This window comes from Pseudomonas sp. SYWMCR5 (assembly GCF_057197165.1).
Map to the genome: position 1 here is coordinate 1 of NZ_JBXUNH010000004.1, position 55,245 is coordinate 55,245.

The window sequence follows — 55,245 nt, forward strand, 5'->3', positions numbered from 1 at the left end:
GTTGCTTGGTCATCGGACACCTCTCTGTGGCGAGCATTCTCGCCTAAATGGGTGTCCGGGGTTAGTAGACCACTACACTCCATCTTGGAGGGGAAGCGCAGGCTCCTCTTTGGACGCCTCCAAGCAATTCAGAAAGATATGGAGTTGGCGCTTGACGCGGCTCGACAGGCCGAGCTGGACGCGGCAAACCTGTATGCACGAAGTATCGCTTCTGGTGACAGCAAAGGTGAAAAGGCGGCAAACACCGAGATGCAGAAAGCAAGTAACCAGCTCGTTGAGGCGGATGAACACGCAAGGCGCCAAGAACTGTTGACGACTGCTTTGCAGGCAGAGATTGACTCGCTCGACGCACAGATCACACATGCTCAGAAACAAGGGCACGAGGCGCAGAGTGCAGCTTTGGCTGCTACCGAGATAGCTCTCGGTGATGAGTGGAATCACTTGGCTGAGAAGCTTGCGGTCGTGGGGGCTCGGATCCTGGCCGCCAATCGTCATCGCGGTTTTGCTGGCATGGCGTTATCAAGGTTATCGATTCCTGGTTTCGGTCCTTCAGCTAGAGAGCTCCAGAGAGATGATGTGCTAGACCGCTCTAAAGGCGTCACCCTAGCAGACCTGCTGGAAGCGTAATCCCGACACAGCCCGCAGATGCGGGCTGTTTTATGGTTGAGGTGCTCCTACGTGTCATCTAATCCAAAAGGCGGCTGCGACAAGCTAGTGGATGGCCAGTTTAGGTCGACATATTCTGTTCACTAGTGCCCGATAAGGACCAAAAACGTCCCTTTCCGGAAGGCCGCAATCGGCCAGCAGCAGCCTTTCAGGGCGGGGCAGAAAGGTACGTCTGACAAAACACCTAACCCGATCCCTAATGGCGACCAGCACGCCGATACGATCAGGGGCTGCGGTGTCTTTCCAAGTGCAAGGCAACATAATCATCTATCACCCAGAGTGAGGAGGTTGTGCGCAACAACCTAGGTAGCTCAGGATCGTTTACTGATGGCAATAAGCCGCATATGATGCACTAACTGAAAGAATATCAGCCCCAAGGGCCTTAGCAATGGAAGCTAATCGTGAATATCTGCGCTCACGACATCGCGCTACTCAAGCCCGGCAGCTTGTTGCTACCGCGATCACACCCGTACACGCCCCTCACCTCACTAAATGCCATGTGTGCCGTCGAACCGTTTGGGGGGCACGCAATTGCAGCGCTTCTCAACCGTTCAGAATAGCCGGTTCCAACCCGACAACGAGTGCTGAGCGCTATATATGAGACTTCATGAAGTTAAGGCTCGCGAGTTGAACGGTAGAGATACCATTCACCGATTTAAGGCCCAATTCAAAGCGGCAAGCCTTGAATGTTTAGCACTCCTCGAAGACTGCGCCATTGAGCGAGTCTTTTGCGACTACCATGAAGATTACGTGGTCAAGTTTGTGGATGGCGGGGAGATTTACTACCGCTTCGTGCAGGTCAAAACAAAGACTAAGCAGAACCATCTTTATAATATCCTAGAGATATTTGGCATCAAAAAAACCAAAAAAAACGGCCACGATTTACCTAACAGTTTTGCGGGCAAGATGTTGTTGCATGCAGATAACTTCGGTGACGCCTGTCACTCTCTCGTCATCTTAACGAACATCAACTTCGACGATGATGTCGAAGGGTTGATCAACGATGCACAATCCGGCAGTGTTGTATCCAAACACACGGCAACGCTCATAACTGAAACTAAAAATCTTGTACCAAGTCTGGCAACAAAGACCGATAAGGAAGTTCTCGCCTTCCTGTCGCACCTAAAGCTAGTACCTCGCCAGCAAATCTTAAACGAGGACGACGATAACTTCGTTTCAAGCGCACATGGTCAGATTTACAAGTACAGTGAAATCAATCTTACTCCGAAGGAAGTTAGGCTTCTGATTATTCAGCTTCTATCGCTAATAGAAAGCAAGTCATCAGAGGAAATAAATGACAGCATGACCGAGAATATGCTCAATGATAAAGCGAGTGTGACGCTCGATGACATGCTCGATATTCTTGCCATTTCTCGCCCGGCCTATTATCTCCTAAGAAATGGCGGCGATCCGAACGCTATTAAAAGTGTTTCAATTCTTCAGCGCGTATTAAAGCGGAACAACTATAAAGAAGAAACGCTTAACTCATTTGCAAATTTCAAGTCGCAGTGGGAAACTTGGTATCGAGTTAATAGGCACACAATCCAGGAGCTAAAACTACTTGAGCTGATGGATGAAATAACAAGTCTGACAGATAACCTGGCTGTCGGCAAAATAGACATGAAGACGATTACAGGCGCTGTCGTCAAGCTAACAGTTAATCTTCGCACGCTATTAAATCGCAATGACCTAACTGAAGAGCTGGTTTTTGGAGCGGTACTGTCTGAAATAGTGAAAGGAGAGTCTTCATGAATTTTCGTGAGGCTGTGGCTGCAGCAAGCGCTGAGTCCCAAAGTCTTAATTTCTCGTACTCACCAAGAAACAGGTCTGACGTTTTGGGCAATGAGACTTTGTTTCATATCCCATTAATCGCACTGACAATAATTTTACTCGCGCGTAGCCAAGCAAAACCCAAACGTAACGACATTGGCATGCTGGTTGGGCAGTGTTTTGAACAGAGCATTGCCAGTTTTAAGGGGTCAGCGCAAGAACTAGGTTGGTCTGCAAATTTAAGAGTAAGAACAATTAAGGCGCTGACGTTCTTGGAAGATGCCGGGATGGTCGTCGTTAACAAACATAACTCTCGGATCGATGCGGCAGAGTCTGGCAAAAAATTCATAGACAAAGTTATGAGTGAAGAAAGCCACCTTTGCGTGGCGCTATTAACCATAAAAAGATCATATAGAAACATCTGCAAAGAGCGTGACATCGAGGCCAAACTAGATGAAATTTGAATCCCTGCAGTTCTTTGCAAGCCATGGTGGTGGATGGGGCTCTCAAGAGCTGAAGTTTGGTAAATCTGTTACTCAGCTATATGCCCTTAATGGTAGTGGGAAAACACCTCTAATCCAATCCATCATGTTTTGCCTCGGATTAGACGTCCAGTTTCGTGAAGACATTATTCGGAATACTGGAAAGGTCGTCCTGCGAGTAAATATAGATGCGAACTTACTTTCCTTTGAGCGGAAGGTAGGAGAGAGATACGATATCACCATTAGCAGCGATGGCAGAACTATAGATCGCTTCTATAACGATGAAGACTTTTCAAGGTTCATGCTGGGCATCTTGAAACTAAGGTCTGAGCGACTGACTACCAATAGTGACACCGCTACAATTCCGTATTTCTCGGCGATACTTCCACTATTTTATTTAGACCAAGACACCGGTTATTCCGACTACTACGTTCCGCCGCGACATAGCTTTATCAAAGCTCAGTATTCCGAAATGATTCGCTTGGCCGTGGGCCTCCCTGCCAGAAGCTCATTCGACGCGGCCAAAAAGACGATTAATCTCAAAAAAGAGCTCGACTACCTGGATAAGACTATCACAGATAGCCGTAAGCTCATGGAAAGGCTCCGGCAAGACCTCCCAGCCGCTCCACGACTTGAAGCAGATATTGAGCGTGATATTACCTCACTCAAAGCTCGTCTTGATGAGTTGAAGACGACCAAGGATATTAAAAGCGAGACATTAAACAGCTTCGACTTCTTGATTGCCGATCTTCGTCGCCAGCACCGGGAGATAGCCTCGCAGCATATAACCCTAGAGTCGAGAATTCGCAGTTCGTCTCAAATACGAGATGAGATCGAAAGCGAAATCGAGACCTTGGATTTGAATGAGCAGGCTCGTCGTGCATTCATTTCTTTTAGCGAAATATGCACAACCCCCTCGTGCGGGATGTTTCTCGTAAGCTCTGACTCGTATGGCAAAAGTTTGCTCTATCTCAAAGACCAGCTGAAAGACCTGGAAGCCGTGACCGTCGCGAATATACAGCAGGCCGAAGCCCTACAGACCAAGATGACTTGGCTTGAAGCACAAATTGCTGATCTTTCCGCGAAGAGAGGGATTGCAGAGCGCGAAGCAGGGATTGAAATGTTCATTGAGGCGATCAGTAAAATCGCCTCCGAACTTTTCGAGTTAGAGCTCGAAAAAGGTCAACAGCAGAAATACAAGAGCCAAGAAGGTAAGCACCTCGAACTGCTGAATCGGCGAGAGGCGGTTCAAAACGAGCTAGAGTCTCTCGGAAAAACCAGAGAGCAATCTCCGGATGTAATGCGATTTAAGCTCGCGTTAGCCGAGAAAATGGCCCGTTGGCTCGACATCCTCAACTCCAAGAACATCTCCAGAGAGATCCAGATCGACAGTGATCTGAAGCCAATTCTTGGCTCAGAGAAGCTTGGGATCATCAAAGGAAGCTCCAAGGCTCGTACGGTGCTTGCATTCCACGCTGCGCTATTTGAAATCTGCACCGACAATCCAGCCTCGCCCTTCCGAACATTGATATTCGATACCCCTCGGCAGCAGGAGATTCACTCGGAGGACCTGGATGCGTATATCAAAGAGCTCAAAGTAGTGGCTTTAAAAAATAATGCTCAGATTATCTTCTCGACTACCAGCTACCGCTTCGAGATCGACCCAGCGACGGATGAAGAATGGCTTCCAAAGTTCGGTGGTTTTGAACAACCAATGTACCTCGGATATTTCAATGATATCCTTGAATCATAGGCTTCAGTGCTCCGAACCGCTCCAGCGGTACGGCCAATCCCTTTCATTGTACAAGGTACTCCATGACAGCGTTGGTTCAGTTTCTTCGCTTTATTGGCCAGGTTGTTCTTTATGAAGACAGTAGTTCAGGCGCGACCTTGAATTGCCCGTTATTTTGTAGTTGTTAAATGGCTGCTTTTGGCCGATTGCTGCCATTCGATACCGGCAGCTTTGGGTCGATGGCTGCCGATCGTTAAGGTTCGCTTCCGCCCCATAGCTGCCCTACGCTGCGGGCCGGAGGTTAGGACAGCCGGGCATGACTTAACGTTTTCGAAGAATTGACTTACGGTAAAATCTGTGTCGAAACGCCGGACCTGCGAGTCAGGTTCGCATCTCGAAGTTTCGCCGTTGCCTCCGTAATTTCTCGGACAATAGTCTTAGCCTGCGCCGCCGGTATTTCAACACGAGAATGGGTAATTCGGTTTCTGACAATCATGTGAGACCGGATGCTCCGAAACTCCTGAGCCGTAAATACTTCTTCCTTTTTCGCGTATTCCAGCATCATGCTGAGAGTTGATCGAGAGGCAAAGAGGTCAAGACCAGATAGCTCAAATAGCTGTCGAAGATCATGCTCGAGAAGTGAAAATGCGGCAATGACCGCTGCACGATATTCCTTCTTTTGCAAGAGTCGATTTGGCTCATCTTCAAGTGAAGGTGAGATCCGAGAGAACGCTTCGGCAAATGCAGTCTCAATAGCCTTGATGAAGTTAGAAGCCTCTTCGTCCAGCGACCTAGGACGTCTTATGACTTGGTGATTAGCGACATCAAAAGGCAAAGTCGATTGATCTTCGGCAATCAAAATCAGAGGTTTTGCCAAGCCCTCTTGAGAAATTGCCATACCTACTTCAAACATGGTGTTTTGTGAACTGAGGTCAGCCACAACGATTGCAGAACGCTCAATGAGGGCGTACACCTTGGCCATGAGACTGTCGCCCGGAGTGGCCACATCGGTAGCCATGATGGGGCTGAATCCGTATCGCTCGGCAATCGGGTATATGCGCGCCTTATAAACTGCGGCGTACCGAGTTGGGACGGAAAAGAACGCAAGGCGGCTCTGAGCACTTGAGGGAAGTGACAACTCAGCTTGCGGCTCTGGTTCTGTGGCCATGCTAAGGGAGATAACCTTCGAGGACCAGTATTCCCGAAGCTCACGGAACACGATTTCCAAGATCTCTCCATACGAACGATTTGGTGTCTTCGGAAGGTTGATCACCTTTACACCGCGCCGCTCATAACGCGCAACGGCATGCGCAGGTGCTCCAACCTGAAGCACGTAAGCCGGTCGCCGGAGTGCTCCCAGCCGTTCCCTGACGACTTGCCAAATTTGTCGAAAATCAGGGTCATCGAGACTGTAGCCGATGAAAAGCGCGGTGTGATCTATCAGGAGGCTTGAGAGGTGGGTCGCAAGTAAGGGAAGACTTGTGACGAACGCGTCGTAATCTTCTTCTGTAACGACCAATCGATTGGGATGGTGGAGGTCGCCGTGGAGTTTCAGCAGCCTGACTCCAGCTTGAGAGTCGCCTACTGCAAGTTGGTCCTCTGAAATTAGAGGGATGCAGTATTTGCTAATTCTCGCATACGCCTGTTCTAGTAAAAAATCGAAGTTGGTAGTTACTACGCGCTCGAAAGGGATCTTGCAGAACTCCTCGTGGGTCTTTGCTGGCTGGATCGTTGTTATCAGTAGCGCCGATGAAAGTAGCTCGACTAGCTTCACCCGAGTGAACTCATGCGAGTAAGCGGATAGCGCCTCAACCGCAGATGTATACTGGTATTCGGGCAGAGCTGAGGCCACCCTCTTCCCTAATCCATCCCAATCGAGCATTTTTTTGCCCTTGGGGATTTTGGCATTAAGCGAAAAGCCGGCCCCGACAAATGGGAGGCAGCGGCCTTGTACCATGTCTTCGAGAAATGGCTCTGGAAAGTGACCAAGGTAGTCCGGCACAGGAGGGGTCCTTGAGAAGGTGACTGCTATTTAGCGACATTGGCACAGCATAACGTTCCTTGTCGCTTGATAAGTCCATGTTCATCTTGAGGATGGTCTCGAAAACTGCAACAGCCTCATAGTGAAATGTGACATGGGGACAAGCCGAGCTGCTTAATGAGCTTCAGCAGCGAGCTTGCGGGAGAGACTACTTGATTGCCGCAGCGACAGTCTATCGGTGGTGGCCGCTATGGGTCGATAGCGGACAGCCATGGTTACACCAGATCTGTTGTTACACTAATCAGAGCAGAGCGAGTACATCAAGGTGTACACCTTTTAAGCCTTTAAGATCAATGGGTTGTGTGCCGTCGTTACACCCAGTACACCTGTTACACGACTCCTAGAATGGCGGTTATCTAGCGACCCCAAGCCCCCTATTGCTCGTGCCTTCAGCGGCTGAAGCAAGGTCTCACTTCCCGACCCTCGGCGCCGCCGGGGACCCTGAGAGATGTGACTAGATACGGGGCAGGAAACCCGCGATCTTTTGTTAGCGGCTGATCTGCCAGCTTAGTGAACTGGTCAACTTGGTGAACAGCGGTGAATTGTTCGACTTTTTTAACACCGGCTGGGTTGGTTTCTCTGGATCAGGCGACGTTCCCAGCTCGCTGCGCATTTGCCGAGCTTGGGATATGCTTGATCTCTGGTGGCGCGGGCAAGGAGCGCGTGCCCGGAATTGGAAGACTCATGCATGACCGACTCCCTAGCTGACTTGGACACGCTGGTACTCAGGTGCCGAGCGGAGCGTTCGAGAGACTATGTTTCGGAATCAATCCAGTGCTACAAGGCTGGCGCGTACAGGTCAGCCATTGTTAACGCCTGGATTGCGGTCGTATTCGACCTAGTCGATAAAATCCGCGATCTTGCCCTTGCAGGTGATGCAAAAGCGCAGCGCATCAACAGTCGCTATGAGACCTACATCGACCAGATCAATGCGGGCAATGACCAAGGTGTGAAAAACGCCTTGGAATTCGAGCGGACGATTATCGGTACGTGTGGTACGGATCTGGGCTTCTTTGACCACCAGCAAATGCGTGATCTTCAGCGCCTTCGCGAAGATCGGCACCAATGTGCGCATCCGTCATTTCAGTCTGCAGGGATTCCTCACCGGCCGAATGCTGAGCTTGCTCGCCTCCACCTCCGTAATGCGGTAGAGCATGTGTTGTCACAGCCACCTATCCAGGGGCGCGCCGCTATCGCTGAGCTGCTCACCACCGTTGCCTCTGACTATTTCCCGAGGGATCACCACCAGGCATCGATTGCACTACGCCAAACCCCATTGGCGAACCCGTCCGAAGCCCTCGTTCGTGGCTTGGTTGACTCGCTCATCTTCGGATTTGCTCAGCCAGATAGTCCCGTGACTGGGAAAATCCAAGTCGGTGCGGTGCTGTCGGTGCTGCTCGATTCCCATCGAGCGATTGCTGAGCCTAGGATCTCCCAGCAATTGAGTACGTTAATCAGGCAGGTGGGAGACCCAGGATTGCCAGCAGTTGCCCGACTGGTAGCGGCGACACCTGAAATGGCCGGTTTGATTGATGAAGCTGCTCGTGTGCGGATGGCGGAGTTCCTTCGCAGTGGACCCGAAGCTAATGTAATGCCGGCCCTGGCGGTTGGGAGACATCCGACGTTGGCTGCCGCGGCGAACCAGAGAATTCAGGCATTGGGGACCGACCGTCTCTCTGTTGCGATCCAGGAGCATGACATAGGTGCGTTGGCGAAGGAGCGGTCGCTCCAACTGCTATCGGAGTCGCGCAGCTGGCACACTTCAAATGACGTAATCGAGAAGTTGATCACTCCTCTCTTCGATACGCTCACTCGCGAAGATCTGGAGCGCATCATCAGAATGCCTAGGGAAACCGGTGCAGACCTGCCCGGCTCTACCATGTATGGACGTCTCCTCAGTCAGGTCGATCGCTTAGGAGTGATACCTGTGGGTGAGCTCGATCCGCTAGTGACCGAGTACAATGGGCAGTTCTTCGCAGAGAACCTCCAGCGGGCTCGGGAGGGAGCGGCATAGTCGCCAAGGGGGGCAGATTGGGATTTAGGGATATGTATAGGGATACGTTTGAAGGCTGATGGCATCAGTATCCAGTGTTCACGGGGCTAAGTCTGCGTTATTCGATTCCTGTCTCCGCACCAGTCCCACCCCTTTCCCCCCAGGTGCCTCTCCGAACATCCCCACCCTCTACCAGCACTTACCTCCCTTGAAGGTTTGCGCGAGCCCACTGCTCGGCGGTCGTGACGTTAATCGCCTGCTGTTCATTAAAGGTGCCCGCTTTCGGCCAGGCCACGCCTCGGCCCTGGGCAAACACGGCCCGATACTTCTTGATGTGATGAGTCGGGTCTTTTTCCAGTTCGTCCATCAGATACGGAACCGTCCATTCGTTACGTTTGAAAGGTCGTCCAAGGACACGTTCGAGCAACCCAGCAACTTCATCGTAAGTAACCGTGTCGCCCGAGAGATACACGATTTCGTTGCGCAAGCGGGGCTCGAAGAAAACGATCTCTGCTGTCAGCGCCCCGATGTCATCGGGTGTGGTCAGTGTGACGCTGTTATCCAGCCCGCCCAGCGCGTTCACCGTGTCATTCTCGAAGTCCACCACTTCAAAAATGGGCTCAAACATGAAGCTGGTGAACATGCCCGTCGAGATGATGACCCAGTCAGTCTTGTCTTGAGCCCTCAGCAACTCGCGAACGTCAAGCTGGGCATCGAAAAGGTCCTGCGGGCTTCCGCGTCCAATCACCTCAAAATCCACGCCGAACTGCCACGGGAAGTATCGCTTGACGCCGGACTTCAGAGCCGCAGTGGCAAGCTTCATCGGAGTTTCTCGGCCTGCAACCATCCCTGCGCAGCCAATGACGGTATCGAATTGAGCGAATACCGCCGCAAGCTGGTCGATGGAGTCGCTCACCAGATCGGCAGCGACCATCTGAATGCCGAGGCTACGAAGTTCATCGATTTCGGCTTTTTTCGCCGGGACTTGGGTGTTGATGGTGGATTCGCGCAGCAGCACGCTGACCGTTGAGCCTGGGGCTAGTTCTGCAACCCGAGCAAGGTTGCGAAGCACGGGCAGCCCAAGCTCTCCTGCGCCTAATACGAGGATCGATTGAGGGGTTGGCTGGGTGGAATGGGTCATGATTTGTCCTGGTTGAAGTCGCCTGTAAGATGGACAAATGCTTGCACGACTATGCAGCGCTCGTAAGAAGGCACACGCGTGATACCAGGGGGAAGCATGGCCGATCATGAAGCTTTGAGGCAGGCGCAAGCCATCTGCCAGACGCTTAGAGAGGATGACGATGGGGTCAGGCGTGAGGTACTTGCACATGCGGGCAGTCGCTGGTCTCTGGGGATTCTGCATGCGCTAGGTGTCTACGGCACGATGCGCCACGCCGATATCAAACGGCAGTTGCGTGGCATTACACAGCGCATGCTGACCAAGACACTGCGATCACTTGAGCGGGATGGCTTGGTCAGCCGCCACGAGTTCCAAGAGATTCCGCCCCGTGTTGAGTATGACCTGACTGCGCTGGGGATGCAGCTGCTTGTCCGCATGTCGCCTATTTGGACGTGGGTGGTTGAAAACGTGGAGCAGATCCGCGAGGCCCGCCACAGGTTCGACAGTCAGGACGGAAAGACACCGTTCTGGCAAGAGCCCGTCCCAATGCCTGCAAGTTCGGTTACTGGCTATGACAGCCCGCTGATAGAGCAGGCTATAACAGCGAATAGAGACAAATGATTGTTGCGGAACACATCGAGAGTTCACCTCGAAACTGTCTGGTCCGCGATACCCTCATGGCGGCTAACGCTTCCGCTTTCAACGCCTACAGCCACGTCCTGTCCATATGGGGCTTAGCGCTGTAACCTGTAGATCGGATCTGTGCTCGATCAGCAAGCAGGTCGAGCACTTGAATCTGGCCTACACCTTAGTCCGCCCGTGCCGAAATCAGCTCGAACGGCGCCTCGTTCAATAATCCGCGGGCTATGTCCAGGCGTATCGCGTATGGTGCCCACGTGTGCCTGTTCTGGTACAACAGTTATTTTCGACTGCTGCGGAATCACAGTCGCACCCCGCTTGTCCCATGACTCACCTAATCTTTCGGAAGATCGGGCAGTCGGGCGCTGCTAATAGCCAATTACACCAGGATTTTTATGACCCTGCAGAAGCGTAACAACGTCCATATTGTTGGGGACGGAGGGGTAACCTTGATCCTGGCGCATGGGTTTGGCTGTGACCAGAGCATGTGGCGGTTGCTGGTGCCGCATTTCTCCAAGAGCTTCCGCGTTGTTACCTATGATCTGACCGGCGCTGGGCAGTCTGAGCTTGAGGCGTACGATCATGGCAGGCACGCGTCGCTGTGGGGGCACGCAGCGGATCTTAACGAGATCATCAACGCGTTTGCGAAGGGCCCCGTGATCCTGGTGGGGCACTCGGTCAGCTCGATGATCTGTGCCTTGGCCACTGTGCAGTCGCCAGAGCGGATTGCTGCGCTGGTGATGATTGGCGGTTCGCCTTGCTACGTAGACAAGGGTGACTACACCGGTGGATTCTCGCCGGATGAAGTGCTGCAAATGCTGGCCACCATCGACGACAATTATCTCGGCTGGGCCGGGACCATGGCGCCTGTCTTGATGGGGGCACCGGGGCAGCCGGGGCTTCACGAAGAGCTGCTGGAAAACTTTGCTCGCACCAACGCCTTTATCGCCAGGCATTTTGCCCGTGTGATCTTCCTGTCCGATCACCGGCAGGACATTTGCGGGCTGTCGACACCCACGTTGATCCTGCAATGTCCCGGCGACGTGGTCGTGCCAATGGAGGTTGGCGATTATCTGCACCAGGTGCTGCCCGACAGTACGTTGAGCATCATCAACAATATCGGCCATTTCCCGCAGCTGAGCGCGCCCAGTGCATGCACGGCTGCAATGGATGCTTTCTTCGTAGAACGTGGGTTCAGTGATGGATGACACCGCGCAGTTGCTCACAGCATCGTATTTCGAGAACGCCCCGTGCGGACTGGTTGTCATGGCTGCGGATGGCACCATCATCCGCGCCAACCAAACGTTCTGCGATTGGCTGGGATACGACTCGACGCTGATGCACGCGTGCAGTTTCGAGCAGTTGCTGACGGTGGCTGGGCGTGTGTTCCAAAGCACACACTGGAAGCCATTGATGGACATGCAGGGCTCTGTTGCGGAGGTTAAGGTCGACCTGCAACATCGCAATGGAACAGCCGTTGCCATGTTGCTCAATGGTGTCCGGCAGGCAAGTGACGACGGGGTCGTCTACCAGTTGGCGTTGTTCGGCATTAGCCAGCGAGACCGCAATGAGCGGGGGGTATTCTTGGCAATGCAGCGCGCCGAGGAACTGCTGGCACAGAAGGCCGCCGCCGAATCAGCTCTGCAACGCGCCCAAGTCGAGTTGGCCGCAGCCTATGAAGATGTGCAGCATCGGGCACTGCTCGCCGAACGAATGGTCGCTGTGGCTAGCCATGACCTGAAGAATCCGATGACGGCCATCAAGATGGCCACTGAGCTGCTTGCACGCGATGTCCAATCTGACCGGGGGCGTCGCCTGCTGGGCAGCATTGGCACTTCTGCCGAAAGAGCGCAGCGCATGATCCTCGATCTTTTGGATTTCGCTTCGATCAAACTCGGTCAGGGCATCGGTATCCGTCGCCAACAAGTTGATCTTCTGAAGGCCATGGACCAATCCGTGAGTGAGCTCAGGATTGTTTTTGGCAACGCAAGCATTCGTCATTTGTCTCGGGGGCAAGGGACATTCGAGGTGGATCAGGACAGGTTGCATCAGATGATCGGTAACCTGGTCGCCAACAGTGCGGCATATGGCGACCTTCGCTATCCCATCACGCTCACTACTGAGTTCTGCGGCAACGGTGTGGTTTTGAGCGTTCACAACCACGGCCCTGCCATCGCCGAGGAATTGGTGCCCAAGTTATTCGAGCCGATGACGCGTGGTAGCGACCGGCAAGATACGCTGCGTTCGCTCGGGCTTGGTTTGTTTATCGTCAAGCAGATCGCCGAAGCCCATGGTGGCCGGGCTACCGTGACGTCCAACCCAATCTATGGCACCACTTTCATCATCCACTTGCCCTATTGAACTGCCGGCACTGCCGAACATTCCCTCACGGATTAAGCGACACTCCAGAGCCTCAGTCGTCAGTCAAACCTTTCCCCATCGCTGTGTATTCAAGCGTATGCCGTTGGCCTTTGGAGTCTTCGTAGATCATGCGCGCGGGTACCAATTCGCGCACGTCGGGCACTTCGCTCACGGAGATCACTCGGGCAATGTCCAGGTGCTGCGAGTAGTTGTACCGTTCAACCGGCGGCTGCTTGAAATCCTGCGCCACTTCATTGGCCATTGCCGTGCTGCAAAGGCCGCCAAACACCAATGCCACTAACGCTTTCATTTTCAAGTTACCTGTCTGTAGTGAGGGGGCTTGCGGCGCCGCGAGCGCCGAGTTGCACCCAGTTTTCTACAGGCGGATTAGTTGAGGGTTAACAGAGCAGGGTCGCCGGCCCTGGGCGTATGTCGGACTGTTCCCAAAATGCGGTTCACAGCTTCTGCTGGCTTCGCCGCGCCTTGCGCTGAAGCCCCGTTAGGCATAAATTCCCCCCAGTCGCGGCAACCTCCGCGACCGGGTTTGGCGACCCGTACGAAAAGGCGCATCGGCGCCCCGATCACGATTGCAGGCGCTTTTTTTGTGTCCGCAGTTTCGTGCAATGGCGGCTGTGCGTGGGAGACCCTCGGGTCTGCCGGGTTCCTTTTCCTCGGTTCGCCAACCTGCGTACAGCTGCCACCCAATCGTTTGGCGACGATTGACGTGGTGCTTCAACTGAAAAGGATCTCATGCATGTTTATCGCTATCCCTTACAGGATCCTCGTATCCGCTCTCCGCCGCTTCTCATCGGCTCCGGTATCTCGACCCCATCGCTTTTACCCTGTCTACAGTCAGTCCACCCGCGAACTGAGGCAGGTGTCCCATGACTGACCACGAGCGCCTTTTTACAATCCAATCCTATGCCTGGACCCTTGAACTCCTGGGCGAGGCACTGGCTCAATACGATGAACTGCTTGAGTGTGAGCACAACCCGCAGTTGAGCGGTCGAGGTGCGGCGGGGATTCACCAGGCCATCCGCATCATCGGTCGGATGACGGCGGAGGAGTGTGGGAGGTTGATTGATTTGGCGGGGGAGGCGGGGTAGCTGTTGGATGTGTTGCTGGCTCTCGATTGCCGGGGCCGCTTTGCGGCCCTTTCGCGGCACGAGGCCGCTCCCACACCGACTGGGCTTGAGCTACCGACGGAGCTTTTCATAGGCGATCCATTCCTCGCGCATTCGCCGGATCACTTGAAGTCTTTTGCACATTTGGCGGTAGCGGCGGCTGTTGTAGCAGGCGAGGGCCGAGGTGGCCGAGAGCATGCCCACCAGCGAAAACAACTCTAATCCAGGCTTGAAGTAGCTTATGCAGTTGGCTGCAAGGCATATCACCAATACCCCTACAATCCACCATGTGAATTTTCCTCTGCCACGGATTACCGAGTACTGAGCGCACCCCAGCACAGTCGTGCCCAACATCAGCAGAGTAAAGGAGTACTCAAGGTAGTTTGGATGCTTGCGAAAGTAGACATCTGCTATGGCGCCTGCTCCCGTAGAGATGGCGATAATTGCCAGCAACATTGCCAGCGCAAGGATCGGGAAAAATCGTTTGAGAAAGGTGCCTAAACAAAAGGTAAGAAACATCATTCGCTAATTTCCTCTATCAGCATTACAGCAAGGTTCTGGACCATCCCGTTCCCGATGATGCCGATGCCGCTAAGGATGGACTCACTGATAAGTGCAATGGTCGATTTCCTGATTTGTGCGGGCATAAAGCGTTTGGGAAGGGTACCGAGACGTTGTTTGAGTTTTAGTTGTTTACTCGTCAGCGACGGGTGTTTGATCGAGAGGATTTCTCTCATCAGCGTGCTGCGTTGCTGGCGACTCAGTGTTCTACTCAACGAGAACCATCCTGCACCTGTCAGGCTTTTGCGCATCTGGAGATATTTGATCGTGTTCAGAGAGGCGCTGGCGATTCCGAGCAAAGAGATGATGTCTAGCAGCGGTGCAACAATCTTGAACCAAGTTTGATTATCGAGTTCATCATTGCTTTCCGGGGCGTGAAGCTCCAAGTGAACACGGCGCACTCCAATCGCACACTGGGCGGCAGATGCCAATAAAGCTCCGTAGCCAGCAATGCTGATAGCAATCCCAGGGCCACCGGTGATAGCAGTCAAAACACCTCCATTCACTATCAACAGCAACCCGCCGATAAATCCCGTACACGCCACCCCAGTATTCCAGAGATCCGAAATCAACCTGGACTGCCGCGGATCCTTCACCTGCTGCTCAAGATACTGCTCAGCCGTAACCGGCCTAGGCAGCTCCTGCAACACCACCCTCTTCGGCAGCACACTGCAAACAGGCTGAAACGCCCGCAAGGTAATCGCGTTGTAATGAGGATCGACATAAACCACCCCCGCCCCAACGATGGCGGGATCGCGGTCGATTGCGGCATATAGTTTGGGAAGATCGATCGAGCTTTCGATCCGCGCTCGGGCGAAAGGCTTGAACGGGTTGCCACCTAATTCCGTGATGGGCGGGCGAGGCATGACGGGTCCTGAGCAGGGCGTCAGGAGAGACCGTTGGGTCAGCCGCTAGCCCGCGATTGAGGGACTCGCGAGCATAAGAAGGCGCTATTGGCGGGTATGTCGGACCGTTCCGATATAATTGTGGGAGAGCGCCGCCGCGAGCTTTGCCCCTGGTCGTGGGACACGTCGCAACGACGCGGACTGTTGCCAGCGAAGTTTCATCATCTTCCGTAAGCACTACCGGTTTGAGGGGGCGGCCAGTCTGTTCGTCCTTGACGCTCAGCAGCCCGTGCTCGGGCACCATGGGCATGAACTCGTCATGCGCGTGGGGCCTAGTTTCGTAGGCCCCGTCGGTCCGGAGGCTACCTCACCACCTGGGCCAGGTTGCCGATGAACTGCCGCAGCCATTCATGATGCGGTTTGTTGTGCCGGGCAATGTCCCAGACCATGAAACAGCGGAACGACGGCACCGGGAAGGGCACCGGGCTCACGGTCAGGTCGGTCATCGCCGCATAGCTCTCGGCGGCGAAGCTGGGGATCGTGGCGATCACTTCGCTGTTCATCAAGGTGCTCAGTGCACCGCTGAAATGGGTGAACGAGGCGGTGACATGCCGCGCATAGCCTGCCGCCTCGAACATGTCGTCGATGAAGCCGCGGCGGCCATCGTAGGAAATCCGCACGTGATTGGCGGCGAAATAGTCTTCCAGGGCGATGGGGTCGTTTGCCGCTCCATTGCGTGGACGGTAGAGGCAGGCGTAGGACGAGGAAAACAGCACCTGCGAGGAATAGCTGGTGTTGAAGTCCTTGGGTTCGGCACAGATCACCAGGTCCATGTCGGGGTCTTGCAGCGACTGTTTCCACAGCGAGCTGTTGCTCTGGTGGAAGGCGAAGGTCACGCCCAGGCCTTCGGCCGCTGCGGCGTTGACGATGCGCGGCGCAAGGCAGGCCTCGATATCGTCAGACAGGCCGATATTGAAGACATAGCTGGAATTGTGCGGCGAAAAGTCGGGTTCTGTGCCCAACAGGCCGGATATGGAGGTCAGGGCTTCGGTGATCTTCGGCGCCAGCTCCATGGCCTTGCGCGTGGGTTGCATGCCCGAGGCGGTGCGGATGAACAGCTCGTCGCCGAAGTGTTCGCGCAGGCGGCGCAAGGCCGAGCTCACTGCGCCCTGGGTCACGTGCAGCATGGCTGAGGCGCGGGTGGCGCTGCGTTCGGTCATCAGGCAGTGAAAGGTCAGCAGCAGGTTCAGGTCGATCCGAGAAATATTACGTACGTTAATCCGGCTCATATTTCCTAATCGTTTGCCCCGTGGTCGGTGGTGTTTCTAGTCTGGTGCCCACAACAGATAACAACACATAGGTGGATCCGGTGGGCACGATTTCGCATAGCGTGGGTGAAAGCAATACCCATACCAGGGGTGGGCAGGTGGATATCCGCAAGCGCGCCATCGCGGTAGGGATCGGCAACTTCATGGAGTGGTTCGACTTCGCCGTTTACGGCTATTTCGCGGCGGTGATCGGGATGCTGTTCTTCCCGTCCAGCGCGCCTGGCGTGTCGCTGCTGTCGTCGCTGGCGGTATTCGCCGTGGGCTTTCTCTCGCGGCCGTTCGGGGCGCTGATCCTGGGGCCGATCGGTGACCGTTTCGGCCGCCGGGCGGTGCTGATCATCACGGTGTTCGGCATGGGGGTGTGTACCACGATCATCGGGTTGTTACCCACCTACGAGGCGATTGGTATCGCAGCGCCCGTGCTGTTGATCGCCATGCGCTTCGTGCAGGGGATGATGGTTGGCGGCGAGTGGTCGAGCGCAGGCATCTATATTGTCGAGAGTGCGCCGGCGAATCGCCGCGCCACGGCGGCTAGCGTGATCACCGGGACTGCCGGGCTGGCGTTCCTGTTCGGCACCTTCGTCGCCGCGACCATCACCACCACGCTCAGCGACGCGCAACTGACGGCCTGGGGCTGGCGCCTGCCGTTCGTGGCCTCGATCGTCATGACCGGCATCGCCATCTTCATTCGCCGCAAGCTGGGCGATACCCCGGTGTACGAAGAGATGGTGCGCCAGCGCGATTCGGCGCAGGCCCCGAGCAAGGCGGTGCGGCGCCGGGCGTTCATCACCACCTTTGCCTTTTCGGCGCTGTTCGGGGTGTCGCTTTATTACTTCGTCACCTACGCCAACAACCACCTGGTCACCACCGTGGGGCTGCCGCGCAGCACGGCGCTGTGGCTGTGCAGCATCGCGCTGGTGGTGTACGTGATCGTCAACCCGCTGATCGGCCGGCTCAGTGACCGCATCGGCCGGCGCAAACTGTTGCTGGGTGCTGCCGCGGCGCTGACGGTGCTGGCGTTTCCGATTTTCCTCTTGATCAACAGCGGCAACAGCGCGGCGATCCTGCTCGGCTTGATCATCCTGGGGGTGCTGGTGGCGGTCACGGCAGTGATGGACGTGGTGCTGCTGGTGGAGGTCTTCCCGGCCTCGATCCGCTCCACCGGCGCAGCGCTGGGGCACAACCTGGCGCTGGCGATCCTGGCAGGCCCGGGGCCGTTCATCGCCGCGGCGCTGATCCGCATGACCGGTGACGCCAACCTGCCCGCTGCCTACCTCGCCGGGGTCTCGCTGCTGTGCCTGCTGGTGCTGTGCAAGACCTTGCCGGAAACCCGTGACAACGACATCAGCCGTTTCTAACCACAGACAGGAGTCATCATGACCCGTGTAGCAATCATCCAGGCCGCTTCCGTTCCTTATGACGCGATGGCCAGTGTCGAGAAGGCCGCCGGCATCCTGCGGCGGGTGGCGGAGCAGGGTGCACAACTTGCGGTGTTCCCCGAAGCGTTCATCGGCGGTTATCCCAAGGGCGCAGCGTTCGGCAGTGTGGTGGGCAATCGCAGTGCTGCCGGGCGCGCGCTGTACCAGCGCTACGTCGAGGGAGCCGTGGCCCTGGACGGCCCGGAGCTTGCGGCCTTTGCCGAAAGCGTCGAGCAGACGGGGGTGACCGCGGTGGTCGGCATCATCGAGCGTCATGGCCGCACCCTGTATTGCACCGCTGTCACCCTCGCGCCGGGCCGGGGCATTGCCGGTTATCACCGCAAGCTCATGCCGACCGGGCAGGAGCGCCTGATCTGGGGCTTCGGCGATGGCTCGACCATTGAGCCGGTGCAGACCGACTTCGGTGTGCTCGGCAGCGTGATCTGCTGGGAGAACTACATGCCGGCGCTGCGCCAGGCCATGTATGCGCAAGGGGTGCAACTGTACTGCGCACCGACTGCCGACGATCGACCGTCGTGGGCCAGCTCCATGGTGCATGTGGCGCTGGAGGGCCGGGTTTTCGTGCTCTCGGCCTGCCAGGCGATTCGCCTGGGCGAGTATCCGCAGCAGCACCGCGAGGCGTTCGGGCTGGATTTCGCCGACGACGACTACGTGATGCGCGGGGGGAGCATGATCGTCAGCCCCTTGGGCGAGGTACTGGCCGGGCCGGTGTTCGATTGCGAGACCGAGTTGTACGCGGATCTGGACATGAGCCAGTTGAGCCAGGGCAATCTCGACTTCGATGTGGTGGGCCATTATGCGCGGCCGGATGTGTTCGAGCTGAAGGTCAATACCGCGCCGTTGCGGGCGGTGAGTTTCGACGGCTGAGATCGCCGGGGCCGCTTTGCGACCCAATCGCGGGACAAGCCCGCTCCCACAGATACGTGCGCTGAATCCGGTGTCAGCGCACGTATCTGTGGGAGCGGGCTTGTCCCGCGATTGTATCGCCCTGTATCTCATCCCTGATCCTGCGTACTTGCATACAAATCCCTCCCTCCCCGGATACGCCCCCGATACACGCTGACGTTCAAATGGCTCCACCCGAACGAACGGGGCCAGGCGCCCCGGTTCATCGGCTCTCTCGCCCTAGGGGCAATGAACCCAGCGGTACGACCGCACTGACATCCGGAGAAATGCCATGTCCCATACCCCGATTTCCAGCAAGGCTCGCATCGGCCTGTTCGCCATCGCCCTGGCAGGCGGTATCAACGTCACCAGCTCCGCGTTCGCCGTTGAAGCACTGCCGCAGGGCTACCAGCTCGCGGCCAACGACAAGGCCCCGGAAGGCAAGTGCGGGGAAGGCAAGTGCGGCGCCAAGGGCAAGGCCACCCAGGCCGAAGGCAAGTGTGGGGAAGGCAAGTGCGGTGCCGAGGGCAAGGCCACCAAGGCCGAAGGCAAGTGTGGCGAGGGCAAGTGCGGTGGCCAGGCGAAAGCCACCGGGGCGGAGGGCAAGTGTGGTGAAGGCAAGTGTGGCGATGCCTCCTTCGCCCGCACCGACACCGACCACGATGGCCGCGTTTCGCGTGCCGAGCTGCTGGCCGTGGCACCGAAGGCCAACGCCGAGTTCGATGCGATCGACGCCAACCACGATGGTTACCTGTCCGAGGCGGAGGTGTATCAGTTCCGCAAGCATCAGTTCGACGCCAACGGCAAACCGTTCCCGTCCGACCTGTACAGCCGCCTGAGCCAGGCCAAGCAGTAACGGCCATCCGCGCCCTTCCCGCACCCTTGGTCGGGGAGGGCTGTGCGAAACGTCCTGATCGGCAAGAAGGAGATGCACCGTGATCACCCCTTTGACAACCACCCTCTACACCGCCCGTACTCACACCACCGGAGGCCGCGACGGCCGCGGTCGCTCCAGTGATGGTGCGCTGGACCTGCCGTTGAGCCCGCCAGGCTCCGGACGTCCAGGCACCAACCCCGAGCAATTGTTTGCCATCGGCTGGTCGGCCTGCTTCATCGGCGCACTGCGTCGTGCGGGGCAGAAGTTCGACATCCGCCTGCCCGAGGGCGTGGCGGTGGAGGCTGATGTGGCGCTGGGCAATACCGCCGATGGCGGCTTTGCGCTGGCCGCTCAGTTGACCGTGCACTTGCCCGGGCTAGCCCTGGAGGACAAGCAGAAGATGGTGGCCGAGGCGCACCAGATCTGCCCGTACTCCAAGGCGACGCGGGGCAATATCGAGGTGGGGTTCGTGATCCTGTGAGTTGGGATGGCGTCTGTCAGGTTCGTACCACTGCCGGCACCACCCGCACGTAGATCAGTTCGCTCACCAGTTCTACCAGTGTCTGGGTTATCACCGCCGCTGCCGCCAGCACCCGCAAGTCTTCCGGCAAGGCCAGCGCCAGCGGCAGTACCACCAGCGAATTGCGGGTCGCGGCGCTGAACGTCACCGATCGCGCTTCGCGCGCCTGCAGCCGGAACAGCCGCGCCGAGAGCAGCCCCAGCAGCGGTGCCAGCAGCGCGAACCCGACATACACCGGAATCACCGGCAACAGGCGCTGGAAGTCGCCCAGCACCACGACGATCTGCGAGCCGATCACGGCAATCAGCACCAGGGCCATGGCCGGCACCGGCATCCACGCCCAGGCGTCGTTCCAGCGGGCGATGGCCTGCGAGCGGCGTGCACCGACGCTGGTGAACACGGCCAGCAGCATCGGTAGCACGATCAGCAGCACGAAGGCTTCCACGAACGGCGCGATGGATAGTGCCACAGGGTTTTGCGCGCCGAGCATCAGGGTCAGGTACAGCGGCAGCAGGGCCAGTTGCGCCAGTAACAGCATCGGCGTGGCGGCGAGGGTCAGGCGCGAGTCGCCTTTGCCGATGTGGGTGAACACCACGACATAGTCGATGCAGGGCGTCAGCAGTACCAGCAGTGCACCGATCAGGATCGCCGGATGCTCGACCAGACCGCGCGTGGCCGCCCACACCAGCAGCGGTACCAGCACGAAGTTGGCAAGCAACAGCGCGCCCATGAAGCGGCGGTTGCCCAGCCCCTGACGCAGGTCGAGAAAGGGGATCTGCAGGAACATCGCGTACATCAGCACGGCAATCGCCGGAGTCACCAACGCTTGCAGGTGGCTGGCGGTGTCGGGAGCGAGCAGGCCTGCGGCGATGGCCAGGACCACGGCGGCGAAGTAGAGGGGGATCTGCTGGGTTTCAAGTTGCGCTCGGGTCACGCGGCGGTCCTGTGGGCGAGTGTAGGGCGATGGCCGCTCAGGATAGAGGCTGTCGGGCCCCCTGTACCAGGGCTTGCCGGGTCGCTCCTACAGGTCCGCGGCCTCGGGTTGCGGGCGCTTGGCGCGCGCTGCGGGTTGTACTGGGGTTGGCTCGGCGAACCAGCGCGGCCAGGAGCTCTGCTGGCGCCCACCCACCTCGACGCAGGGGATCAGCTTGTCCCTGAGTACGTCTGTCTGCCCGACCGACACCGCCGTGCGGTATTTGCGGCTGTGGATGCATTCCCGGTCGCCGAACTCGCAGCGGTTCAGTTGCGTCCCGCCGCAGGGCCCGTTGGCCAGGCCCTTGGGGCAGGTTTCCGGGCAGATGTACAAGGTGTCTTCGAGCCGGCATTGACCGCAAGTATCGCAACCGACCACCGGCCGCTTGAGGCCGCGCTCCACGCGGTGCAGCACGCGCGCCGCGGCTGGGGTCGACCACAGCGACCGGCGCACGCTCCAGCCGAATGCCTTGCTCAACAGCGTTTCGCGGCTGAACAACTGGTGGTGCATGGCCGACAGCAAATGGTAGCGGGCCTTTTCCGTAAACGACGCCTGGACCTGGCGCTGGCCTTGCTGCCAGTGATGCCCGGGTGGGTGGAAAGTGACCGGCGCCACGCCGGGCATCTGCCAGGCGGCGTCCCAGGCGCTGCGCCATTGCTCGAGGCTGTTGATGCGTGGCAGCCAGTCTTCCAGAGCTTGTTCCAGTTCGAGAAACTGTTCGAGTTCGTGCACGCCGGAGAGGTTGATCCCGGCGTAGCCCAGCAGGCGCAGGCCGATGATCTGCAGGGCCAGGCGCTCCGTGGCACGCTGCCGGGCGTGGGCCTTGGACACTGCCGCCTCGGCGGCGAGCAGCGCACGCATCGCGGGGCTTACGGTGACCCCCGCCACATGCTCGAGCATCCCGGCGCGGCCTTCGGTGAGCCCCATGATGCAGGCGAGCATGGGCCGAGGCCTGGGCTGGCGCTGCATCCAGTGCATGGCCTCGCGGTATTTCTGGAAGTCGAAGCCCAGTTGCAGGATGAAGAAGTCGACGCCGGCGGCGAGCTTCTTTTCGGCCTTGAAGTATTGTGCGCCGCCTTCTTCCTCGCGGTACTTGAACGGATTCAGTGCCGCGCCGAGCAGCCAGTCGGGGCGCGCCTGGCGCACGATCTGCAGGGCCGCGACGGATTCGAGGTAACGTACCGGACGTTGGCCTGGCGTGTGGCCGGGCAGGCGGTCGCCGGTCAGCAGCAGGAGCTGGTCCAGGCCTGCGGCGTCCATGTGTGACAGCTGGGCGAGCAGGTCCTGGCGCTCGCGATCCTTGCCTGAGAAATGCAACAGGGTCGGGACCGGTGTGTTGAAGCTGCGGCAGGCGTCGAGCGGCGACATGTCGAGCGCACTGCCGACCCGGTCGGCGATGGACACCGCCAGTGGCCAGCCGCACAACTGCGCACGCGCCATGATGCTCTCCAGTGCAGCGAAGCGCTGGGCAGAAGGCTTGGGGACGAACTCCATGATGCAGACGAAGGATTGATCGTTCAGGGCTTGTCTGAGCAGGCTCATGGCGGGTACCGGGTGCGGGCAGGATGACAGTGTGGCTGGATTGGGGGGCGGTGGGTTGTCTGCAAGCGTACGGCATTGATCTGAAACAGACACGCGCCGCGGTTTACATCTGGATACAAGCCAGGCTTTGTCATCGAGCTGGCGGGTTGCTTGGATGCTGCGCTAGTGGATCGAATCTACTTTTGGCGGTGACCTTTTCGCGGGCAAGCCCGCTCCTACAGGCCCTGCGGCTCGGAAGACTGTGGAGTACCTGTAGGAGCGGGCTTGCCCGCGAAAAGGTCACCGCTGTCCCGGCCTCTTTCCCCAAACCTCGATAAATGGAGTTATTGATGAAGACCCTGGTAATCGGCGCCAGCAAAGGGCTGGGCAAGGCTTTGATGCAAGGCCTGGGCAACCCCGGTGACACCCTGATCGGCGTCGCCCGCGCCATCCCCCCGCATGTCCCCGTCATCGCTGGTATCGAAACCCGCTGGATCGAAGCCGACCTCACTCAACCCGCAACTGCCGTCGCCTCCATCACCAAGGCTGTGGCCGATCAAGGCATCGACACCCTGATCTACAACCTGGGCATCTGGGAGCCCCTGGCGTTCCACCCCGCCTACGATTTTCTCGACGACCAGGACGCCCAGATTGAAACCATGGTCGGTTGCAACATCACGGCGACCATCCTGCTGATCAAGCGTCTGCTGCCCCTGTTGCTGCAAAGCCAGCACCCACGCATCCTGCTGACCGGCTCAACCTCGGGCCTGCCGCGCAGCGGGCGCCCTGAGGTGACCTTCGGTGCCAGCAAGTTCGCCCTGCAAGGCATCGCCGACGCCCTGCGCGAGGGCTACCGCGATCGGCATCTTGGCGTGACCTGTCTGAACCTTGGCTATCTCAATACCGAGGACGGCCTGGAGGTGCCGGTTGCTGAGGCTGCGCGGCGTGGGGAAGGGCAACTGATACCGGTGCACGATGTGGTGCAGGTGGTCAGGACGATCCTGTCACTGTCGCCGGCCAGCTTTGTCAGGGAGCTGAGCTTGCCGGCGATCCTGGATGAAAGATTCTGAGATTAGCGGTGAGTGCTTCGCGGGCTCGCCTGCGCAGCACTCACCCCAGACTCATCGCTCGATCGTCAACGCGACACCCTGGCCACCGCCGATGCACAGCGTCGCCAGGCCTTTCTTCGCATCACGCTTGATCATCTCGTGCAACAAGGTCACCAGCACCCGGCAACCCGAGGCGCCAATCGGGTGGCCCAGGGCGATGGCACCGCCGTTGACGTTGACCTTCGCCGCATCCCAGGCCAGCTCCTTGCCCACTGCCAGGGCCTGGGCCGCGAAGGCTTCGTTGGCCTCGATCAGGTCCAGGTCGGACAACTGCCAGCCCGCCTTCTGCAGGCAGCGCTGGGTCGCCGAGACCGGGCCGATGCCCATGATCGCCGGGTCTACACCGGCACTGGCGTAGCCGGTGATCCTGGCCAGCACCGGCAGGCCCAGGGCCTTGGCCTTGTCGACGCTCATCAGCAGCACGGCAGCGGCGCCATCGTTGAGGCTCGAGGCGTTGCCAGCGGTGACGCTGCCGTCTTTCTTGAAGGCTGCACGCAGCTTGCCCAGCGATTCGGCGCTGGTGCCTGGGCGAGGTTGTTCGTCGGTGTCGAACACCAGCGCATCGCCTTTTTTCTGCGGGATGTGGATGGGGGTGATCTCGTCCTTGAAACGACCGTCTTCGATAGCCGCCACGGCCTTGCGCTGAGACTCGGCGGCAAAGGCGTCCTGCTGTTCGCGGGAGATGGCGTACTTGTCCACCAGGTTCTCGGCGGTGATGCCCATGTGGTAGTCGTTGAAGGCGTCCCACAGGCCATCGGTGATCATGGTATCGACCAGTTGGCCATGGCCCATGCGCTGGCCGGTGCGGGCCGAGGGCAGCACGTACGGCGCCAGGCTCATGTTCTCCTGGCCGCCGGCGATCACCACCTCGGCGTCGCCGCAGCGGATCGCCTGGGCCGCCAGATGCAGGGCCTTGAGGCCCGAACCGCAGACCTTGTTCAGGGTCAGCGCCGGCACCGCGTGGGGCAGGCCGGCCTTGACCGCGGCCTGGCGGGCGGGGTTCTGGCCGGCGCCTGCGGTCAGCACCTGGCCGAGGATCACCTCGTCGACTTGCGCGGGGTCAAGGCCGGTCTGCTCCAACAGGCGCTTGATCACCGCAGCACCGAGGTCGATGGCCGAGACATTGGCCAGGGTGCCCTGGAAACTGCCGATGGCAGTACGGGTGGCGGCGACGATGGCGACTTCGTTCATTGTTGTTCTCCGGGAGGCGAAGTGGATCGCGACAGCATCACTGCCCGGGGCTCATTTGAGAAGTTTGTTTTTCTTTGTGATTGATCGGGTTTGCAAATGAATAGGGTGTCTGTGCCGGCCCTATCGCGGGGCAAGCCCGCCCCCACAGAACCTGAATGCATCGGGGTCTGTGGGAGCGGGCTTGCCCCGCGATAGGGCCGGTACTCACACCGCTGGACAATGGCTGGTCACACAATGGATGCCGCCACCTCCCGCCGCGATGGCATCGATATCCAACTGCACCACGTCCCGATCCGGATACAACTCGGCCAACAACGCCCGGGCCTTTTCATCGGCCTCGCGGTCGCCGAACTGCGGGGCGATGACCGCACCGTTTATCACGAAATAATTGATATACCCCGCCGCGAAATCCGGGTTGCCCTTGTTGAATGCACTCTTGCGTGGTTTCAGCGGCGGCGACACGGTGTGCACCTGCAACGCCCGGCCATCGGCATCGGTGGCCTGCTTGAGTATCTCCAGATGCCGCAGCGTCACTGCGTGGTCATAGGAATCGGGGTCGGTGTCGAGGTTGGCCAGCACCACGCCGGGGCGCACGAAGCGCGCATAGAAGTCTACATGCGCGTCAGTGATGTCCTTGCCCTTGATGCCCGGCAGCCAGATGATCTTGCGCAGGCCCAGGCGCGCCTTGAGCTCCTGCTCGACTTCGGCCTTGCTCCAGCCGGGGTTGCGGTTGCCGTTGATCCAGCTGCTCTCGGTCATGATTCCGGTGCCATGGCCATCGACCTCGATACCGCCGCCTTCGCCGACCAGTTCGCTGCGCTGGTAGGCAGCGTTCGCCCGCGTGGCCACCTGCTTGGCCAGCTTTGCGTCGAAGCGGTGCCGTTGCTTGCCGCCCCAGCCGTTGAAGTTGAAATCCACCGCGCCCAGCTCGCCGTCGTCGTCGACCACGAAGTTGGCGCCGATGTCGCGCATCCAGATGTCGTCCAGCTCAGTGATCACGAACGTGGTGTTGTGGCTGGCGCAATGTTCCTCGGCCAGGTCGCGCTCGCCCTCGCGGCAGAACACCGTCACTGGCTGGTAGTTGGCGATGGCGCGGGCGATGCGGCCCAGCGCCGCCTGCACGTCTTCGGTGAAGTCTTCCCAGATCGCGTCCTGGGCGCCGAAGGCGAGGTAGGCGCACCGCTGCGGCTCGCCCTCGTCGGGCATGAACCAGCGGCCCGCCTCGCTGGCGCGGGCGCTGCCCAGCGGCAGGCCGATGCTTGCGGCGGCGCCGAGGCCGGCGGCGATCGACAGGTGCTGGAGGAAGGTACGACGGGTTGGCATGGGTCAGTCCTGGGCAGTCTTGAAACGGGTCCAGACGCGCATGCGCGCACGCATGTCGGCCTGGGGAATATCCTTGCCCGGAATCAGCCGGGCATAGGTGGCGGCATCGAGGTAGATGTCGGGGTTGTCGCGCATGCGCGCGTCCACCAGTGGACGGGCCTTGGCGCTGGCCGTGGGGTAGCCGGTGAAGTTGCTGATCGCGGCCATGTTTTCCGGGCGCATCACGAAGTTGATGAAACGATAGGCGTACTCCGGATGGCGTGCATCGGCGGGGATCGCCATGGTGTCCATCCATACCGTGGTGCCTTCGCGCGGCACGCGGTATTGGAAGTCGATGACTTTGCCTGCGGCCTCGGCAGTGCGCTGGGCCTGGATCACGTCGCCGCTGTAGCCCAGCGACAGGCAGGTGTTCTCGTTGACCAGTTCGGTCACCGGCTGCGACTGCAACTTGCGCACGTAGGGCCGGATCGACTTGAGCAGCTCGCTGGCGGCAGCCAGGTCTTCACGCTTGGCGCTGCGGGGTTCACGCCCCAGATAGTGGAGCACCACGGCGAGCACTTCGTCGGGCGAGTCGATCATCGAGATGCCGCAATCGGCGAACTTGGCGGCCAGCTCCGGTTTGAACAGCAGGTCGAGGCTGTCCAGCGGTGCGTCGGGCATGCGCTCGCGGATCTTGGCGGCATTGAAGGTCAGGCCGATGGTGCCCCAGGTGTAGGGCACTGTCGCCTCGCTGGCCTTGGGATAGCGCGCGTGCAGGGCGCGCAGGCCTGGGTCGATGTCGTCCAGCGCGGTCAGTTGCTGGCGGTCGAGCGGCTGCAGGCTGCCGGCGCGCATCAGGCGCTCGGCCACGGTGTCGCCGGGAAACACCAGGTCGTAGCCGCTGCGCCCGGACATCAGCTTGGCCTCGAGCACTTCACTGCCGTCCATGACGTCGTAGATCACCGGGATGCCGGTTTCGGCGGTGAAGCGCTTGAGGGTGTCCTCGGCAAAGTAGTCGGCCCAGTTGTACAGGCGCAGGGCTTCCTGCTGTGCCTGGGCGACGGACGCGCAGCAGGCCAGGGCGAGGGCGGCGAACAGTTGTGATGGACGGCGTGGCATGGCTCAGGCCCTCGTCGGTTGTGGGGTGCGGCCGTCGAGGGTCATCAACGGTGCGTACAGCTCGGGACGGCGGTCGCGGTAGACGCCCCAGCTCAGGCGGTCTTCACGCATGCGCGCCAGATCCAGGTCGTGCAGCCATACGCCGCTGCTGTCGCGATCGGCTTCGGCGAGCATCGCGCCCTTGTGGTCGCAGATGAACGAGGAACCATAGAAACGCATCGACAGGTGCTCGTCGCTGCGCGCCACTTCCTGGCCGACGCGGTTGGCGGCCACCACCGGCAGCAGGTTGGCTGCGGCATGGCCACGCATCGCCATCTGCCAGTGGTCGCGTGAGTCCAGTTCGGCGGCACCGGGCTCCGAGCCGATGGCCGTCGGGAACAGCAGCACCTCGGCGCCGAGCAGCGCCAGGCAGCGCGCGGTTTCCGGGAACCATTGGTCCCAGCAGATGCCGATGCCCAGGCGGCCGAAGGCGGTGTCCCAGACCTTGAAACCGGTATCGCCGGGGCTGAAGTATTCCTTTTCCTGGTAGCCGGTGGCGTTGGGGATGTGGGTCTTGCGGTAGATCCCCAGCAGGCGACCGTCGGCGTCGGCCACGGTCAGCGAATTGAAGAAGGCGTTGCCGGCGCGCTCGTACCAGCTCAGTGGCAGCACCACCCCCAGCTCTTTGGCCAGCGCGGCGAAGCGGCGCAGCAGGGGGCTGTCGTGATAGTCCTGGGCCAGCGCCTGGTGGCTGTGGCACTGCTCGATGCAGAAATACGGCGTAGCGAACAGCTCCTGCAACAGGATTACCTGTGCACCCCGGGCGGCGGCCTGGCGCACCAGTTGCTCGGCGCGGTCGAGGTTGGCCGCAAGGTTCCAGTCGCAACTCATCTGTGTAGTAGCGATGCGCAGCAGGCTCATGGGCGCTCCTCCGTCACAGGCCAGGCCGGTTGTTGCTGGGTGATGCAGTGGATGCCGCCGCCGCCGTGGGCGATGTGGTCGATACGCACCGGCACGATCTCGCGGTCGGGGAAGGCCAGGGCCAACTGACGGGCGGCGGCCTGGTCGGCGTCGATGCCATAGGCCGGCATGATCACTGCGCCGTTGGCCAGGTAGAAGTTGGTGTAGGAGGCGCAGAACACTTCGGCGTCCTTGTCCACTGCGGCGCTGGCCTCAAACAGGTCGAGCAGCTCGAAGCGCCGGCCCTGGGCGTCGCGAGCCAGCTCCAGGGCGCGGCGGTTTTCCCGGGCGACGTCGGCGTAGACCGAGCCTTGCTCGTGGGTGGCATCGACCAGCAGCACGCCGGGCCGGGCGAAGGCGCAGACCCCGTCGACGTGGCCATCGGTCATGTCGCCGGTGACATACTGCGGATCGCCGGGCAGCCAGATGGTCTTGCGGATGCCCAGCAGACGGGCGAAGCACTCCTCGAAGTCCGCCTTGCTCAGGCCGGGGTTGCGGTTGGGGTTGAGCAGCACCGACTCGGTGGTGATCAGGGTGCCTTCGCCGTCTACATGAATGGCGCCGCCTTCGTTGCACAGCGGCGTGCTGAAGCCTTCCAGGCCCAGGTGGTCGAGGATGCGCCGACCGAGGCTGCGGTCCAGGCCGTGCTCGGACTTGCCACCCCAGGCGTTGAAGCGCCAGCTCAGGCCGGCCAGGCCGTGTTGCGGGTGAGCGATGAAGGTCGGCCCGCTGTCGCGGCACCAACTGTCGTCCACGGCCAGTTCGATCAGCTCGATACCGGCGCCGCACAGGGCGCGGGCGCTGGCCATGGCGGACGGCGCGACGACCATCTTCACCGGCTCGAAACGGGCGATGGCGCTGGCGACCCGGGCGTAGTCGCGCTGTACGTCGGCCAGGGTCACGCGCCAACCGGACTCCCACAAGGCTTGGTTGTGCGGCCAGATCATCCAGGTGGCGGCGTGGCGGGCCCATTCGGCGGGCATGCGCCAGCCGCTGGCGATGGACAGGTCCATGGTTAGCTCCAATGTATTAGTGATTTTTATCAACGAAGCCCGCCGTTGCGGGTGTTGGTGCCCATGATATGGCTATGAATTGGCGTGGACTAACGATAGATTTAGCGTATTTCTGATTAGAAAGGCTTATCGATCATGCTCAAGCACTGGCCGCCCCTGAATGCCCTGCGTGGCTTTGAAGCCGCTGCCCGCCTGGGCAGTTTTCACAAGGCCGCCGAGGCGCTGAACCTCACCCAGTCGGCGATCAGCCAGCAGATCCGCAGCCTGGAAAGCTACCTGGAGCAACCGTTGTTCCACCGGACCGGGCGCAGTGTCAGCCTCACCGACGCGGGCCATGACCTGCTCAGCACTACGCAGGTCATGCTGCAACAATTGGCGGTGGGCATCCGTCGGCTGGACCAGTACCGCAAGCCCAACCAACTGGTGGTCAACACCACCCCGGCCTTTGCCCGGCACTGGTTGTTGCCGCGCCTGGCGGACTTCCATGCGCGCTGCCCGGAGGTAGACCTGTGGCTGTTCACCAGTTTCGAGGTGCCGGACATGAGCAGCCAGACCATCGACCTGGCGATCCGCGATGATCTTGGCCCGCAGGCCGAGTGCAGTTTCAGCGTGTTGCACCAGGACCGCCTGTACCCCGCCTGCCATCCCGCCTTGCCCGAAACCGGGCGCACCACCTTGCACGGCGAACGGGAGATGGACTGGAGCCACTGGCAACTGGAGGGCGGCGAAGCGGTGGGGCAGCAGGGCAAGGGGCTGAATTTCTCCGACCCGGGGCTGCTCCTGGACGCGGCGGGAGAGGGCCTGGGGATTGCGCTGGTCAGCCAGTTGCTGGCCCAGCGGTTGGTGGACGACGGGCGTTTGCAGGCGTTGTCGGCGCAGCGGGTGCGAGGCCCGGCCTGGAGTTGCCTGGTGCACCGCGACAGCCAGGACGATCCGCTGGCGCGGCAGTTCCTGGCGTGGTTGCGCGCGGCCTTGGAGCCCCTGGCCCCACCCGTCCCTGTGTAGGAGCGGCCTTGTGCCGCGATCGGGCGCGACACAAGGTCGCTCCTACAGGGAGCGAGTCGCTTTCGGATTCGGGTTTTGCTCGGGCCATTGACCCCGTAATATGTGTCGGATGACTTGCGGGGGTAGTCTCACCCTCTGATCAATCGGAATCGCCCCTGCGGCGCTTCCCCAGCATAAACCTGACGAGGTACAGACATTGGCCATCATTCATCCCAAGGTACGCGGATTCATCTGCACCACGACTCACCCCAAGGGCTGCGAGCTCAACGTCCGTGACCAGATCGAAGCCACCCGCAAACTGGGCGTGCGCGAAGATGGTCCGAAGAAAGTCCTGGTGATCGGCGCCTCCAGCGGCTACGGCCTGGCAGCACGCATCACCGCCGCCTTCGGCTTCAAGGCCGACACCCTGGGCGTGTTCTTCGAGAAGCCGGGCACCGAGACCAAGGCCGGCACCGCAGGCTGGTACAACGCCGCCGCCTTCGACAAGTTCGCCAAGGCCGAGGGTCTGTACAGCAAGTCGATCAACGGTGACGCCTTCTCCGACGAAGCTCGTGCCAAGGTGATCGAGCTGATCAAGAACGAGATGGGTGGCAAGGTCGACCTGGTCATCTACTCCCTGGCCTCGCCCGTGCGCAAGCTGCCGCAGACCGGCGAGCTGATCCGCTCGGCGCTCAAGCCGATCGGTCAGCCGTACAAGTCGACCGCCATCGACACCAACAAGGACACCATCATCGAGGCCAGCATCGAGCCGGCCACCGAGCAGGAAATCGCCGACACCGTCACCGTCATGGGTGGTCAGGACTGGCAGCTGTGGATCGACGCCCTGGCCGGCGCTGACGTGCTCGCCGAAGGCGCGCGCACCGTGGCCTTCAGCTACATCGGCACCGAAATCACCTGGCCGATCTACTGGCACGGCGCCCTGGGCCAGGCCAAGCAGGACCTGGACGAAACCGCCCTGCGCCTGGACAAGAAGCTGGCCGGTGAAGTGAAGGGCGGCGCCAACGTTGCCGTGCTCAAGTCGGTGGTCACCCAGGCCAGCTCGGCCATTCCGGTGATGCCGCTGTACCTGTCGATGGTCTTCAAGATCATGCAGGAGAAGGGCGTTCACGAAGGCACCCAGGACCAGCTGGACCGCATGTTCCGCGACCGCATGTACCGCGCCGACGGTGCTCCGGCCGAGGTGGACGAAAAGGCCCGCCTGCGCCTGGACGACTGGGAACTGCGCGACGACGTGCAGGACGCCTGCAAGGCCATGTGGCCGCAGGTCACCACCGAAAACCTGTTCGAGCTGACCGACTACGCCGGTTACAAGAAACAGTTCCTCAACCTGTTCGGTTTCGAGCGCGCTGACGTCAACTACGACGAAGACGTGGCCACCGACGTACGGTTCGACTGCATCGAGCTGTAAGCAAGCCCTTGACCGCGCAGCCGTTTGTTTCGGCTGCGCGGTTCCCTCCGGGGCCTTGTTAACATTCTGCAACAAATCCTCCGCTGGCCCTTTGCTATGGCCGCTTTCTCCCTGATCTATACAGCAGCTATTGGTCCGGCAATTTCGCCTGGGCCGGGGAGGCAGCATGCGCGTATTGCAAAAAATACAAGAACGGATCCGCCAGAAGGGGCTCAAGCGTACCTTCAAGACCCTTGTCGAACGCTACGTATTCTTCCACTGGGAATTGCTGTGGATGGAACGCGACCTGGTCACCCCCGTGCCGCCCCACAAACTCAAGGAACATCCGCCGGTGACCCTGGTGGATATCACCACCGCCAATGCCGACGCCTTTGCGCGCTATTTCGGCGACCGTGTCGAAACCATGCGCGAACTCGCTGCCGAAGGCCATACCGGGCACATGTACCTGGATGAGCACGGCGATGCGGTGGCCTTCATCTGGGCGAGCGTGGTCGACTACCATGACAAGCACTATTACGGCTGCACCTTCCCGGTGAAGCCCGGAGAGTTCTTCGAGTTCGGCGGCGAGATGACCCGGCGCTACTTTGGCAGCGAGCTGTCGGTTACCGCTCAGGTCGAGTTGTGGAACACCATGCATGCCAAGGGCTGCCGCAAGGTGGTGGATGTGGTGGAGACGCATAACGTGCCGGCCATGAAGCTGCACCTGCGCATGGGCTATCACGAGCAAGGGCGGGTGATGCATGTGTATGGCCTGTTCGGGCGCTGGAAGCTGTTCCGCGAAACGCGTTATCACGGTTCGCGCCTGGAGGTGCTGCGCAAGCCTGGCGTGGCGCGGGCGTTGTCGACCACCTGAGGCAGGTACAGCCAGCGAAAAATTTGCTAGCGTGGGCGGATGACAAAAAACGCCGCCCGCCTCCCGGCGCGACGGCGCAGGGAGCCCGCCATGAGCAGCCTGACCCAACCTGCGACTGCCTTTCGCCATCAAGCCGCCGACGGCTACAGCCTCGGCGGTTTCCAGTGGCGCCACGCCGAACCCGCCCCCCAGCGCCCGCTGGTGATCATCAATGCGGCCACCTCGGTGCGCTGCCGCTATTACGCTCGCTTTGCCGATTACCTGTTCGCCCACGGCTTCGACGTGCTGAGCTACGACTACCGTGGCATCGGCGAGTCTCGCCCGGCATCGTTGCGCGGTTTCCAGGCGTCTTGGAGCGACTGGGGCTGCCTGGACTTCGAAGCTATCCTGCAACGCGCCGCCAGCGAATTCCCCGGGCAGCCGGTGAATGTGGTGGGGCACAGCTTCGGTGGCTGGGCAACTGGCCTGGCGCCGTCGGCCGGGCAGGTGCGGCGGCTGGTGATGGTCGGCGCACAGTTTGCCTACTGGCGTGACTATGCGGCCGAAGGCCGCTGGCGGATGGTGGGCAAGTGGCATGTGGTGATGCCATTGCTGACCCGGCTACTGGGCTATTTCCCCGGCAAGCGCCTGGGCTGGATGGAGGACACGCCGGCCGGGGTGGTGCGTGACTGGAGCACGCCGGCGCCGCGCTACGAGCAGCGTCCCAGTGGACGGCTGCTGCAGGCGCGTCCTTTCGCCCAGGTCCAGGCTGCGGCCCTGGCGGTGAGCCTGAGCGACGATCCTTTCGGCACTGTGGCGGCGACGGATCGCTTGCTGGGCTACCTGGAGCACGCCCAACCTCGCCACCTGCGCGTGGCACCTGTGGATATCGGTGAGCAGGAGGTCGGACATTTCGCGTTCTTCCATGATCGCTTTCGGGCAAGCCTGTGGCCGATTGCGTTGGAGTGGTTGCGCGAGGGTGTGCTGTCGGAGCGGATACCGGGGCAGCGCATGAGGTGATGGGGGCTGTGTCGACCTCTCAGAGCACATGCCCATACAACACCACCAGTAATCCCGCCAGGGCGCAGGCGATCAACACTTCCAGCACACTGCGACGCAACACCAGCAGCCCCGCCGCCGCCAGCAGCGCGATCCCCAGTGCCAGCCCGTCGATCCCTTCGGCGAATCCGTGCGGCCAGAACACGTGATAGGCGAAGAACAACGCCAGATTCAGGATCACCCCCACCACTGCGGCGCTGATTGCCGTCAGCGGAGCGGTGAAGCGCAGTTGCCTGCGTGTGCGCTCCACCAAGGGCGCGCCGATCAGGATGAACAGGAACGATGGCAGGAAGGTGAACCAGGTGACCAGGCATGCCGCCAGGGCGCCAGCCACGAACGCCTGGTCGGCACCGAACTGGGCCTGCACATAGCCGCCGACGAAGCCGACGAACGCCACCAGCATGATCAGCGGCCCGGGTGTGCTTTCGCCCAATGCCAGGCCGTCGATCATCTGCGTGGGCGTCAGCCAGCCGTAATGATCGACAGCCCCCTGATACACGTAGGGCAGCACTGCGTAGGCACCGCCGAAGGTGAGCAGCGCGGCTTTGGTGAAGAACCATGCCATCTGGGTGAAGGTGCCTTGCCAGCCGAACAGCAGCGTCAGTGCGGCCATCGGCAGACACCACAGCGCTGCACCGCAGGCCAGCAGTCCGAACAGGCGCGGCCAGTGCAGGCGGGTATGGGCGGCCTGGGCCAGCGGGGCTTCGGCGATGGAGTCTTCAGTGTTGGCGCGACCGGTCTGGAACAACTGCGGCCGCCGGCGCCCGCCCAAATAGCCGACCAGCCCCGCGCCCAGCACGATCAGCGGAAACGGCAGCCCCAGCCCGAACAGGGCGACGAAGGCTGCCAGAGCGATGCCCCACAATGCAGCGTTGTGCAGCACCCGGGAGCCGATGCGCCAGGTCGCCTGCACGACGATGGCGGTGATCGCAGGCTTGAGGCCGTAGAACAGGCCGGCGACCAGAGGTTGCTGCCCCTGGGTGATATAGACCCAGGACAGTCCGATCAGAATGAACAACGAGGGCAGGATGAACAGCGTCCCGGCAATGATCCCGCCCCAGGTGCGGTGCATCAGCCAGCCGAGGTAGGTGGCCAGTTGCTGGGCTTCGGGCCCGGGCAGCAACATGCAGTAGTTCAAGGCGTGGAGAAATCGCGACTCGCTGAGCCAGCGGCGGCGTTCGACGATTTCCCTGTGCATCAGGGCGATCTGCCCGGCCGGGCCGCCGAATCCGATGAAACCGAGCTTGAGCCAGAACAGCATGGCCTGACGGAAAGGGATGCTGGGTTCTGGAGGCATTCGGGCGAGTCCTTCTGGCAGGAAAAGGGCAGTCGGCGACATCATGTCGGGCGCCGCTTTGCGGCCCATCGCGACACTAGGCCGCGCCTGCACCGAATACCTGCAGGAGCGGCCTTGGTGCCGCGAACAGCCTTGCCTCAGGCGTTGCGGGTCAGCGGCTGCTCGGCAAACTTCACGCCGGCCAGGCCGTGCTTGATCAGCGCGCGGATATTGCCATGGTCGCTGCCCTCGGGGGTGGCGAGCACGCTGCGGTAGTGTTCGCCAAAGGCCAGCAGCGCTTCCTGATCGCTCAGACCTTCCAGCAGGGCCAGGCCCAGGGTCTTGCACGACCCCTCGTTCTGCCCGGCAGCGTTTTCCACGCCGCCGTTGTTGAAGGCCTGGGGCTGGTAGCTGTAGTTGGCGGCAATGAAGCCCAGGGTGTCGGCAAACACGTGTTCGCCGCTGGCGAGGCTGCTGCGCAGGGTGTTCAGGTCAGTCACGGGGTTTTCCTTGTTCGAACGCCGCTTGTTGTTCGGCGCTGGCTTCTTTCTGGTATTGGGCTTTCCACTCGGCGTAGGGCATGCCGTACACCGCTTCGCGGGCATCGTCCAGGCTCAGCTCGACCTGGCGCTCGTCGGCGGCGGCCTTGTACCACTTGGACAGGCAGTTGCGGCAGAAGCCGGAGAGGTTCATCAGGTCGATGTTCTGCACGTCGGTACGCTTTTGCAGGTGTTCGACCAGGCGCCGGAACGCGGCGGCTTCGAGTTCGAGCTGTTGTTGCTCAGTCATGGGCTTCCCTCAGGTCATGCGGTTCTTCAGATGGCGGCCACCGTTGATGACCACCTGGCTGCCGGTGCTGTACTGGCTTTGCAGCAGGAACATCACCGCCTCGATCAGCGGCTGTGCACCCGGTTCGAATTCCAGCAGGGCCTTTTTCAGTGTCTGCCGGCGGTACTGTTCGTCGCCGCCTTCCTTAAGGATCAGCAGGCCCGGCAGGATACCGTTGACACGCACCTTGGGCGCGTATTTTTCGGCGAAAGACAGCACCATGTTCTGCAGCGCGGCCTTGGTTGCGGCGTAGCCGATATGGCTCTTGCTGCCGCGCGAGGAGGTTTCGTCGCAGATGTGGATGATGTCGGCCTTCTCGACCTTGGCCAGGTGCTCGCCCAGCGCCAGGTTGAGGTGGTAGGGCGCCTCGACGTGCAGGCGGAACATGGTGTCGAGGCTCTGCAGGTCGTCGTCCAGCCACAGCGAGGCGTTGTGGATGATTGCGCGCAGGCCGTCGTAGTTGTGCTGCAGGTGTTCGATCAGCGCCAGGCGGTCGGCCTCGCGGGTGAGGTCGGCCTGGAACTGGATGATGTTCGGGTGCGCGGCCTGCGCATGAAGGCTACGGCTGGCGCTGACCACCTGATGGCCGGCCTTGGCCAGCGCCAGGGCCAGGGCCAGCCCGACGCGCTGGCTGGCTCCGGTGATGAGGATAGGGCTGTTCATGTTCGGGGCAGTCTGTTCGTCTGTTCGTTCGTGCCCCAGCATACCCGAACTGCGCAGGCTTGCGTGCCCGCTCCTCAGCGGCTGCGCAACCCTTCGCGGCGCTGTGACGCCGTGCGTGCCGAGGGATTGAGCCAGCCGGCCAGCAGGCGGGTGGACAACGGAATGAACAGGTAGACCATCAGCGGCGTCAGCACCAGGGTGCTCAGCAGTACCCGGGGCAGCAGGTCCAGCGGTGCCAGCCAGTGGCCGAACAACAGGTTGAACAGCAGCGACACCGGGAAGAACGCCAGCCAGATGGCGGTAGCCTGCTTCCAGCGCGGCGGTTTATGCACCGTTTCGGTGCCGAACCAGGCGTCGATGCCGCTGATGCGCCGCTCTTCGGGGCGCTCGAACAGGCCGTCGCCACGCTGCAACCAGGCGCGTCGCGAGGCGGAATGTTCCCAGGCGTGCAGAGTCGGTTCGTCGTTGAAACGGAAGATGATCTGGAAGGCGTCGCTGTCGGCCGGCGGCGCGAGGATGCCCGAGCCCAGGTAGCCGGGGAAGTCGGTGGCCAACTGCTCGCCTTCATGGAGCCAGGCCAGCAGGTCCTGGTAGCGTCCATCGGCGGCGCGGCGCGACACCATCAGGGTGACGGGTGCGGTAGACATCGTGTATCTCCTTACGACGGGGCTGGCGGGTAGCCGGCCCCTTGGCCTGTGCCCGGGGTGGTGGGCGACGCAGGCGTGGATGCAAGAATCGGGCGCGGATTATCGCGTAAATTTCGTGACCGGTCAGTGTCGTGATCGAGCCGTTGCGCTGACCCCTGGCCGATCCCGGCGTAGAATGGCCACCACGAATCTACGAGACAGAGTTGCCACTCTCATGAAAGAGCCACAAGCGAGTGCCCTGATCGAACATGGGCTGGTGGATCAGGAGCTGTTTCCGATCCGCGAAGTGTCGCGCCTGACTGGCGTCAATCCGGTGACCCTGCGCGCCTGGGAGCGCCGCTACGGGCTGATTCAGCCGACCCGCACCGAGAGTGGCCATCGTCTCTATTCGCAGGCCGACATCGACGCCATCGAGAGCATCCTGGGTTGGCTGCGCCGTGGTGTCGCGGTGAGCAAGGTCGGCAGTATCCTGGCGCGTAGCCAGGTGCCGGCGGAGGGGGCCTGGGCCGGAAGCACGGTTGGCGACCGCTCACGCTGGCAGGCCCAGGTGCGCGAGGCCGTGCGCCAGTTCGATGCTGCGCAGTTGGGGCGGTTGTTCGAGCAGGTGTTTGCCAGCCATGCCCTGGAGCAGGTCTTCGGCGAGGTGTTCATGCCGGTATGGCAGGCCCTGCGCGCCGGCCAGGCGGGGTATGGGCAGGCCAGCGAGTGGCTGTTCCTCGATCAGTTCCTGCGCGCACGGGTGCTGTTGCGCCTGCAACTGGCGCCCGAGCCCAAGCGCCGTCGGATCCTGCTGTCACCGTTGTCGGCAGAATGCCAGGAACTCGAGTTGCTGGTGGCGGGACTGCTGCTGAGCAGTGACGAGGTAGCCGTCACAGTGCTGGCGCCAGGGCAGCCTGTCGAAGAGCTGGCGTTGGTCTGCGAGCGGTTGGCGCCGGATGCGCTGGTGCTGTACGACAACCATCGCCCGGCCAGCGACCTGGACAAGCGCCTGGCGCGTCTGGCGCAGCGGGTGAACTGCCCGCTGCTGCTGGCGGGCGAGGCTGCCGAAATGGCCCAGGACAGTCTCGAGGGCGGGCCGGTGGGCTGCCTGGGCGCCCAGGCCTTTTTGATGAAGCAGCGGTTGCGCCAGTTCCTCGCCGGTCAGATCGAGACCTGAGCGTGCAACTCTGGGTGCGCCTGGCGGTGGGCCTGGAGAATGTACTCACGCAGCCGGTCGATTTCCTCGTCCGGGCTGTGGCTGAGGTCGTAGGCCGCCAGGTCCGGGCCGATGCGGCGGCGCAGTGTGCCGTGCAGTTCGATCGGCTCGATGCCCGGTGGAGCGAAGAACAGCTCGAAGTGGCTGGGTGCCTGGGCCTGGCCGTTCACTTGCAGCAGTACCCCTTTGAACGAGATATCGCGCACCCACAGCTCGCTCTGCGTGCCGCGGGCGTCGACCAGTGCCGCCGGCTGATCCAGCGACAGGCGCCAGGGCCGCAGCATCGGGCCGTCTTCGTAGATTTCCGGTGAGCCCAGTTGCAGGTGCAGGGCGTGAAACTCGTCTTCGACCAGTTGCAGGGGAATGCTGATCTGCTGGTTGTTGAATTGCGCCTGCAGCGTTACCTGCTCGTTGGCCACCAGGCGGGTGAGCAATTGCTGCAGACGACGATCGCCATTGACCAGCAGGCTCGAGGTGGGATCGGCCAGGTTCAATTGGGGCGTATGCTGCATGTCCTGAATGAAATCCAGCTCATCCTGAGTAAGGAGGGCGTCTGCTTGCATGATCGGACTCGGGTCGGGCGTCGTCGGTGGGTTCTTCATTGCCATGGACTGTGCCCGGGGCGTTTGGTTCAGGTCATTGGACGGATGGTTGCCCGCCCAGTCGGGTGTGTGCGTCGGCCAGCTCGCGTTCGAGTTCGACCTGACGGCTGACATCCTTCTGGATGCCGATGAAATAGGTGCGTTGATCAGCCTCGTTGTACACCGGGGTGATCGACAGTTCGTTCCAGAACCCACTGCCGTCCTTGCGGTAGTTGCGCAGTACCTCGCGACACGGCCGACCTTCGGCCAGGGCCTTGCGGATACGGGCGCGACCCAACTGGTGGCGATGGTCGCCCTGGAGGAAGCGGCAGTCCTGGTAGAGGATCTCGTCGCGCGCGTAGCCGGTGAGGCGTTCGAAGGCCGCGTTCACGTAGATCAGGATGGTGTCGTCACCTTCCTGTTCGGCGACCACGATGCCGTCGTTCGACGCGTCGATCATGGCGTGCAGCAGTTGCGCGTTGATCATGTTCCTGGCCATGGGAGTCAAGTGGAGCGGCCTTTTGCCACTGTCGAATGGTAGTATCCTACGTTTTCACTCAGTTTCGGAATCCTCTCCTGATGAAAGTCGCCATTATTTCAGGCTCGGTCTATGGCACCGCCGAAGAAGTCGCCCGTCATGCCGAATCCTTGCTCAAGGCTGCCGGGTTCGAAGCCTGGCATGCGGCGCGTGCCACCCTCGACGATCTGCGCGGTTTTGCCCCCCAGGCGCTGCTGGCGGTGACCTCGACCACCGGGATGGGTGAGCTGCCCGACAACCTTATGCCGCTGTACAGCACCATTCGCGATACGCTGCCGGGCGAGTGGCGCGGTTTGCCGGGCGCGGTGCTGGCCCTGGGCGATTCGAGCTATGGCGACACCTACTGCGGCGGGGGCGAGCAGATGCGCGAGCTGTTTGCCGAACTGGGCGTGCAGGAAGTGCAGCCGATGCTGCGACTGGATGCCAGCGAGACCGTCACCCCGGAAACGGACGCCGAGCCCTGGCTGGCAGAGCTGGTGCAACGGCTCAAGGGGTAAGCCCCGGGTTCTGCGCGATCGTTTCGTGAGCGGCGCTTCGCCGCTCACTCTCCCTTTCGCTCCCGCACCAACGCCAGCCACGCCTGTGCCGCTCGCGACAGGTACGCCCCGCGCCGCCAGATGAAGGCGATGTCCCAGCGTAGATGATCCGGCTCCACCAGCGGCACCCTCACCACACCATCACGCTCCAGCCCACGTGCCACCACGCTGGGCAGCAGCACCACGCCCTGTCCGGCGGCCACCAGCGCGGTGAGGAAATCCGCCTGGCCGCTGCGCCCTCCTTCCTTCGGGGTGAAGCCGGCCTGTTCGCAGGCGCTGAGCAGTTTGTCGTTGAGCATGAAGCTGCGGTGATACAGCAGGAACGGCGTATCGGCCAGTTGGTGCAGGCTCACGCCGTCGCGTTCGGCCAACGGATGATTGTCGGGAAGCAACGCATCGAGCGGTTCGTTGCAGAACGGTTGGTAGTCGAAAGCCGGGTCGCTCGGGGTGACACTGCCACCAAGTTCGAGTTCGCCACTTCTGACGCCCTGTTCGACGATCCGGCTGCCGCCTTCAACCAGGTGAACGCTGATGTTCGGATAGCGCTGCCGATATTCGGCGAACAGGCTAGCGAACAGGGCCTCCCCGCCGACCACCGGCAAACCCAGGCGCAGTTCGCCACGGGCCATCTGGCTCAGGTCGTCGAGCTCGGCCAGCAACTCATGGCGCTGGCGCAGCAAGGCTTCGCCGCGTTCGAGCACGATGCGTCCGGCAGCAGTGAGGTGTAATTGCGAGCTCTGGCGCTCGAGCAGAAGCTGGCCGAGGTCTTCCTCGAGCTGGGCCACCTGCTTGCTTACCGCCGACTGGCTGATGTGCAGCGTCTGTGCGGCCTGGGTGAAACCGCCCCGGTGAACCACTTCGATAAAGCTGCGCAGCTGCTTGAATTCCATTGCGTGAATTCCAGATTGGAATGGATAACAGTCTAACAATTCGCTTTTGGCCTTGGCAGCGGCTTTTTAAAATGGGGCATCCCGAGGAAACCCATCATGAAAGCCACCGTATCGAATGCGTTGCCCCGCCTGCTCGCCGAGCTGTGCGCGCTGTTTGTCCTGTACTTCGTGGGCGGTCAACTCGTCGCCTGGCTGGGCTGGCCGATCCCGGCCGGAGTCATGGGCATGGCGCTGTTGCTGATGCTGTTTGCCGTGGGGGCCTTGAAGCCCGGAACCTTGCAACGTGGCGCCGGTTGGCTGATGGCGCAGATGCTGCTGTTTTTCATCCCGGCGCTGATGAGCCTGCTCGATTACGGCAGCCTGATGCGCAGCGAGGGGTGGCGCATCCTGCTGGTGATCGCCCTGAGCACCCTGGTGGTGATGGTGGTCACGGCGCTCACGGTCGAACTGGTCTGCCGCTGGAGCCTGCGCCATGAAGCTTGAACCCATGTCGCTGTTCTGGCTTGCGCTGACAGTGGCGGCCTACCTGTTCAGCCGCTGGCTGTATGGGCGCACTGGCCGTTATCTGCTGTCGCCGCTGGTGCTGGTCCCGGCGCTGCTGCTGGCGGTGGCAATTCCGCTGCACACCGCCTACGCCGAATATGCTCGCAACACACATTGGCTGATCGGTGTGCTGGGGCCGGTGACCGTGGCCTTCGCCGTGCCGATCTGGCAGCAGCGGGCGATGCTGGCACGACATTGGCCGGCGCTGTTGCTGGGGATGCTGGCGGGCAGTTTGGCGTCGATCAGCAGTTCCTGGGGGCTGGCGCACCTGCTGGCGCTGGATGAGTCGGTCAGCCTGTCACTGGTGCCGCGCTCGATCACCACGCCGTTCGCCATGCCGCTGGCCCACGACCTGGGCGGCGTGCCCGAGCTGACGGCGGTGTTCGTGATGTTCACCGGTGTGCTGGGGGCGGTGTTCGGCGGCCTGCTGTTGCGCGTGCTGCCGTTGCGTACGTCACTGGCGCGCGGCGCACTGTTTGGTGTCGGTGCCCATGGCGCCGGGGTCAGCCGCGCCCATGAAGTGGGCGGGGAGGAGGGCTCGGTGGCGGGGCTGGTGATGGTGCTGACCGGCCTGCTCAACCTGTTCGCCGCGCCATTGCTCGCCTGCCTGCTATGACCGTTCGTGCCAGTGTCCTGCAAGGTCATCAAGCTGGCTGCCAAGGTAAGTTCCGCCATTCAAGGCGCTGACTAGACTCAGCCTCGACACAGAGAGCACATGCAAGTGCCGAGGTGACATGCAATGAACGCAGCCTTGCCCTATACCGTCAACACCTGATCAGCGGGACGATTCCGATGCCTTTGGCCGAAATTCCATTGTGCGTCTGGCGTACCCGGGGACAGAGTTTTTCCTTCCGGGGCCAGAGCATCCGTTACTGGACAGCGGGGCAAGGAGAGCCCTTGCTGCTGTTACATGGCTTCCCAACCGCCAGCTGGGACTGGCACTACCTGTGGGCGCCCTTGGCGCAGCGCTTTCGCGTGGTGGCCTGCGACATGCTTGGCTTCGGCGACTCGGCCAAGCCTGCCGACCACGAGTACAGCCTGATGGAGCAGGCCGATCTGCAACAGGCGCTGCTCAAGCACCTGAGGATCGAACGGCCGGTGCACCTGCTGGCCCACGACTACGGTGGCAGCGTCGCCCAGGAGTTGCTCGCGCGTCATCACGAAGGACGCGCCGACATCGCCAGTTGTGTCTTTCTCAACAGTGCGCTGTTCCCCGAGCTGTGTCCGTTGCTGCTGGTGCAGAAACTGCTGCTCAGCCCGCTGGGCTGGCTGGTGGCGCGTTCGTTCGGGCGGGATGATCTGGTGCGCAATGTCAGCCAGGTCTATGGCCCTTGCACCCACCCCAGCGAAAGCGCGCTGGACGATTGCTGGAGCCTGATGGTGTCGAACCGCGGGACGCGCATCCTGCACAAGTTGATGGCCTATGTGCCGGAGCGGCAGGCACAGCGACAACGCTGGGTCGGTGCACTGCAGGCGGAGGGGGTGCCGTTGCGCCTGATCAATGGTGCGGTCGACCCGCTGTCGGGTGCGCATATGGTCGAGCGCTACCGGCAACTGGTGCCTGATCCCGATACCGTGGTGCTGCAGGGGATCGGCCACTATCCGCACACCGAAGCGCCGGTGCAGGTGCTGCGTCATTACCTGGCGTTTCGCGAGCAGCCCCTGCGCTATATACCGCAGCGGGTTGCCTGGTCCTGAGCGCGGCGATCATCGCCCTGTGTTATCGCCTGCCATTCAGCGTCACTGCGCTTGATTGTCCGCTGCCGATGGCTGTCGGACACTCCAGGTATCCCAACCCTTGCCTGGAGCCTTGAGCATGAGCGAGCCGGTAAATCTGCAAGACCGCGTAGTGATCGTCACGGGGGCCGGCGGTGGCCTGGGCCGGGCCCACGCGCTGCTGTTCGCGGCCCGTGGTGCACGTGTGGTGGTCAACGACCTGGGCGGCTCGACCCATGGCGAAGGCGCCAGCGCATCGGCGGCCGACCGGGTGGTGGAGGAGATCCGCGCCGCTGGCGGCACGGCGGTGGCCAACCATGACTCGGTGGCCGAGGGGGCGCGTATCGTCGAGCAGGCGCTGGACAGTTTCGGGCGGGTCGATGTGCTGGTGAACAACGCCGGCATCCTGCGCGACAAGACCTTCCACAAGATGGACGACGCCGATTGGGACCAGGTCTACCGGGTTCATGTCGAGGGTGCCTACAAGGTGACCCATGCCGCCTGGCCGCACCTGCGCGAGCAGAACTGGGGACGGGTGATCTTTACTGCCTCCACCTCCGGCATCTACGGCAATTTCGGCCAGGCCAACTATGGCATGGCCAAGCTCGGCCTCTACGGGCTGACCCGCACCCTGGCCATCGAAGGCCGCAAGCATGGGATTCTGGTCAACGCCATTGCGCCCACTGGGGGCACGCGCATGACCGAAGGCCTGATTCCGCCGCAGGTGTTCGAGCGTCTCAAGCCTGAACTGATCAGCCCGGTGGTGGTGTACCTGGGCAGCGATCAATGCGAGGACACGGGGCAGTTGTATGAAGTGGGTGGGGGCTGGGTTGGCAAGGTTCGCTGGGAAAGAAGCCTTGGTGTCGGATTTGATCCGATCACCGGCTTCACGCCTGAACAGGTTGCCGCGCAGTGGGGGCAGATCGGCGATTTCGAGGGGGCGATTCATCCACAGGATACGTTGCAGGCCTTGCAGCAGATGATGGCGAATCTGCGGCAATATCCGCAGGGGTAGCGTGCTTCGGGCGCAAAAAAAGGCCGCTGCGCAGGCAGCGGCCAATCGAGACGTCAGATCAAGGAGCTTCAAAATCAACGTCGTTCACACGTGGCGGCCCGAACGACGGGGGAGTGCCTTTCGCGCCAGCCAGTGAAGACAGAATAAGCCTCTGATCCCACGGGAAAAATAGCCCTGGGTGACATTCACCTTTACGTTTCGGGTAAAAGTGCCCCAAAAGCAGTCAGGCCGCGTCACGACAGTGCGGGGCCTTGAAACCCCGGCCCGGCTCAGGCTTCGTAGCCCATCCGCCAACTGACAGTCTGCGCCGCGGTCAGCAACTGCCGCGCGGCCGGGCCATCTTCATCGGCATGGAAGATCGACGTCGGGCCAACGACCGTCATCACCGCTGCAATCTGGCCCATGGCGTTGAACACCGGCGCCGACAAGGCATCCACCCCCGGCATCAGCAAACCGTGAACATGGTGCAGGCCGCGTGTGCGGATCTGCGTCAACAGGTCCATGTAGTCCTCGACCCGTTGCCCCCGTGCGGCCAGTTCTCGGTCGCGCAACTCGATGGTTTCCCGCTCTGGCAGATGGGCGGCGAATACCAGCCCGGTGGAGGAACTCAGCAGGGGCAGCACCGAGCCGATCTGGGTCACCACCGTCACGGCGCGCACCGCAGGCTCGATGTTCACCACGGTTGCACCCTGGTTACCCCACACGGCGATGAAGCAGCTCTCGTTGAGCGCGTCGCGCAATTGCGACAGCGGCAGGGCAGCGACCTTCAGCACATCGATGCTGCCCAGCGCCGCCATCCCCACGCGCAAGGCTTCGCGCCCGAGCCCGTAGTGATTGGTCGCCGCATCCTGCTCGGCGAAACCGCTGGCGATCAAGGCCTGCAGGTAGCGATGGACCTTGCTGGCGGGCATCTGCACATGTTCGGCCAGGCGCGACAGCGAGGTGGAGGGCGACAGTTCGGCCAGCGCCTTGAGGATGTCAGTGCCGACTTCAGCGGAACGGACCTTCTGTTTGCTGTTGTCAACTGCGGTTTTGTCTCTGGACATCGTAAGACGCTTCCGGAATTCATTCTGGCCGACTTTATAGCTTGACGCCCCTTACCGAGCAAATTACGTTATTCGTAATCGGATTACGATAAATATAAATTCAGATGCGCTGTGTATCCCCTGGCAGTGGTCGGTCCGTCCGCCGATTCGGGGCTGCAGCTCTCTGCCATCAACGGCTCCACCGAGCCCGGAGGCCCCGATGACCCGCGACACCTCCCCCGAACTCAGCTACCTGAGCGGCTTCGGCAACGAATTCGCCAGCGAAGCCTTGCCCAGCGCGCTGCCGGTCGGGCAGAACTCGCCACAGAAAGCACCCTATGGGCTGTACGCCGAGTTGCTGTCAGGCACCGCCTTCACCATGGCGCGCAGCGAACTGCGCCGCACCTGGCTGTACCGTATCCGCCCCTCCGCGTTGCACCCGCGCTTCGAGCGCCTGGCGCGTCAGCCACTGGTCGGCCCGCTAGCTGCGGCGAACCCCAATCGCCTGCGCTGGAACCCGCAGCCAATCCCGTCCGAACCGACCGACTTCATCGAGGGCTGGTTGCCCATGGTGGCCAATGCGGCCGCTGACAAACCGGCCGGGGTGAGCATCTATATCTACCGCGCCAATCGCTCCATGGAGCGGGTGTTCTTCAACGCCGACGGCGAGTTGCTGCTGGTGCCGCAGCAGGGGCGGCTGCGCATTGCCACCGAACTGGGCGTGTTGCAGGTCGAGCCGCTGGAGATCGCGGTGATTCCACGTGGCATGAAGTTCCGTGTCGAGCTGCCTGACGGCCAGGCGCGCGGCTATATCGCCGAGAACCACGGCGCGCCATTGCGCCTCCCGGACCTGGGGCCGATCGGCAGCAACGGCCTGGCCAACCCTCGGGACTTCCTCACTCCCGTTGCGCATTACGAAGAAGCCCGTGGCCCGGTGCAGCTGGTGCAGAAGTTCCTCGGCGAGCACTGGGCCTGCCAACTGCAGCATTCGCCGCTGGATGTAGTGGCCTGGCACGGCAGCAACGTGCCGTACAAGTACGACCTGCGCCGCTTCAACACCCTCGGCACGGTCAGCTTCGACCACCCGGACCCGTCGATCTTCACCGTGCTGACCTCACCCACCAGCGTGCACGGCCTGGCCAACATGGACTTCGTGATCTTCCCGCCGCGCTGGATGGTGGCCGAGAACACCTTCCGTCCCCCATGGTTCCACCGCAACTTGATGAATGAGTTCATGGGTCTGATCGACGGCGCCTACGATGCCAAGGCCGAGGGCTTCCTGCCCGGTGGCGCGTCGCTGCACGGGGTGATGAGCGCCCACGGGCCGGACGCCGAAACCTGCGACAAGGCGATCGCCGCCGAGCTGGCGCCACACAAGATCGACCACACCATGGCCTTCATGTTCGAGACCAGCCAGGTGCTGCGCCCGAGCCAGCAGGCCCTCGAGAGCCCGCAACTGCAGGCCGACTACGACAGTTGCTGGGCAACGCTGCCGAGCACCTTCAATCCGAACCGGAGATGACCGATGAACCAGACCGCCACTGCCCGTAGCTGGGTCGAACACGCCAACGGGCACCGCGATTTCCCGCTGCAGAACCTGCCGCTGGGCATCTTCAGTCGTCCGGGCCAGGCGCCGCGCTGCGGCGTGGCCATCGGCGACGCCATCCTCGACCTGGAAGCCGCGCTTGCCGCCGGTGTGTTCGAGGGGGCGGCCAAGGCTGCTGTCGAGGCCACTCGCGGCGGCGCCCTGAACGCCTTCTTCGCCCTCGGCCGTCCGGCCCGGGTGGCCCTGCGCGAGCGCTTGCTGGTTGTACTCGGCGAGCACAGCGAGCATCAGGCCGTGTTGCAGGCGGCACTGTATCCTGCTGGCGAATGCACCTTGCACCTGCCGGCCCGGGTCGGTGACTACACGGACTTCTACGTCGGTATCGAGCACGCCAAGAACGTCGGCAAGCTGTTCCGTCCTGACAATCCACTGCTGCCCAACTACAAGCACGTGCCGATCGGCTACCACGGCCGTGCCTCGACCTTGCGCCCGTCCGGCACCGACGTGCGCCGCCCCAAGGGCCAGACGCTCCCGGCCGGGCAGACCGAGCCGAGTTTCGGCCCATGCGCGCGGCTGGACTACGAACTCGAGTTGGGCATCTGGATCGGCCAGGGCAATGACATGGGGCAGCCGATCGCAATCGGTGATGCGGCCGAGCACGTGGCTGGCTTCTGCCTGCTCAACGACTGGTCGGCGCGCGATATCCAGGCCTGGGAGTACCAGCCGCTGGGGCCGTTCCTGTCCAAGAGCTTCATCACCAGCGTCTCGCCCTGGGTGGTGACCGCCGAGGCGCTGGAGCCGTTCCGCTGTGCGCAACCGGCACGTCCGGAAGGCGATCCGCAACCCCTGCCTTACCTGCTCGACCAGCGCGACCAGGCCGGCGGCGCCTTCGATATCGAACTGGAAGTGCTGTTGCTGACCGAGCGCATGCGTGACGAAGGCTTGCCGGCGCACCGCCTCACACTGAGCAACACCCGCAGCATGTACTGGACCGTGGCACAGATGGTCGCCCACCACAGTGTCAACGGCTGCCAGTTGCAAGCCGGTGACCTGTTCGGTTCGGGCACCTTGTCCGGGGCCGTGCCGGGCTCGTTCGGCAGCCTGCTGGAGATCACCGAAGGCGGCAAGCAACCGGTGCAACTGGCCAATGGTGAGGTGCGCAAGTTCCTCGAGGACGGCGACGAAATCATCCTGCGGGCGCGTTGCGTGCGCGATGGCGTGGCCAGCATCGGTTTCGGCGAATGCCGTGGCACGGTGGTCGGGGCCAACTGAGAGGGCAGGGCGATGGAGCTGTTCACCTACTTCCGTTCCACCTCTTCTTACCGGGTGCGCATCGCCTTGGCGCTCAAGGGCCTGGATTATCAGGCCCGGCCAGTCAACCTGCTCAAGGGCGAGCACCGTGCTGCGGATTACCTGGCGCTCAACCCCCAGGGGCGGGTACCGGCCCTGCGCACGGACAGCGGCGAATTGCTGGTGCAGTCACCAGCGATCATCGAATACCTGGAAGAGCGCTTCCCGGGCACGCCGCTGTTGCCCCAGGGCGAGCAGGCCCGCGCGCGGGTGCGCGGCGTTGCGGCGATCATCGGTTGCGACGTGCACCCATTGCACAACGTCAGCGTGCTCAACCAGTTGCGCCAACTGGGGCACGATGAAACCCAGGTCAATCAGTGGATCGCCCACTGGATCGGCCAGGGGCTGGCGGCGGTGGAGCAACTGATCGGCGATCAGGGCTTCTGCTTTGGCGATACGCCGGGGTTGGCGGATGTGTACCTGCTGCCGCAGGTGTACGCGGCCGAGCGGTTCAATGTGGACCTGGAGGGTTACCCGCGCATTCGCCGGGTCGCCGCCCTGGCTGGGGAGCATCCAGCCTTCGTCAAGGCACACCCGGCGAACCAGCCGGATACGCCCTGACCACCGGGTCGGCATTGCCCCCGCACCTCTACAACAAAAACAACCAGGTACCTTGCGATGCACAACCAGATAGCCAGCTTTCGCGCGGCCCTCGATGGGCGTCCTGTGTCCTCCTACCAGTGGCGCCTGCTGGCGCTGCTGATCCTGTTGCTGGTGACCGACGGCTATGACGCCCAGGTGCTGGGCTACGTGATTCCGGCCCTGGCCCAGGACTGGGGCCTGGAGAAGGCAGCGTTCGGGCCGGTGTTCAGCGCCAACCTGCTGGGGCTGACACTGGGCTCGCTGGCCGTCACCCCGTTGGCCGATCGCTTCGGCGTGCGCAGGGTGCTGCTCTGGTGCGTACTGCTGTACGCGAGCCTGACCCTGCTGATGGTGTTTTCCACATCGCTGAACAGCCTGATGCTGGCGCGCTTTCTTTGCGGGATCGGCATGGGCGGGGCGATGCCCAGTGCGATGGCGCTGATGGCCGATTATGCACCGCCGCGCCTGCGCACCTTGATGGTGACCCTCGCGGCCTGCGGCTTCTCCCTCGGCGGCGCGGCGGGGGGCTTCGTCGCGGCAGGCTTCATCGACAGGTTCGGCTGGGAGGCGGTGTTTCTTGCCGGTGGCGTGGCGCCGCTGCTGCTGTTCCCCTTCCTGGTGATGTTCCTGCCCGAGTCCTTGCCGCGCCTGTTGCGCGATGCGCCTCCCTACGCCCGTCTGCAACGCCTGGCTGCGCGCATGCTACCCGGCTGGCAAGTACCTGCGGCACAGGGTGCGGTGGATGAACCGGCGGCAGACAAACTGACCGTGTTGGGCTTGTTCCGCGATGGCTTCGCCCGGCCGACGCTGCTCATCTGGGGCACCTTCTTCGTCAGCCTGATCCTGCTCTACTTCATGATCAGCTGGTTGCCGTCGCTGTTGCTGGAGAGCGGGCTGGCGCTCAAGCATGCCAACCTGGTGACCTCGCTGTTCCTGTTCGCCGGGACCTTCGGCGCGATATGCCTGGCCTGGTGCGCCGATCGCATGGTCAACAAGGTCAGGCTGCTGGCGGCGGTCCTGTTGGGCGCTGCGGTCTTCAGCGTGCTGGTCGGGCTGAACCACGCCGATCCGCGCTGGTTGGTGCCGAGCGTGTTCGCTGCAGGCTTCTGCATCATTGGCGGGCAACTGACGCTCAATGCCTTCGTCAGCAACTTCTACCCGGCTCAGGTTCGGGCGACCGGCACCGGCTGGGCGTTGGGCGTCGGGCGTTTCGGTTCGATCCTCGGGCCGTTGTTCGGCAGCCTGCTGCTGGCCATGCACATGCCGGTGGAGTGGATTTTCTTCTTCTGCGCGATTCCGGCAGTCATCGCGGCGCTGCTGATCAGCCAGGTGCGTGCGCCGGGCAAGCAGGCCGATACGCAGGCGGCCAAGGTCGATGCGCTAGTGGATTGAACGGTTTGTCGAAGGCAACTGGGCGAGGCGCTCGCCCAGCTTGAGGCGCTGCACCGGATCGTCGCTCAACAGCAATGCGTGCTCCAGGTCGAAGCGCTCGGCCTGGGGGCAGTCCAGGTGCTGGTAGAGGGTGGCGCGGGCCAGATAGTCGGCGACCTGCACTGGCCCTAGTTGCATCACCCGTTCAGCGTCGATCAGCGCAGCCAGGTCGTTGTCGTTGCTACTGTGCAGCTGGCGCAGGTTGCGCGACAGGCGCTGTAGCATCTGCATCGGGCTGGCGCTATGCAGGTGTTCGGCGGTCAGGGTCATGTGCGGGCCGTACTGGCGGTTGAGTAGTTCGCGGCAATCCGCGGGGTACAGGCGTCGACCGCCGCAGGGGTCGAGCAGATGATCGGCGCCGGGCACGCGCAACAGGAAATGGCCAGGAAAGTTCACCCCCTCCAGTGGGATAGACAGGCGCTGCGCCATCTCCAACGCCAGGATCGCCAGCAGCAACGGCTGGCCTCGACGGCGTTGCAGCACCTTGTCCATCAATGCTGCTTGCGGACGTAGCGGGTGGTATTCGTCCTGCTGGAAGCCCAGGGCATTGAGCTGGCGCAGCAATGGCTGGGCGAGTTCGCCGACGGGAAGCATCGGCAGGCGTGCGTTGATTTCTCGATGCAGGTCGTGCAACTGCGCAAGGTTGGCGGCGGGATCGACCTCGCGGTCATGCTCGGCGGCGATCCAGAGGGTGGCTTCCAGCAGGGCGACCGGGGTGCGGTCGAGGCAGGCCAGGCAGGCTTTACGTGGGTTCATCGGACTTCTCCACACACACTAGATTTTTAGCTCCGGTGCACCGATTCGTCCAGTGGTCCGCCCAGGCCCTGGACCGTCGCGGGCTGCCTATACTGATGGGAGCACCTTGTGGGGAGCCCGTCGATGTTCGCGCTCATGCAAAGCACCCGTACCCAGTCCCTGCACCTGTGGAACGACCCTGCCACCGGCTTGAAAGCCGTGGTGGCGATTCATAGCGAGCATCTGGGGCCAGCCATGGGGGGCTGTCGCTACCTGCCGTACGCCGACGATGAAAGTGCGATGACCGATGCCATCCACCTGGCCCAAGGCATGAGCTACAAGGCGGCCCTGGCCGGGCTGGCGCTGGGCGGCGGCAAGGCGGTGATCGTGCGCAACCCTCATGTGGAAAACCGCGCAGCGCTGTTCGAGGCGTTCGGGCGTTTCGTCGACAGCCTGCAAGGGCGCTTCATCACCGCCGTGGACAGCGGCACCTCGACGCTGGACATGGACTGCATCGCCCAGTCCACCCCTCATGTCACCAGCACCACGGCCTCGGGCGACCCTTCACCGCACGCGGCCATGGGCGTGTTCGCCGGCATTCGCGCCACCTCGATGGCACGGCTGGGCAGCGATAATCTCGAGGGGTTGCGCGTGGCGGTGCAAGGGCTGGGCAATGTGGGCTATGCACTGGCCGAGCAGTTGCGTGCGGCAGGGGCAGAGTTGCTGGTCAGTGACCTCGACCCCGGGCGGGTGAGGCTGGCGGTGGAGCAGTTCGGGGCGCATCCGGTGACCAACGATGCGCTGATCAGCACGCCCTGCGATATCTTCGCGCCATGCGGGGTAGGGCCTGTGCTCAATGGCCAGAGCGTGATGACGTTGCGTTGCGCGGCGGTGGCCGGCGCCGCCAATCATCAGTTGACCACCTTGCAGGTGGCCGACCAGCTCGAGAGCCGCGGGATTCTGTACGCCCCGGACTACGTGATCAATGCCGGTGGGCTGATCTATGTGGCGCTGACCCACCGAGGCGCTGACCTGAGCACCATTACCGCGCATCTGGCGCGCATCCCCACGCGCTTGACCGAGGTGTTCGCCCATGCCCAGGCCGAGAAACGCTCGCCTGCGCGCGTGGCGCAGATGCTGGCGGAGCGGCTGTTGTACGGTTGAGCGGACAGCGCCAGCATCCACGCCGCCGTGTACAGTCGGCGCAGATGCTGCTGCAGGAGCCTTACTCGGCTGCCTCGCCTTCGAGCAGCTCGGCCAGCGCATCGGGCTGGCTCTTGAATGCCCGGGCGAACACGTCGCGGTTCTTGGCCATGTAGATGCCCGCTTCCTCGACCTGCTGCTCGCTCAGCGACGGCACGGCCTTGTGCAGTACTTCGGCCAGCCGTTCGGCCAGCTCGAGCATCTTGTCGTGACGGTCTGCTTCGGCCTTATCCATGAACAAGCGCTCCGGGTCGCGGCTGCTGCGGTACACCACTTCGACGGCCATTCATCACCTCTGTGCCTTTTGGGTATGTGAGTTGGATAACAGCTGTATCTTTATACAGTGTCGAGCATAGCGGATTCTTTGGCAATCGGATAGTGGCGTTCTGATTTACCCGGATGCACGCGGCGAAGCATAGTTCATAGGTGCCTTGCGGCAATCGGTCACCTTCCAAGTACGGGGCCTGGCCCTTTAACTGCATGTCAAAAGCGTCACATCGGTGGCGCATCATCCTTCATGTCGTATCGAGGAATCCTGCATCGTGAAATCCAAATGGCCAGAAAAGCTGCGCAAGGGCCTGCATGCGCCCGCCGACGCACTGGGAAATCTGTTCGTCGAATCGTTCCACTACCTGGCCCTGTTCGGCATCGGTGCGATCACGGCCTATGCCGCCGTGGCGACCTTCATCGAGATGCTCGAGAAGGGCGGCATCAGTGTCGATGACATTCTGCTGCTGTTCATCTACCTGGAGCTGGGGGCCATGGTGGGGATCTACTTCAAGACCAACCACATGCCCATCCGCTTCCTGCTGTATGTGGCGATCACCGCACTCACACGCCTGCTGATCGGCGATGTCTCGCACCACAAGGCGCCGGACGTGGGGTTGCTGTACGTGTGTGGCGGCATCCTGCTGCTGGCCTTCGCGATCCTGGTGGTGCGTTTTGCCTCGTACCGCTATCCGTCGACGCGGGTGATCGATGCCAGCGGCAAGGATATGGATGACGGCAAGGTCTGATCCATCCGGCAGCGACTTGGGCAAGCTGGACGGCTGGGTGATGGGAAATACTTACTGCGCGGGCGCCTTGCTCAATGGCAGCGCCTACACTCTGGCGCCCGCACTCTGAAGTGCTGACGTCGTGGTTGCAGCATCGCTGCGACCTGCCGATTCGCTCTATCGAGCGACCCCCGCACCCCGCCAGACCTGATCCCGTCCTGCACTGTCGGTCATCCCCGCCAGCACTTGCAGGGCATCTTCCCCTTGTTCGATGGCCAGCCCCAGGCGAATGCTGTCCACCACCCGGCGCAGGCGCGTCGGGTCATTGCGTTGGGCGGCGCTGATCAGTCGCTTGGCGACCACGCCGGTATCGTTGGAGAGGGTCAGCATGATGCTGCCGTCGAGCCGCTCGATGCTCAGGTTGACCCGGTAGTACGGGGCGAAGGCGTCGCTGATGAGGTCGAAGGGATTGGTCATGGGCTGGCATCTGCAAAGAATGTTCACCGATTGACCGGGAGACAGCAGGGATGGTTCAGCGACGTTGATCAATTGATGCAGTGTGTGGCTTGTGCCGGCCTGGAACCCTGGAAACGAAAACGCCCGGTGCCAGGCACCGGGCGTCTGTGTGTCACCGATCACTCTTCTTCGGTTTGCTGCACCACGCTGCGCTTGCTGCGCAACTTGCCGTAGAAATGTTCCAGCGCGTTGTTCAGCTTGCTGGCCGCACCGTCGATCGCGTGGTCCAGCGAGGTGGCGGTATGGCTGACGGAAATCGGTTGATGACCTTTGGGGCGAGCCTCCATCTGGCAGCGTTTGTCATGCGGGCCGGGCTTGTCGCCGTTCTCGTCACGCAAGTGGACCTCGATGCGGGTAAGGTCGTCCTCGTAGCGCTGCAGCGTGCTTTCCAGCGTACTGCGGACCCATTCGTTCAGACGGCTGCTGCTGTCGATATGGTTGCTGCTGTTGACCTGGATTTGCATGATTCAATCCTTATTCAGCTTGCTCGCATGGAGGCGTGCCTAGGCCCTTGAGGCCCTTGGGGAAAGCATCGCCTCTTGACTCTAAGGTCAGGGATTGGCGCGCCGAATTCAAGCCCCTTTTCCGATAAATTTTTTGTAGCAATTCGCAGGGTTAACACTGTTGATGCAGGAGCGACTGTCTGGTTCAAAATCTAAAGGCCAGCCCAGGCTCCCTGTGGCAGCGGCGGTTCGCCGCTGTGACTTGCCCACGAACACGGGCGTAGCCCGTGCCAGACAGCGCGGTGTCTTTTTCGCGGGCAAGTCGGGGCGCCGAACCGCCGCTCCTACAGGTACCGCACTGGTACTGAGGACCGTGCCATCGTCAGAACGCGACCGAAGTCTGCACATACAGCGTGCGCGGCTCGCCCACGTACTTGCCCTTGTTGTTGTCGTCGAACGAACGGGTGTAGTACTCGCGGTTGAACAGGTTCTTCACCCCCACCGCCACCTTCAGGCTCGACAACTGCGGCCCGAAGTCGTACCCGGCGCGGGTGCTGACCAGCATGTAGCCCGGTATCCGTCCGGTGCTGCCATCGGCGCTTTCGCTGGCGGTGTTGGCGTTGTCGGCGTACTGGCTGCTCTGGAAGCTGCCATCCAGGTTCAACTGCCATGGCCCCTCGGTGTAGCCGAGCCCCAGCGTGCCCTTGTGGCGCGAGGAGAACGGCACCTGATTGCCCTTGTTCGGGCCGTCCTCGCGGATGGTGGCGTCGACGAAGGCGTAGCTGGCGTGCACATCGAAGCCGGCCAGCGCCGGGCTCAGTCCGTCGAGGGCATAGCGCACGCTGGTCTCGATGCCCTGGTGGCGGGTTTCGCCGCGGGCGATCACCGAGTCGTTGGTCTGGTTGCTCTCGTACTGGTTGTCGAAGTTGATCAGGAAGGCGCCGATCTCTGCCTGCAAGTCGCCGCTGTCGTAGCGGGTGCCGACTTCCCAGGTGCGCGCCTTTTCCGGCTTCACTTCGCCGCTGCTGACACGGTTGGGCATCTGGCTGTACTGCACGCTGCCGAACGAGCCTTCGGTGTTGGCGTAGAGGTTCCAGGTGTCGGTCAGGTGGTACATCACGTTCAGTGCCGGCAATG

At 61.6% G+C, this 55,245-nt stretch carries 56 protein-coding genes and 1 pseudogene (1 of these 57 only partly in view); 30 read left to right on the forward strand and 27 right to left on the reverse strand.

The features are described 5' to 3' along the window. From AC2CGW_RS12575 to AC2CGW_RS12590, 4 genes and pseudogenes are all read left to right on the forward strand, one after another. A pseudogene (locus AC2CGW_RS12575) lies at positions 1–627 on the forward strand (hypothetical protein); the annotation flags it as partial. 636 nt (positions 628–1,263) lie between these two features. Beyond that, positions 1,264–2,418, forward strand: a complete 1,155-nt coding sequence (locus AC2CGW_RS12580) for a dsDNA nuclease domain-containing protein (RefSeq protein ID WP_484574116.1) — start codon at positions 1,264–1,266, stop codon at positions 2,416–2,418. Then, positions 2,415–2,900: a hypothetical protein gene (locus AC2CGW_RS12585; RefSeq protein WP_484574117.1), complete on the forward strand. Its 486-nt coding sequence runs from the start codon at positions 2,415–2,417 to the stop codon at positions 2,898–2,900. The genes AC2CGW_RS12580 and AC2CGW_RS12585 overlap by 4 nt, the downstream gene beginning before the upstream one ends. Continuing rightward, the gene (locus AC2CGW_RS12590) at positions 2,890–4,671 is read left to right on the forward strand and encodes an AAA family ATPase (protein ID WP_484574118.1); all 1,782 of its coding nucleotides are present in this window, start codon (positions 2,890–2,892) and stop codon (positions 4,669–4,671) included. The genes AC2CGW_RS12585 and AC2CGW_RS12590 overlap by 11 nt, the downstream gene beginning before the upstream one ends. A 322-nt stretch (positions 4,672–4,993) precedes the next feature. Here the strand turns inward: AC2CGW_RS12590 and AC2CGW_RS12595 are convergent, their stop codons facing one another. Next, on the reverse strand, positions 4,994–6,652 hold the full coding sequence (locus AC2CGW_RS12595) for an SIR2 family protein (RefSeq protein ID WP_484574119.1): 1,659 nt from the start codon (positions 6,650–6,652) through the stop codon (positions 4,994–4,996). Positions 6,653–7,379: 727 nt separating this feature from the next. Between AC2CGW_RS12595 and AC2CGW_RS12600 the strand changes: the two genes are divergently transcribed. Then, positions 7,380–8,705 carry a hypothetical protein gene (locus tag AC2CGW_RS12600; protein ID WP_484574120.1) on the forward strand — a complete coding sequence of 442 codons (1,326 nt, stop codon included), beginning with the start codon at positions 7,380–7,382 and terminating at the stop codon, positions 8,703–8,705. A 178-nt stretch (positions 8,706–8,883) separates the two neighbouring features. On the opposite strand, the gene AC2CGW_RS12605 is transcribed toward AC2CGW_RS12600, so the two are convergent. Then, a complete protein-coding gene (locus AC2CGW_RS12605) occupies positions 8,884–9,825 on the reverse strand; it encodes an aromatic alcohol reductase (protein ID WP_484574121.1) in 942 nt (313 codons plus the stop codon). Between the two features lie 96 nt (positions 9,826–9,921). Here AC2CGW_RS12605 and AC2CGW_RS12610 point away from each other — a divergent pair, with 96 nt between their 5' ends. The 3 genes from AC2CGW_RS12610 (at position 9,922) to AC2CGW_RS12620 (ending at position 12,804) form a co-directional block, all read left to right on the forward strand. Continuing rightward, entirely contained in the window at positions 9,922–10,425 is a 504-nt protein-coding gene (locus AC2CGW_RS12610; RefSeq protein ID WP_484574122.1) for a winged helix-turn-helix transcriptional regulator, read from the forward strand. A gap of 413 nt (positions 10,426–10,838) precedes the next feature. Continuing rightward, entirely contained in the window at positions 10,839–11,651 is an 813-nt protein-coding gene (locus AC2CGW_RS12615) for an alpha/beta fold hydrolase (protein WP_186667691.1), read from the forward strand. After that, a complete protein-coding gene (locus AC2CGW_RS12620) occupies positions 11,644–12,804 on the forward strand; it encodes a PAS domain-containing sensor histidine kinase (RefSeq protein WP_484574123.1) in 1,161 nt (386 codons plus the stop codon). Before AC2CGW_RS12615 ends, AC2CGW_RS12620 begins: the two co-directional genes overlap by 8 nt. Before the next feature lie 52 nt (positions 12,805–12,856). Here the strand turns inward: AC2CGW_RS12620 and AC2CGW_RS12625 are convergent, their stop codons facing one another. Then, positions 12,857–13,114 carry a DUF2790 domain-containing protein gene (locus AC2CGW_RS12625; protein ID WP_063543005.1) on the reverse strand — a complete coding sequence of 86 codons (258 nt, stop codon included), beginning with the start codon at positions 13,112–13,114 and terminating at the stop codon, positions 12,857–12,859. Between the two features lie 574 nt (positions 13,115–13,688). On the opposite strand from AC2CGW_RS12625, the gene AC2CGW_RS12630 reads away from it, so the two are divergent. Beyond that, positions 13,689–13,910 (forward strand): hypothetical protein, encoded by a 222-nt coding sequence (locus AC2CGW_RS12630; protein ID WP_054895632.1) that lies wholly within the window; start codon positions 13,689–13,691, stop codon positions 13,908–13,910. Between the two features lie 90 nt (positions 13,911–14,000). Here AC2CGW_RS12630 and AC2CGW_RS12635 read toward each other — a convergent pair whose 3' ends face one another. The 3 genes from AC2CGW_RS12635 to AC2CGW_RS12645 all read right to left on the reverse strand — a co-directional run bounded on the left by AC2CGW_RS12635 (position 14,001) and on the right by AC2CGW_RS12645 (position 16,623). Beyond that, entirely contained in the window at positions 14,001–14,450 is a 450-nt protein-coding gene (locus AC2CGW_RS12635; RefSeq protein ID WP_186710024.1) for a hypothetical protein, read from the reverse strand. Beyond that, positions 14,447–15,355 (reverse strand): Ssp4 family T6SS effector, encoded by a 909-nt coding sequence (gene ssp4 / locus AC2CGW_RS12640; protein WP_484574124.1) that lies wholly within the window; start codon positions 15,353–15,355, stop codon positions 14,447–14,449. The genes AC2CGW_RS12635 and ssp4 overlap by 4 nt, the downstream gene beginning before the upstream one ends. A 341-nt stretch (positions 15,356–15,696) precedes the next feature. Next, positions 15,697–16,623, reverse strand: a complete 927-nt coding sequence (locus tag AC2CGW_RS12645; protein ID WP_186667695.1) for a LysR family transcriptional regulator — start codon at positions 16,621–16,623, stop codon at positions 15,697–15,699. Positions 16,624–16,760: 137 nt separating this feature from the next. Between AC2CGW_RS12645 and AC2CGW_RS12650 the strand changes: the two genes are divergently transcribed. The 4 genes from AC2CGW_RS12650 (at position 16,761) to AC2CGW_RS12665 (ending at position 20,344) form a co-directional block, all read left to right on the forward strand. Beyond that, the gene (locus AC2CGW_RS12650; RefSeq protein WP_256216730.1) at positions 16,761–18,020 is read left to right on the forward strand and encodes an MFS transporter; all 1,260 of its coding nucleotides are present in this window, start codon (positions 16,761–16,763) and stop codon (positions 18,018–18,020) included. A gap of 18 nt (positions 18,021–18,038) precedes the next feature. Then, complete coding sequence (locus AC2CGW_RS12655) at positions 18,039–18,968, forward strand: carbon-nitrogen hydrolase family protein (RefSeq protein WP_063543033.1); 930 nt, start codon at positions 18,039–18,041, stop codon at positions 18,966–18,968. 310 nt (positions 18,969–19,278) lie between these two features. Continuing rightward, positions 19,279–19,842 carry an HvfA family oxazolone/thioamide-modified RiPP metallophore gene (locus AC2CGW_RS12660; RefSeq protein WP_186667696.1) on the forward strand — a complete coding sequence of 188 codons (564 nt, stop codon included), beginning with the start codon at positions 19,279–19,281 and terminating at the stop codon, positions 19,840–19,842. Positions 19,843–19,921: 79 nt separating this feature from the next. Beyond that, positions 19,922–20,344: an organic hydroperoxide resistance protein gene (locus tag AC2CGW_RS12665; protein ID WP_346655296.1), complete on the forward strand. Its 423-nt coding sequence runs from the start codon at positions 19,922–19,924 to the stop codon at positions 20,342–20,344. A gap of 16 nt (positions 20,345–20,360) precedes the next feature. On the opposite strand, the gene AC2CGW_RS12670 is transcribed toward AC2CGW_RS12665, so the two are convergent. Further along, positions 20,361–21,317, reverse strand: coding sequence for an arsenic resistance protein (locus tag AC2CGW_RS12670; protein WP_484574125.1), 957 nt, complete (start codon positions 21,315–21,317; stop codon positions 20,361–20,363). A gap of 87 nt (positions 21,318–21,404) precedes the next feature. After that, on the reverse strand, positions 21,405–22,898 hold the full coding sequence (locus AC2CGW_RS12675; protein WP_426351657.1) for a methylenetetrahydrofolate reductase C-terminal domain-containing protein: 1,494 nt from the start codon (positions 22,896–22,898) through the stop codon (positions 21,405–21,407). A gap of 329 nt (positions 22,899–23,227) precedes the next feature. Here AC2CGW_RS12675 and AC2CGW_RS12680 point away from each other — a divergent pair, with 329 nt between their 5' ends. Then, positions 23,228–23,947 carry an SDR family NAD(P)-dependent oxidoreductase gene (locus tag AC2CGW_RS12680; RefSeq protein WP_484574126.1) on the forward strand — a complete coding sequence of 240 codons (720 nt, stop codon included), beginning with the start codon at positions 23,228–23,230 and terminating at the stop codon, positions 23,945–23,947. Positions 23,948–23,998: 51 nt separating this feature from the next. On the opposite strand, the gene AC2CGW_RS12685 is transcribed toward AC2CGW_RS12680, so the two are convergent. The 5 genes from AC2CGW_RS12685 to AC2CGW_RS12705 all read right to left on the reverse strand — a co-directional run bounded on the left by AC2CGW_RS12685 (position 23,999) and on the right by AC2CGW_RS12705 (position 29,550). Then, positions 23,999–25,177 carry an acetyl-CoA C-acetyltransferase gene (locus AC2CGW_RS12685; protein ID WP_484574127.1) on the reverse strand — a complete coding sequence of 393 codons (1,179 nt, stop codon included), beginning with the start codon at positions 25,175–25,177 and terminating at the stop codon, positions 23,999–24,001. 204 nt (positions 25,178–25,381) lie between these two features. Beyond that, positions 25,382–26,500 carry an agmatine deiminase family protein gene (locus AC2CGW_RS12690; protein ID WP_411383826.1) on the reverse strand — a complete coding sequence of 373 codons (1,119 nt, stop codon included), beginning with the start codon at positions 26,498–26,500 and terminating at the stop codon, positions 25,382–25,384. Positions 26,501–26,503: 3 nt separating this feature from the next. Next, entirely contained in the window at positions 26,504–27,598 is a 1,095-nt protein-coding gene (locus tag AC2CGW_RS12695) for an extracellular solute-binding protein (protein ID WP_484574128.1), read from the reverse strand. Between the two features lie 3 nt (positions 27,599–27,601). Continuing rightward, positions 27,602–28,498 (reverse strand): N-carbamoylputrescine amidase, encoded by an 897-nt coding sequence (gene aguB, locus AC2CGW_RS12700; RefSeq protein WP_484574129.1) that lies wholly within the window; start codon positions 28,496–28,498, stop codon positions 27,602–27,604. Beyond that, on the reverse strand, positions 28,495–29,550 hold the full coding sequence (locus AC2CGW_RS12705) for an agmatine deiminase family protein (RefSeq protein WP_186711810.1): 1,056 nt from the start codon (positions 29,548–29,550) through the stop codon (positions 28,495–28,497). The genes aguB and AC2CGW_RS12705 overlap by 4 nt, the downstream gene beginning before the upstream one ends. A gap of 135 nt (positions 29,551–29,685) precedes the next feature. Here AC2CGW_RS12705 and AC2CGW_RS12710 point away from each other — a divergent pair, with 135 nt between their 5' ends. From AC2CGW_RS12710 to AC2CGW_RS12725, 4 genes are all read left to right on the forward strand, one after another. Then, positions 29,686–30,555 (forward strand): LysR substrate-binding domain-containing protein, encoded by an 870-nt coding sequence (locus tag AC2CGW_RS12710; protein ID WP_186711809.1) that lies wholly within the window; start codon positions 29,686–29,688, stop codon positions 30,553–30,555. Positions 30,556–30,751: 196 nt separating this feature from the next. After that, the gene (gene fabV / locus AC2CGW_RS12715; protein WP_186667709.1) at positions 30,752–31,963 is read left to right on the forward strand and encodes an enoyl-ACP reductase FabV; all 1,212 of its coding nucleotides are present in this window, start codon (positions 30,752–30,754) and stop codon (positions 31,961–31,963) included. 166 nt (positions 31,964–32,129) lie between these two features. Continuing rightward, complete coding sequence (locus AC2CGW_RS12720; RefSeq protein WP_426352664.1) at positions 32,130–32,816, forward strand: GNAT family N-acetyltransferase; 687 nt, start codon at positions 32,130–32,132, stop codon at positions 32,814–32,816. 90 nt (positions 32,817–32,906) lie between these two features. After that, complete coding sequence (locus tag AC2CGW_RS12725) at positions 32,907–33,815, forward strand: alpha/beta hydrolase family protein (protein WP_484574130.1); 909 nt, start codon at positions 32,907–32,909, stop codon at positions 33,813–33,815. A gap of 19 nt (positions 33,816–33,834) precedes the next feature. Here AC2CGW_RS12725 and chrA read toward each other — a convergent pair whose 3' ends face one another. The 5 genes from chrA to AC2CGW_RS12750 form a co-directional block, all read right to left on the reverse strand. After that, complete coding sequence (gene chrA / locus AC2CGW_RS12730; RefSeq protein ID WP_238343418.1) at positions 33,835–35,151, reverse strand: chromate efflux transporter; 1,317 nt, start codon at positions 35,149–35,151, stop codon at positions 33,835–33,837. 137 nt (positions 35,152–35,288) lie between these two features. Further along, positions 35,289–35,630 carry a HopJ type III effector protein gene (locus tag AC2CGW_RS12735; protein ID WP_186667715.1) on the reverse strand — a complete coding sequence of 114 codons (342 nt, stop codon included), beginning with the start codon at positions 35,628–35,630 and terminating at the stop codon, positions 35,289–35,291. Next, positions 35,623–35,919 carry a DUF1244 domain-containing protein gene (locus AC2CGW_RS12740; protein ID WP_186667717.1) on the reverse strand — a complete coding sequence of 99 codons (297 nt, stop codon included), beginning with the start codon at positions 35,917–35,919 and terminating at the stop codon, positions 35,623–35,625. The genes AC2CGW_RS12735 and AC2CGW_RS12740 overlap by 8 nt, the downstream gene beginning before the upstream one ends. Positions 35,920–35,928: 9 nt before the next feature. Beyond that, positions 35,929–36,621 (reverse strand): dihydromonapterin reductase, encoded by a 693-nt coding sequence (gene folM / locus AC2CGW_RS12745; RefSeq protein WP_371105600.1) that lies wholly within the window; start codon positions 36,619–36,621, stop codon positions 35,929–35,931. A 74-nt stretch (positions 36,622–36,695) separates the two neighbouring features. Continuing rightward, on the reverse strand, positions 36,696–37,268 hold the full coding sequence (locus AC2CGW_RS12750; RefSeq protein ID WP_484574131.1) for an antibiotic biosynthesis monooxygenase: 573 nt from the start codon (positions 37,266–37,268) through the stop codon (positions 36,696–36,698). A gap of 214 nt (positions 37,269–37,482) precedes the next feature. Between AC2CGW_RS12750 and AC2CGW_RS12755 the strand changes: the two genes are divergently transcribed. Then, positions 37,483–38,424 carry a MerR family transcriptional regulator gene (locus AC2CGW_RS12755; protein WP_484574132.1) on the forward strand — a complete coding sequence of 314 codons (942 nt, stop codon included), beginning with the start codon at positions 37,483–37,485 and terminating at the stop codon, positions 38,422–38,424. Here AC2CGW_RS12755 and AC2CGW_RS12760 read toward each other — a convergent pair. Then, positions 38,409–39,026, reverse strand: a complete 618-nt coding sequence (locus AC2CGW_RS12760) for a hypothetical protein (protein WP_186667725.1) — start codon at positions 39,024–39,026, stop codon at positions 38,409–38,411. The genes AC2CGW_RS12755 and AC2CGW_RS12760 overlap by 16 nt on opposite strands. A gap of 73 nt (positions 39,027–39,099) precedes the next feature. Next, positions 39,100–39,531, reverse strand: coding sequence for a PAS domain S-box protein (locus tag AC2CGW_RS12765; protein WP_484574133.1), 432 nt, complete (start codon positions 39,529–39,531; stop codon positions 39,100–39,102). Between the two features lie 92 nt (positions 39,532–39,623). On the opposite strand from AC2CGW_RS12765, the gene AC2CGW_RS12770 reads away from it, so the two are divergent. Next, complete coding sequence (locus AC2CGW_RS12770) at positions 39,624–40,079, forward strand: flavodoxin (protein WP_186667728.1); 456 nt, start codon at positions 39,624–39,626, stop codon at positions 40,077–40,079. A 44-nt stretch (positions 40,080–40,123) separates the two neighbouring features. On the opposite strand, the gene AC2CGW_RS12775 is transcribed toward AC2CGW_RS12770, so the two are convergent. Further along, on the reverse strand, positions 40,124–41,008 hold the full coding sequence (locus AC2CGW_RS12775; protein ID WP_484574134.1) for a LysR family transcriptional regulator: 885 nt from the start codon (positions 41,006–41,008) through the stop codon (positions 40,124–40,126). A gap of 96 nt (positions 41,009–41,104) precedes the next feature. Between AC2CGW_RS12775 and AC2CGW_RS12780 the strand changes: the two genes are divergently transcribed. The 4 genes from AC2CGW_RS12780 to AC2CGW_RS12795 all read left to right on the forward strand — a co-directional run bounded on the left by AC2CGW_RS12780 (position 41,105) and on the right by AC2CGW_RS12795 (position 44,282). Next, positions 41,105–41,491, forward strand: coding sequence for a CidA/LrgA family protein (locus AC2CGW_RS12780; RefSeq protein ID WP_186667732.1), 387 nt, complete (start codon positions 41,105–41,107; stop codon positions 41,489–41,491). Further along, entirely contained in the window at positions 41,481–42,167 is a 687-nt protein-coding gene (locus tag AC2CGW_RS12785) for an LrgB family protein (RefSeq protein WP_186667734.1), read from the forward strand. Before AC2CGW_RS12780 ends, AC2CGW_RS12785 begins: the two co-directional genes overlap by 11 nt. 176 nt (positions 42,168–42,343) lie before the next feature. Continuing rightward, on the forward strand, positions 42,344–43,249 hold the full coding sequence (locus tag AC2CGW_RS12790; RefSeq protein ID WP_186667736.1) for an alpha/beta fold hydrolase: 906 nt from the start codon (positions 42,344–42,346) through the stop codon (positions 43,247–43,249). A gap of 118 nt (positions 43,250–43,367) precedes the next feature. Further along, the gene (locus AC2CGW_RS12795) at positions 43,368–44,282 is read left to right on the forward strand and encodes an SDR family oxidoreductase (RefSeq protein WP_186721633.1); all 915 of its coding nucleotides are present in this window, start codon (positions 43,368–43,370) and stop codon (positions 44,280–44,282) included. Positions 44,283–44,551: 269 nt separating this feature from the next. On the opposite strand, the gene AC2CGW_RS12800 is transcribed toward AC2CGW_RS12795, so the two are convergent. Beyond that, entirely contained in the window at positions 44,552–45,328 is a 777-nt protein-coding gene (locus tag AC2CGW_RS12800) for an IclR family transcriptional regulator (protein ID WP_186667740.1), read from the reverse strand. A gap of 199 nt (positions 45,329–45,527) precedes the next feature. Between AC2CGW_RS12800 and hmgA the strand changes: the two genes are divergently transcribed. Genes hmgA through AC2CGW_RS12820 form a run of 4 tightly spaced genes read left to right on the forward strand, consistent with a single transcriptional unit; the run spans position 45,528 to position 50,177 of the window. Then, positions 45,528–46,829 (forward strand): homogentisate 1,2-dioxygenase, encoded by a 1,302-nt coding sequence (gene hmgA, locus AC2CGW_RS12805; RefSeq protein WP_484574135.1) that lies wholly within the window; start codon positions 45,528–45,530, stop codon positions 46,827–46,829. 3 nt (positions 46,830–46,832) lie between these two features. Next, positions 46,833–48,125: a fumarylacetoacetase gene (gene fahA, locus AC2CGW_RS12810; protein WP_288374294.1), complete on the forward strand. Its 1,293-nt coding sequence runs from the start codon at positions 46,833–46,835 to the stop codon at positions 48,123–48,125. 12 nt (positions 48,126–48,137) lie between these two features. Then, positions 48,138–48,764: a maleylacetoacetate isomerase gene (gene maiA, locus AC2CGW_RS12815; protein ID WP_186667746.1), complete on the forward strand. Its 627-nt coding sequence runs from the start codon at positions 48,138–48,140 to the stop codon at positions 48,762–48,764. A gap of 57 nt (positions 48,765–48,821) precedes the next feature. Next, entirely contained in the window at positions 48,822–50,177 is a 1,356-nt protein-coding gene (locus AC2CGW_RS12820; protein WP_186667748.1) for an MFS transporter, read from the forward strand. On the opposite strand, the gene AC2CGW_RS12825 is transcribed toward AC2CGW_RS12820, so the two are convergent. Then, a complete protein-coding gene (locus AC2CGW_RS12825; RefSeq protein WP_186710692.1) occupies positions 50,166–50,972 on the reverse strand; it encodes a SirB1 family protein in 807 nt (268 codons plus the stop codon). The two genes, AC2CGW_RS12820 and AC2CGW_RS12825, sit on opposite strands and share 12 nt — an antisense overlap. A 123-nt stretch (positions 50,973–51,095) precedes the next feature. Between AC2CGW_RS12825 and AC2CGW_RS12830 the strand changes: the two genes are divergently transcribed. Next, complete coding sequence (locus tag AC2CGW_RS12830) at positions 51,096–52,115, forward strand: Glu/Leu/Phe/Val dehydrogenase family protein (protein WP_186667752.1); 1,020 nt, start codon at positions 51,096–51,098, stop codon at positions 52,113–52,115. Positions 52,116–52,176: 61 nt separating this feature from the next. On the opposite strand, the gene AC2CGW_RS12835 is transcribed toward AC2CGW_RS12830, so the two are convergent. After that, the gene (locus AC2CGW_RS12835; protein ID WP_186667754.1) at positions 52,177–52,440 is read right to left on the reverse strand and encodes a YebG family protein; all 264 of its coding nucleotides are present in this window, start codon (positions 52,438–52,440) and stop codon (positions 52,177–52,179) included. Positions 52,441–52,696: 256 nt separating this feature from the next. On the opposite strand from AC2CGW_RS12835, the gene AC2CGW_RS12840 reads away from it, so the two are divergent. Beyond that, the gene (locus AC2CGW_RS12840; RefSeq protein WP_186667756.1) at positions 52,697–53,170 is read left to right on the forward strand and encodes a phosphate-starvation-inducible protein PsiE; all 474 of its coding nucleotides are present in this window, start codon (positions 52,697–52,699) and stop codon (positions 53,168–53,170) included. A 156-nt stretch (positions 53,171–53,326) separates the two neighbouring features. Here the strand turns inward: AC2CGW_RS12840 and AC2CGW_RS12845 are convergent, their stop codons facing one another. The 3 genes from AC2CGW_RS12845 to fecA form a co-directional block, all read right to left on the reverse strand. Continuing rightward, positions 53,327–53,626: a DUF3509 domain-containing protein gene (locus AC2CGW_RS12845; RefSeq protein WP_186667758.1), complete on the reverse strand. Its 300-nt coding sequence runs from the start codon at positions 53,624–53,626 to the stop codon at positions 53,327–53,329. A gap of 158 nt (positions 53,627–53,784) precedes the next feature. Continuing rightward, on the reverse strand, positions 53,785–54,129 hold the full coding sequence (locus AC2CGW_RS12850) for an HPF/RaiA family ribosome-associated protein (protein ID WP_186667761.1): 345 nt from the start codon (positions 54,127–54,129) through the stop codon (positions 53,785–53,787). A 361-nt stretch (positions 54,130–54,490) separates the two neighbouring features. Further along, positions 54,491–55,245 carry the end of a TonB-dependent Fe(3+) dicitrate receptor FecA gene (fecA, locus tag AC2CGW_RS12855; protein WP_484574136.1) on the reverse strand. Its footprint extends 1,561 nt past the window's final position, so 755 of the gene's 2,316 nt are visible here — the last part of the coding sequence; its start codon lies off the right edge, out of view; it ends in the stop codon at positions 54,491–54,493.

Coding starts and splice junctions, on each gene's coding strand:
- AC2CGW_RS12580 (WP_484574116.1), top strand. CDS start 1,264: ATGAGACTTCATGAAGTTAAGGCTCGCGAGTTGAACGGTAGAGATACC.
- AC2CGW_RS12585 (WP_484574117.1), top strand. CDS start 2,415: ATGAATTTTCGTGAGGCTGTGGCTGCAGCAAGCGCTGAGTCCCAAAGT.
- AC2CGW_RS12590 (WP_484574118.1), top strand. CDS start 2,890: ATGAAATTTGAATCCCTGCAGTTCTTTGCAAGCCATGGTGGTGGATGG.
- AC2CGW_RS12600 (WP_484574120.1), top strand. CDS start 7,380: ATGACCGACTCCCTAGCTGACTTGGACACGCTGGTACTCAGGTGCCGA.
- AC2CGW_RS12605 (WP_484574121.1), bottom strand. CDS start 9,825: ATGACCCATTCCACCCAGCCAACCCCTCAATCGATCCTCGTATTAGGC.
- AC2CGW_RS12610 (WP_484574122.1), top strand. CDS start 9,922: ATGGCCGATCATGAAGCTTTGAGGCAGGCGCAAGCCATCTGCCAGACG.
- AC2CGW_RS12615 (WP_186667691.1), top strand. CDS start 10,839: ATGACCCTGCAGAAGCGTAACAACGTCCATATTGTTGGGGACGGAGGG.
- AC2CGW_RS12620 (WP_484574123.1), top strand. CDS start 11,644: ATGGATGACACCGCGCAGTTGCTCACAGCATCGTATTTCGAGAACGCC.
- AC2CGW_RS12625 (WP_063543005.1), bottom strand. CDS start 13,114: ATGAAAGCGTTAGTGGCATTGGTGTTTGGCGGCCTTTGCAGCACGGCA.
- AC2CGW_RS12630 (WP_054895632.1), top strand. CDS start 13,689: ATGACTGACCACGAGCGCCTTTTTACAATCCAATCCTATGCCTGGACC.
- AC2CGW_RS12635 (WP_186710024.1), bottom strand. CDS start 14,450: ATGATGTTTCTTACCTTTTGTTTAGGCACCTTTCTCAAACGATTTTTC.
- ssp4 (WP_484574124.1), bottom strand. CDS start 15,355: ATGCCTCGCCCGCCCATCACGGAATTAGGTGGCAACCCGTTCAAGCCT.
- AC2CGW_RS12645 (WP_186667695.1), bottom strand. CDS start 16,623: ATGAGCCGGATTAACGTACGTAATATTTCTCGGATCGACCTGAACCTG.
- AC2CGW_RS12655 (WP_063543033.1), top strand. CDS start 18,039: ATGACCCGTGTAGCAATCATCCAGGCCGCTTCCGTTCCTTATGACGCG.
- AC2CGW_RS12660 (WP_186667696.1), top strand. CDS start 19,279: ATGTCCCATACCCCGATTTCCAGCAAGGCTCGCATCGGCCTGTTCGCC.
- AC2CGW_RS12675 (WP_426351657.1), bottom strand. CDS start 22,898: ATGAGCCTGCTCAGACAAGCCCTGAACGATCAATCCTTCGTCTGCATC.
- AC2CGW_RS12680 (WP_484574126.1), top strand. CDS start 23,228: ATGAAGACCCTGGTAATCGGCGCCAGCAAAGGGCTGGGCAAGGCTTTG.
- AC2CGW_RS12685 (WP_484574127.1), bottom strand. CDS start 25,177: ATGAACGAAGTCGCCATCGTCGCCGCCACCCGTACTGCCATCGGCAGT.
- AC2CGW_RS12690 (WP_411383826.1), bottom strand. CDS start 26,500: ATGCCAACCCGTCGTACCTTCCTCCAGCACCTGTCGATCGCCGCCGGC.
- AC2CGW_RS12695 (WP_484574128.1), bottom strand. CDS start 27,598: ATGCCACGCCGTCCATCACAACTGTTCGCCGCCCTCGCCCTGGCCTGC.
- aguB (WP_484574129.1), bottom strand. CDS start 28,498: ATGAGCCTGCTGCGCATCGCTACTACACAGATGAGTTGCGACTGGAAC.
- AC2CGW_RS12705 (WP_186711810.1), bottom strand. CDS start 29,550: ATGGACCTGTCCATCGCCAGCGGCTGGCGCATGCCCGCCGAATGGGCC.
- AC2CGW_RS12710 (WP_186711809.1), top strand. CDS start 29,686: ATGCTCAAGCACTGGCCGCCCCTGAATGCCCTGCGTGGCTTTGAAGCC.
- AC2CGW_RS12720 (WP_426352664.1), top strand. CDS start 32,130: ATGCGCGTATTGCAAAAAATACAAGAACGGATCCGCCAGAAGGGGCTC.
- AC2CGW_RS12725 (WP_484574130.1), top strand. CDS start 32,907: ATGAGCAGCCTGACCCAACCTGCGACTGCCTTTCGCCATCAAGCCGCC.
- chrA (WP_238343418.1), bottom strand. CDS start 35,151: ATGCCTCCAGAACCCAGCATCCCTTTCCGTCAGGCCATGCTGTTCTGG.
- AC2CGW_RS12740 (WP_186667717.1), bottom strand. CDS start 35,919: ATGACTGAGCAACAACAGCTCGAACTCGAAGCCGCCGCGTTCCGGCGC.
- folM (WP_371105600.1), bottom strand. CDS start 36,621: ATGAACAGCCCTATCCTCATCACCGGAGCCAGCCAGCGCGTCGGGCTG.
- AC2CGW_RS12750 (WP_484574131.1), bottom strand. CDS start 37,268: ATGTCTACCGCACCCGTCACCCTGATGGTGTCGCGCCGCGCCGCCGAT.
- AC2CGW_RS12755 (WP_484574132.1), top strand. CDS start 37,483: ATGAAAGAGCCACAAGCGAGTGCCCTGATCGAACATGGGCTGGTGGAT.
- AC2CGW_RS12760 (WP_186667725.1), bottom strand. CDS start 39,026: ATGCAAGCAGACGCCCTCCTTACTCAGGATGAGCTGGATTTCATTCAG.
- AC2CGW_RS12765 (WP_484574133.1), bottom strand. CDS start 39,531: ATGATCAACGCGCAACTGCTGCACGCCATGATCGACGCGTCGAACGAC.
- AC2CGW_RS12770 (WP_186667728.1), top strand. CDS start 39,624: ATGAAAGTCGCCATTATTTCAGGCTCGGTCTATGGCACCGCCGAAGAA.
- AC2CGW_RS12775 (WP_484574134.1), bottom strand. CDS start 41,008: ATGGAATTCAAGCAGCTGCGCAGCTTTATCGAAGTGGTTCACCGGGGC.
- AC2CGW_RS12780 (WP_186667732.1), top strand. CDS start 41,105: ATGAAAGCCACCGTATCGAATGCGTTGCCCCGCCTGCTCGCCGAGCTG.
- AC2CGW_RS12785 (WP_186667734.1), top strand. CDS start 41,481: ATGAAGCTTGAACCCATGTCGCTGTTCTGGCTTGCGCTGACAGTGGCG.
- AC2CGW_RS12790 (WP_186667736.1), top strand. CDS start 42,344: ATGCCTTTGGCCGAAATTCCATTGTGCGTCTGGCGTACCCGGGGACAG.
- AC2CGW_RS12795 (WP_186721633.1), top strand. CDS start 43,368: ATGAGCGAGCCGGTAAATCTGCAAGACCGCGTAGTGATCGTCACGGGG.
- AC2CGW_RS12800 (WP_186667740.1), bottom strand. CDS start 45,328: ATGTCCAGAGACAAAACCGCAGTTGACAACAGCAAACAGAAGGTCCGT.
- hmgA (WP_484574135.1), top strand. CDS start 45,528: ATGACCCGCGACACCTCCCCCGAACTCAGCTACCTGAGCGGCTTCGGC.
- fahA (WP_288374294.1), top strand. CDS start 46,833: ATGAACCAGACCGCCACTGCCCGTAGCTGGGTCGAACACGCCAACGGG.
- maiA (WP_186667746.1), top strand. CDS start 48,138: ATGGAGCTGTTCACCTACTTCCGTTCCACCTCTTCTTACCGGGTGCGC.
- AC2CGW_RS12820 (WP_186667748.1), top strand. CDS start 48,822: ATGCACAACCAGATAGCCAGCTTTCGCGCGGCCCTCGATGGGCGTCCT.
- AC2CGW_RS12825 (WP_186710692.1), bottom strand. CDS start 50,972: ATGAACCCACGTAAAGCCTGCCTGGCCTGCCTCGACCGCACCCCGGTC.
- AC2CGW_RS12830 (WP_186667752.1), top strand. CDS start 51,096: ATGTTCGCGCTCATGCAAAGCACCCGTACCCAGTCCCTGCACCTGTGG.
- AC2CGW_RS12835 (WP_186667754.1), bottom strand. CDS start 52,440: ATGGCCGTCGAAGTGGTGTACCGCAGCAGCCGCGACCCGGAGCGCTTG.
- AC2CGW_RS12845 (WP_186667758.1), bottom strand. CDS start 53,626: ATGACCAATCCCTTCGACCTCATCAGCGACGCCTTCGCCCCGTACTAC.
- AC2CGW_RS12850 (WP_186667761.1), bottom strand. CDS start 54,129: ATGCAAATCCAGGTCAACAGCAGCAACCATATCGACAGCAGCAGCCGT.